This is a genomic window from Nocardioides epinepheli, assembly GCF_037936805.1.
GTDB lineage: Bacteria > Actinomycetota > Actinomycetes > Propionibacteriales > Nocardioidaceae > Nocardioides.
The window spans coordinates 112,756-169,076 of the sequence record NZ_JBBMMC010000005.1; the positions used below are offsets into that span (position 1 = coordinate 112,756).

At 71.0% G+C, this 56,321-nt stretch carries 54 protein-coding genes and 1 tRNA gene (2 of these 55 only partly in view); 24 read left to right on the forward strand and 31 right to left on the reverse strand.

The genetic code is table 11. The features are described 5' to 3' along the window. The 3 genes in view from WMR31_RS08615 to WMR31_RS08625 are tightly spaced (at most 46 nt apart) and all read right to left on the reverse strand, a layout consistent with a single transcriptional unit that may run on beyond the window. Positions 1-93, reverse strand: the 5' portion of a protein-coding gene (locus tag WMR31_RS08615) for a serine hydrolase domain-containing protein (RefSeq protein ID WP_340538386.1). The gene continues 1,230 nt to the left of window position 1, outside the view; 93 of the gene's 1,323 nt are visible here — the first part of the coding sequence; the start codon lies at positions 91-93; its stop codon lies off the left edge, out of view. Positions 94-103: 10 nt separating this feature from the next. Further along, a complete protein-coding gene (gene cphA, locus WMR31_RS08620) occupies positions 104-2,884 on the reverse strand; it encodes a cyanophycin synthetase (protein WP_340538387.1) in 2,781 nt (926 codons plus the stop codon). Positions 2,885-2,930: 46 nt separating this feature from the next. Further along, on the reverse strand, positions 2,931-3,923 hold the full coding sequence (locus WMR31_RS08625) for a cyanophycinase (protein WP_340538388.1): 993 nt from the start codon (positions 3,921-3,923) through the stop codon (positions 2,931-2,933). Positions 3,924-3,977: 54 nt separating this feature from the next. On the opposite strand from WMR31_RS08625, the gene WMR31_RS08630 reads away from it, so the two are divergent. Continuing rightward, the gene (locus tag WMR31_RS08630) at positions 3,978-4,499 is read left to right on the forward strand and encodes a SixA phosphatase family protein (protein ID WP_340538389.1); all 522 of its coding nucleotides are present in this window, start codon (positions 3,978-3,980) and stop codon (positions 4,497-4,499) included. 87 nt (positions 4,500-4,586) lie between these two features. Further along, on the forward strand, positions 4,587-5,363 hold the full coding sequence (locus WMR31_RS08635) for an MBL fold metallo-hydrolase (protein WP_340538551.1): 777 nt from the start codon (positions 4,587-4,589) through the stop codon (positions 5,361-5,363). On the opposite strand, the gene serB is transcribed toward WMR31_RS08635, so the two are convergent. Both serB and WMR31_RS08645 read right to left on the reverse strand, forming a co-directional pair. Continuing rightward, positions 5,341-6,561, reverse strand: a complete 1,221-nt coding sequence (gene serB / locus WMR31_RS08640; RefSeq protein WP_340538390.1) for a phosphoserine phosphatase SerB — start codon at positions 6,559-6,561, stop codon at positions 5,341-5,343. The genes WMR31_RS08635 and serB overlap by 23 nt on opposite strands. A 218-nt stretch (positions 6,562-6,779) precedes the next feature. Then, on the reverse strand, positions 6,780-7,517 hold the full coding sequence (locus tag WMR31_RS08645) for an Rv1486c family protein (RefSeq protein ID WP_340538391.1): 738 nt from the start codon (positions 7,515-7,517) through the stop codon (positions 6,780-6,782). 270 nt (positions 7,518-7,787) lie between these two features. Between WMR31_RS08645 and WMR31_RS08650 the strand changes: the two genes are divergently transcribed. The 6 genes from WMR31_RS08650 to WMR31_RS08675 all read left to right on the forward strand — a co-directional run bounded on the left by WMR31_RS08650 (position 7,788) and on the right by WMR31_RS08675 (position 12,721). Then, a complete protein-coding gene (locus tag WMR31_RS08650) occupies positions 7,788-8,582 on the forward strand; it encodes an ABC transporter ATP-binding protein (protein WP_340538392.1) in 795 nt (264 codons plus the stop codon). Positions 8,583-8,639: 57 nt separating this feature from the next. Continuing rightward, the gene (locus tag WMR31_RS08655; RefSeq protein WP_340538393.1) at positions 8,640-9,101 is read left to right on the forward strand and encodes an NfeD family protein; all 462 of its coding nucleotides are present in this window, start codon (positions 8,640-8,642) and stop codon (positions 9,099-9,101) included. 69 nt (positions 9,102-9,170) lie between these two features. Further along, the gene (locus tag WMR31_RS08660) at positions 9,171-10,379 is read left to right on the forward strand and encodes an SPFH domain-containing protein (RefSeq protein WP_340538394.1); all 1,209 of its coding nucleotides are present in this window, start codon (positions 9,171-9,173) and stop codon (positions 10,377-10,379) included. Continuing rightward, entirely contained in the window at positions 10,376-11,152 is a 777-nt protein-coding gene (locus WMR31_RS08665; RefSeq protein ID WP_340538395.1) for a sulfite exporter TauE/SafE family protein, read from the forward strand. Before WMR31_RS08660 ends, WMR31_RS08665 begins: the two co-directional genes overlap by 4 nt. Before the next feature lie 9 nt (positions 11,153-11,161). Continuing rightward, entirely contained in the window at positions 11,162-12,028 is an 867-nt protein-coding gene (locus WMR31_RS08670; RefSeq protein WP_340538396.1) for a phosphotransferase family protein, read from the forward strand. Positions 12,029-12,049: 21 nt separating this feature from the next. Next, entirely contained in the window at positions 12,050-12,721 is a 672-nt protein-coding gene (locus tag WMR31_RS08675) for a nitroreductase family protein (protein WP_340538397.1), read from the forward strand. A 3-nt stretch (positions 12,722-12,724) separates the two neighbouring features. Here the strand turns inward: WMR31_RS08675 and WMR31_RS08680 are convergent, their stop codons facing one another. Together WMR31_RS08680 and WMR31_RS08685 are read right to left on the reverse strand one after the other, a co-directional pair. Then, the gene (locus WMR31_RS08680; protein ID WP_340538398.1) at positions 12,725-13,378 is read right to left on the reverse strand and encodes a hypothetical protein; all 654 of its coding nucleotides are present in this window, start codon (positions 13,376-13,378) and stop codon (positions 12,725-12,727) included. 50 nt (positions 13,379-13,428) lie between these two features. Beyond that, positions 13,429-14,385: an alpha/beta hydrolase gene (locus WMR31_RS08685; RefSeq protein ID WP_340538399.1), complete on the reverse strand. Its 957-nt coding sequence runs from the start codon at positions 14,383-14,385 to the stop codon at positions 13,429-13,431. 37 nt (positions 14,386-14,422) lie between these two features. Between WMR31_RS08685 and WMR31_RS08690 the strand changes: the two genes are divergently transcribed. After that, entirely contained in the window at positions 14,423-14,902 is a 480-nt protein-coding gene (locus tag WMR31_RS08690) for an NUDIX hydrolase (RefSeq protein WP_340538400.1), read from the forward strand. Positions 14,903-14,982: 80 nt separating this feature from the next. Here WMR31_RS08690 and WMR31_RS08695 read toward each other — a convergent pair whose 3' ends face one another. The 5 genes from WMR31_RS08695 to WMR31_RS08715 form a co-directional block, all read right to left on the reverse strand. Next, positions 14,983-15,702 (reverse strand): gamma-glutamyl-gamma-aminobutyrate hydrolase family protein, encoded by a 720-nt coding sequence (locus WMR31_RS08695; RefSeq protein ID WP_340538401.1) that lies wholly within the window; start codon positions 15,700-15,702, stop codon positions 14,983-14,985. Further along, positions 15,699-16,478 carry a 3-oxoacyl-ACP reductase gene (locus WMR31_RS08700; RefSeq protein ID WP_340538402.1) on the reverse strand — a complete coding sequence of 260 codons (780 nt, stop codon included), beginning with the start codon at positions 16,476-16,478 and terminating at the stop codon, positions 15,699-15,701. The genes WMR31_RS08695 and WMR31_RS08700 overlap by 4 nt, the downstream gene beginning before the upstream one ends. A gap of 70 nt (positions 16,479-16,548) precedes the next feature. Next, entirely contained in the window at positions 16,549-17,907 is a 1,359-nt protein-coding gene (locus tag WMR31_RS08705) for an aldehyde dehydrogenase family protein (RefSeq protein ID WP_340538403.1), read from the reverse strand. A 10-nt stretch (positions 17,908-17,917) separates the two neighbouring features. After that, positions 17,918-19,309, reverse strand: a complete 1,392-nt coding sequence (locus WMR31_RS08710; RefSeq protein WP_340538404.1) for a glutamine synthetase family protein — start codon at positions 19,307-19,309, stop codon at positions 17,918-17,920. A gap of 15 nt (positions 19,310-19,324) precedes the next feature. Then, positions 19,325-20,059, reverse strand: a complete 735-nt coding sequence (locus WMR31_RS08715) for a FadR/GntR family transcriptional regulator (protein WP_340538405.1) — start codon at positions 20,057-20,059, stop codon at positions 19,325-19,327. A gap of 153 nt (positions 20,060-20,212) precedes the next feature. On the opposite strand from WMR31_RS08715, the gene WMR31_RS08720 reads away from it, so the two are divergent. The 6 genes from WMR31_RS08720 (at position 20,213) to WMR31_RS08745 (ending at position 28,133) form a co-directional block, all read left to right on the forward strand. Continuing rightward, the gene (locus WMR31_RS08720; protein ID WP_340538406.1) at positions 20,213-21,778 is read left to right on the forward strand and encodes an amino acid permease; all 1,566 of its coding nucleotides are present in this window, start codon (positions 20,213-20,215) and stop codon (positions 21,776-21,778) included. 19 nt (positions 21,779-21,797) lie between these two features. Further along, on the forward strand, positions 21,798-22,727 hold the full coding sequence (locus WMR31_RS08725; RefSeq protein ID WP_340538407.1) for an LPS biosynthesis choline kinase: 930 nt from the start codon (positions 21,798-21,800) through the stop codon (positions 22,725-22,727). Continuing rightward, positions 22,720-25,125, forward strand: coding sequence for a GcvT family protein (locus WMR31_RS08730; protein WP_340538408.1), 2,406 nt, complete (start codon positions 22,720-22,722; stop codon positions 25,123-25,125). The genes WMR31_RS08725 and WMR31_RS08730 overlap by 8 nt, the downstream gene beginning before the upstream one ends. A 93-nt stretch (positions 25,126-25,218) precedes the next feature. Beyond that, the gene (locus WMR31_RS08735; RefSeq protein ID WP_340538409.1) at positions 25,219-26,301 is read left to right on the forward strand and encodes a PP2C family protein-serine/threonine phosphatase; all 1,083 of its coding nucleotides are present in this window, start codon (positions 25,219-25,221) and stop codon (positions 26,299-26,301) included. Positions 26,302-26,388: 87 nt separating this feature from the next. Further along, complete coding sequence (locus WMR31_RS08740) at positions 26,389-27,531, forward strand: LLM class flavin-dependent oxidoreductase (protein WP_340538410.1); 1,143 nt, start codon at positions 26,389-26,391, stop codon at positions 27,529-27,531. Then, positions 27,528-28,133 (forward strand): FMN reductase, encoded by a 606-nt coding sequence (locus WMR31_RS08745; protein WP_340538411.1) that lies wholly within the window; start codon positions 27,528-27,530, stop codon positions 28,131-28,133. Before WMR31_RS08740 ends, WMR31_RS08745 begins: the two co-directional genes overlap by 4 nt. 127 nt (positions 28,134-28,260) lie before the next feature. On the opposite strand, the gene WMR31_RS08750 is transcribed toward WMR31_RS08745, so the two are convergent. Continuing rightward, a complete protein-coding gene (locus WMR31_RS08750; protein WP_340538412.1) occupies positions 28,261-28,785 on the reverse strand; it encodes a YbhB/YbcL family Raf kinase inhibitor-like protein in 525 nt (174 codons plus the stop codon). A 27-nt stretch (positions 28,786-28,812) separates the two neighbouring features. On the opposite strand from WMR31_RS08750, the gene cobA reads away from it, so the two are divergent. From cobA to WMR31_RS08770, 4 genes are all read left to right on the forward strand, one after another. Continuing rightward, a complete protein-coding gene (gene cobA, locus WMR31_RS08755; RefSeq protein ID WP_340538413.1) occupies positions 28,813-30,087 on the forward strand; it encodes a uroporphyrinogen-III C-methyltransferase in 1,275 nt (424 codons plus the stop codon). Beyond that, a complete protein-coding gene (locus tag WMR31_RS08760; protein ID WP_340538414.1) occupies positions 30,080-30,883 on the forward strand; it encodes a TrmH family RNA methyltransferase in 804 nt (267 codons plus the stop codon). Before cobA ends, WMR31_RS08760 begins: the two co-directional genes overlap by 8 nt. A gap of 62 nt (positions 30,884-30,945) precedes the next feature. Next, positions 30,946-31,329, forward strand: a complete 384-nt coding sequence (locus tag WMR31_RS08765; protein WP_340538415.1) for a hypothetical protein — start codon at positions 30,946-30,948, stop codon at positions 31,327-31,329. Between the two features lie 62 nt (positions 31,330-31,391). Then, positions 31,392-32,063 carry a 4a-hydroxytetrahydrobiopterin dehydratase gene (locus tag WMR31_RS08770; protein WP_340538416.1) on the forward strand — a complete coding sequence of 224 codons (672 nt, stop codon included), beginning with the start codon at positions 31,392-31,394 and terminating at the stop codon, positions 32,061-32,063. A gap of 32 nt (positions 32,064-32,095) precedes the next feature. On the opposite strand, the gene def is transcribed toward WMR31_RS08770, so the two are convergent. The 4 genes from def to galK form a co-directional block, all read right to left on the reverse strand. Continuing rightward, positions 32,096-32,689 (reverse strand): peptide deformylase, encoded by a 594-nt coding sequence (gene def / locus WMR31_RS08775; RefSeq protein WP_340538417.1) that lies wholly within the window; start codon positions 32,687-32,689, stop codon positions 32,096-32,098. 59 nt (positions 32,690-32,748) lie between these two features. Continuing rightward, the gene (locus WMR31_RS08780) at positions 32,749-33,141 is read right to left on the reverse strand and encodes a hypothetical protein (RefSeq protein WP_340538418.1); all 393 of its coding nucleotides are present in this window, start codon (positions 33,139-33,141) and stop codon (positions 32,749-32,751) included. Positions 33,142-33,255: 114 nt separating this feature from the next. After that, on the reverse strand, positions 33,256-33,543 hold the full coding sequence (locus WMR31_RS08785; RefSeq protein ID WP_340538419.1) for a YiaA/YiaB family inner membrane protein: 288 nt from the start codon (positions 33,541-33,543) through the stop codon (positions 33,256-33,258). A gap of 40 nt (positions 33,544-33,583) precedes the next feature. After that, positions 33,584-34,726, reverse strand: coding sequence for a galactokinase (gene galK, locus WMR31_RS08790; RefSeq protein WP_340538420.1), 1,143 nt, complete (start codon positions 34,724-34,726; stop codon positions 33,584-33,586). Positions 34,727-34,766: 40 nt separating this feature from the next. Here galK and WMR31_RS08795 point away from each other — a divergent pair, with 40 nt between their 5' ends. After that, the gene (locus WMR31_RS08795) at positions 34,767-36,203 is read left to right on the forward strand and encodes a GuaB1 family IMP dehydrogenase-related protein (protein ID WP_340538421.1); all 1,437 of its coding nucleotides are present in this window, start codon (positions 34,767-34,769) and stop codon (positions 36,201-36,203) included. 15 nt (positions 36,204-36,218) lie between these two features. On the opposite strand, the gene WMR31_RS08800 is transcribed toward WMR31_RS08795, so the two are convergent. After that, positions 36,219-36,809 (reverse strand): LysR family substrate-binding domain-containing protein, encoded by a 591-nt coding sequence (locus WMR31_RS08800; RefSeq protein WP_340538422.1) that lies wholly within the window; start codon positions 36,807-36,809, stop codon positions 36,219-36,221. A 196-nt stretch (positions 36,810-37,005) separates the two neighbouring features. On the opposite strand from WMR31_RS08800, the gene WMR31_RS08805 reads away from it, so the two are divergent. Further along, positions 37,006-38,400, forward strand: a complete 1,395-nt coding sequence (locus WMR31_RS08805) for a tetratricopeptide repeat protein (protein ID WP_340538423.1) — start codon at positions 37,006-37,008, stop codon at positions 38,398-38,400. 1 nt (position 38,401) lies between these two features. Here WMR31_RS08805 and WMR31_RS08810 read toward each other — a convergent pair whose 3' ends face one another. After that, positions 38,402-38,542, reverse strand: a complete 141-nt coding sequence (locus tag WMR31_RS08810; protein ID WP_340538424.1) for a hypothetical protein — start codon at positions 38,540-38,542, stop codon at positions 38,402-38,404. A 280-nt stretch (positions 38,543-38,822) separates the two neighbouring features. Between WMR31_RS08810 and WMR31_RS08815 the strand changes: the two genes are divergently transcribed. Next, on the forward strand, positions 38,823-42,602 hold the full coding sequence (locus WMR31_RS08815; RefSeq protein ID WP_340538425.1) for a CLIPPER-2 domain-containing protein: 3,780 nt from the start codon (positions 38,823-38,825) through the stop codon (positions 42,600-42,602). A 362-nt stretch (positions 42,603-42,964) separates the two neighbouring features. Here WMR31_RS08815 and WMR31_RS08820 read toward each other — a convergent pair whose 3' ends face one another. The 11 genes from WMR31_RS08820 to sfnG form a co-directional block, all read right to left on the reverse strand. Beyond that, a complete protein-coding gene (locus tag WMR31_RS08820) occupies positions 42,965-44,290 on the reverse strand; it encodes a sensor histidine kinase (protein ID WP_340538426.1) in 1,326 nt (441 codons plus the stop codon). Beyond that, a complete protein-coding gene (locus WMR31_RS08825) occupies positions 44,287-45,042 on the reverse strand; it encodes a response regulator transcription factor (RefSeq protein WP_340538427.1) in 756 nt (251 codons plus the stop codon). The genes WMR31_RS08820 and WMR31_RS08825 overlap by 4 nt, the downstream gene beginning before the upstream one ends. After that, on the reverse strand, positions 45,039-45,860 hold the full coding sequence (locus WMR31_RS08830; protein ID WP_340538428.1) for a PIG-L deacetylase family protein: 822 nt from the start codon (positions 45,858-45,860) through the stop codon (positions 45,039-45,041). Before WMR31_RS08830 ends, WMR31_RS08825 begins: the two co-directional genes overlap by 4 nt. Further along, entirely contained in the window at positions 45,857-46,921 is a 1,065-nt protein-coding gene (locus WMR31_RS08835; protein ID WP_340538429.1) for a glycosyltransferase family 4 protein, read from the reverse strand. Before WMR31_RS08835 ends, WMR31_RS08830 begins: the two co-directional genes overlap by 4 nt. After that, a complete protein-coding gene (locus WMR31_RS08840) occupies positions 46,918-47,880 on the reverse strand; it encodes a lysylphosphatidylglycerol synthase transmembrane domain-containing protein (RefSeq protein WP_340538430.1) in 963 nt (320 codons plus the stop codon). The genes WMR31_RS08835 and WMR31_RS08840 overlap by 4 nt, the downstream gene beginning before the upstream one ends. 123 nt (positions 47,881-48,003) lie before the next feature. Next, complete coding sequence (locus WMR31_RS08845; RefSeq protein ID WP_340538431.1) at positions 48,004-49,278, reverse strand: COG4705 family protein; 1,275 nt, start codon at positions 49,276-49,278, stop codon at positions 48,004-48,006. 68 nt (positions 49,279-49,346) lie between these two features. Next, a complete protein-coding gene (locus WMR31_RS08850) occupies positions 49,347-49,853 on the reverse strand; it encodes a flavin reductase family protein (protein ID WP_340538432.1) in 507 nt (168 codons plus the stop codon). Then, positions 49,850-50,353: an NADPH-dependent FMN reductase gene (locus tag WMR31_RS08855; RefSeq protein WP_340538433.1), complete on the reverse strand. Its 504-nt coding sequence runs from the start codon at positions 50,351-50,353 to the stop codon at positions 49,850-49,852. The genes WMR31_RS08850 and WMR31_RS08855 overlap by 4 nt, the downstream gene beginning before the upstream one ends. Beyond that, positions 50,350-51,513, reverse strand: a complete 1,164-nt coding sequence (locus WMR31_RS08860; RefSeq protein WP_340538434.1) for an LLM class flavin-dependent oxidoreductase — start codon at positions 51,511-51,513, stop codon at positions 50,350-50,352. The genes WMR31_RS08855 and WMR31_RS08860 overlap by 4 nt, the downstream gene beginning before the upstream one ends. Before the next feature lie 39 nt (positions 51,514-51,552). Then, complete coding sequence (locus WMR31_RS08865) at positions 51,553-52,758, reverse strand: SfnB family sulfur acquisition oxidoreductase (RefSeq protein ID WP_340538435.1); 1,206 nt, start codon at positions 52,756-52,758, stop codon at positions 51,553-51,555. Continuing rightward, complete coding sequence (sfnG, locus tag WMR31_RS08870; protein ID WP_340538436.1) at positions 52,758-53,882, reverse strand: dimethylsulfone monooxygenase SfnG; 1,125 nt, start codon at positions 53,880-53,882, stop codon at positions 52,758-52,760. The genes WMR31_RS08865 and sfnG overlap by 1 nt, the downstream gene beginning before the upstream one ends. Positions 53,883-54,027: 145 nt before the next feature. On the opposite strand from sfnG, the gene WMR31_RS08875 reads away from it, so the two are divergent. Beyond that, a complete protein-coding gene (locus WMR31_RS08875; RefSeq protein WP_340538437.1) occupies positions 54,028-54,930 on the forward strand; it encodes a LysR family transcriptional regulator in 903 nt (300 codons plus the stop codon). A 64-nt stretch (positions 54,931-54,994) separates the two neighbouring features. Here WMR31_RS08875 and WMR31_RS08880 read toward each other — a convergent pair. Next, positions 54,995-55,080, reverse strand: a tRNA-Leu gene (locus WMR31_RS08880). Positions 55,081-55,205: 125 nt separating this feature from the next. Between WMR31_RS08880 and WMR31_RS08885 the strand changes: the two genes are divergently transcribed. Further along, positions 55,206-56,321: the 5' portion of a M20/M25/M40 family metallo-hydrolase gene (locus WMR31_RS08885; protein ID WP_340538438.1), read on the forward strand. It continues 225 nt past the right edge of the window; 1,116 of the gene's 1,341 nt are visible here — the first part of the coding sequence; it begins with the start codon at positions 55,206-55,208; its stop codon lies off the right edge, out of view.

Genomic DNA, 56,321 nt, shown 5'->3' on the forward strand with positions numbered 1-56,321 from the left:
GCGGCCGCCATGCCACACGCCGAGGACGGCGCCCGGCGTCCCGTCGGCGACGTCCTCGCACGCCGTGGCGAGCAGGTCGGCCCACGTCGTCATCGGGCTGGTCTCACTCGGCCGCCTCGGCGGCGGGCGCGAGGTCCGGGTCCGCCGCCGGCGCGTCGTCGGATGCCCGCGCTCCGGCCTGCGCCATGGACGACCAGCCCTCGAGCTCGCTCATCACCGCGGCGTGCTTGTCGACGCAGATGACGAGCAGGTCGCCCCGGTTGGCCCGGGCCAGGGCATGCCGGACGGCGTCGATCTCGTCGAGCACCTCCTCGACCTGCTTGCACCGGGCGCCCTCGGCCATGGCACTGCGCACGCCCTCCATCACGAAGCCGGCGACCTCGCCGCGCTCACGCCCCCGGGTCGCGGCGTCCTCGCGGACGATCACGACGTCGAAGTGCTGGGCGGCGATCTCGCCGAGCTCGCGCATGTCCTGGTCCCGGCGGTCGCCGGCGGTCGCGATGATCCCGATCCGGGAGGGCCGCGCCAGCTCGTGGGAGGACTCCAACGACTCGCCGACGCGGTCGACGAAGTCGCCGAGCATCCGCATGCCGGGAGCGTTGTGGCAGTAGTCGACGATCACGTTCACGCCGTTGACGTCGACCTCGTTCAGGCGCCCGGGGGAGAGGTAGTAGTTGGTGGAGAACGTCCGCAGGCCCTGGCGGATGTCGTGCAGCGGCGCGCCCGCGGCGAAGGCTGCCGCGGCGGCGGCGAGCGCGTTCTGCACGTTCATCCGAGCCCGGCCGCCGAAGGTGGAGGGCAGCAGGTGGGTGAAGGCCATCTGCATCTCGCGGGATCCGTGCTTGACCACGATCATCTCGCCGCGGTCGGTCTGGTTCAGCACCAGCGCCTTGCCGCCGCGACGGCAGTGCGCGTCGATCATCTCGCGCACCTCGGAGCCGGGCTCCTCCATCGAGAACCACACCACCTGGCCCGAACAGCGGCGCCGCATCTCCCGGACCAGCGGGTCGTCGGCGTTGAGGACGGCGTGCCCGTCGCGCGGTACCGCTTCGACCAGGACCGCCTTCACGTCGGCGAGCTGCTCGACGGTGTCGATGCCGCGAAGGCCGAGGTGGTCGGGCTGCACGTTGAGGACGACAGCGACGTCGTTGCGCTCGTAGCCGAGGCCCTCGCGCAGGATGCCGCCCCGGGCCACCTCGAACACGGCAGTGTCGACCCGGGGGTTCTGGAGGACCATGCGTGCCGAGCGCGGGCCGGACGCGTCGGCCCGGATCAGCAGCCGCTCGTCGATCACGACGCCGTCGGTGGAGGTCATCCCGACCTTGCGGCCCATGCCCTTGAAGATGTGGCTGATCATCCGCGAGGTCGTGGTCTTCCCGTTGGTGCCGGTGACCGCGATGATCGGGATCCGGGACTTCGCGCCGGGCGGGAAGAGCATGTCGACGACCGGCTTGGCGATGAACTGCGGCTCGCCGATCGTCGGGTGGGTGTGCATCCGGAATCCCGGGGCGGCGTTGACCTCGCAGATCGCGCCGCCGGTCTCGCGCACCGGCTCGGTGATGTCGGGGCAGATGAAGTCGATGCCGGCGATGTCGAGGCCGACCATCTGGGCGGCCTCCTCGGCGATCTCGATGTTCTCGGGGTGCGCCTCGAAGGTGCGGTCGATCGAGATGCCGCCGGTGGACATGTTGCCGGTGAGGGCGAGCTTGACGTGGGCACCCTCGGGGGGCACGTCGGACATCTCGTAGCCCTGTTCGCGCACGAGGTCGATCGCGGCGTCGTCGACCTTGATCCGGGTGAGCACCTTCTCGTGCCCGACCCCGCGGCGCGGGTCGGCGTTGGCGGTGTCGACGAGCTGCTCGACGGTGGAGATGCCGTCGCCGGTGACCGAGGCCGGCACCCGCTCGGCGATCGCGGCCACCTTGCCGTCGATGATCAGGCAGCGGTAGTCCTTGCCCACGATCTGCGACTCGACCAGCACGTAGCCGCCGCGCCGGGCCTCGGCCTGCGCGGCCTCGAAGGCGGCGCGGACGTCGTCCTCGTTCTCGTTGTCGAGGATCACGCCACGACCGTGGTTCCCGTCCAGCGGCTTGAGCACCACGGGGTAGCCGATCCGCTCGGCCGCGCGGACCGCCTGGTCGACGTTGCGGGTGAGCTCCTGCTTGGGCACCGGGAGGCCGGCGGCGCTGAGCAGCGAGGTGGTGAGGTCCTTGTCGGAGGCGATGTCGACGGCGATCGAGGAGGTGTTGGAGGTCATCGTGGCCCGGATGCGCTTGGCGTGCACGCCTTGGCCGAGCTGGACGAGTGAGTGCTGGTTGAGCCGGATCCACGGGATGTCGCGCGACACGGCCTCGTCGAGGATCGCCTGCGTGGAGGGCCCGAAGGCGGTGCGCTGGGCGCGCTTGATGAACGTCTCGAGCTCGCTGTCCCAGTCGAACTCCGGGTCGTGGGAGACAAGGTGGTTGACGAGCCGGACCGCGAGACGACCGGCTGCGAGGCCGACCTGCTCGTCGGCGTACCCGTAGATGACGTTGTAGACGCCCTTCTGGCCCTTGACGCCCCGGGTCTTGCCGCGCCGGATGTCGTGACCGACGACCTGCTGGAGCGCGAGCGCGACGTGCTCGGCGACGTGGCCGAGCCAGGTGCCCTCCTCGAGGCGTTCGACGAAGCCGCCGCGTTTGCCGCGCGAACAGGTGTGCTCGCGCAGGCCGGGCAGCATGGAGAGGAGGGTGTCGGTGAACCCCGGCAGCGTGTTGGTCGGGAACTCCTCCAACGACCCGAGGTCGACGACGAGGTGGATCGCCTTGTCGTAGGACCAGATGTTGGCGCCGCGGTAGACGCGGGTCTCGACGATCGTGAGGTCGGGAGTCGGACGCTCGCTCACTGGTGCCTCCTGGTAGGGGTGTCGTGCGGTCGCTCGGGGGTGCGGCTCAGGACTTCGGTGCCCTGGCCGCGCGGTTGCGGGCCAGGCGGCGTCGGAGGGTCTCCGGCGTGGCATCGGCGGCGGCGATGTCGCGCGCCATCTCGCGCAGGTCGCGACCGGCCTCGGCCAGCTCGGCGGCGTCCTCGGCCTGGATCTCGGCCTGGTGCGGGACCAGCGTGCGCGTGGTCAGGTCGAACGCCGATCCGGCCGGAAGCATGTGCAGCACGACGCCGCTGGCCAAGATGGGCGCCGACCGCTTCGCCTCGAAGGCGTTGGTGGTGATGTGGGCCGGGTCCATGATCGTCACCGCACCGCGCCCGATCACCCGGAGCACCTCGTGCTGCTCGCCGGGCCCGCCGTCGGGTGCGCCGTCCGGCACCGCGACCTGCTCGACGACGGCGCAGGTGTCCTCGTCGACACCGATCCCGAGCAGCTGAGGCGACTGGGCAACGATCATGAGGAGACGACCGTAGCGGTTGCGCTGGTCGAAGTGCTGGTCGATCACCGACGACTCGAGGAGGCCGAGGCCCGCAGCCACCTGGGTCATCCGCTGCTTGGGCGTGGCGCCCGGGCCGCCGAAGGCCACCATGTGACTGGACTGGATGCTCGCGCCCGCCGAGGTGCCGGCCACCACGGCGCCGCGGCGGTGGGCGGCGACGATCGCGTCGCCTACCGGGGTGCCGCACAAGATGGCGGAGAGCTTGAGCTGGTTCCCGCCGGTCATGAAGACGCCGGTGGCGCCCTCGATCGCCGCCACCAGCTCCGGGTCGTGCGCCTCCTCGCGGGACTCCGGACGCACCGCCCGCACCTCCGCCGCGCCCTCGCGCCGGAACAGGGCGTCGTAGACCTCGATCACCTCGGGACCCAGCGAGGACGCCGTCGGGATGACGGCGATCCGGGCGTCGGCGCCACCGGACGCCGCGATGAACTCCTTGAGGATCGTGCGCTTCCGGAGCTTGTCCTCGGCGCCGCCGATGATCATGAGTGGACCGCTTGCCATGGCCGTCACCTTAGTGGTGAGCAACCACCGGACCGATCGTCTACCTTGATCGTCATGCGCGAGCGCACCTCCCGGACCCTGGTCGTCATGCGGCATGCGAAGGCGGAGGCCCACGGACCCACCGACGCCCTTCGCGAGCTCAGCGAACGCGGTCGCGACGATGCCGCCGAGGCCGGCCGCTGGCTGGCCCACGAGGGATTCGTCCCTCAGCAGGCACTCGTCTCGTCCGCGACCCGGACCGCGCAGACGTGGGAGTCCCTTGCGGGGGCCGCAGGGTGGACCGTGGCTCCCGCGCTCGACCGAGGTCTGTATGCCGCCGACGTCGACTCCGCGCTGGAGACCGTCCGCGCGGCCGACGATGCACACACCAGCCTCATCGTGGTCGGGCACAACCCGACCATGGCCGATCTCGCCCTGCTGCTCGACGACGGGCGAGGGGAGAGGGCAGCCGGTGACGCGCTCGCCGCCCACGGCTTCCCCACCAGCGCTCTGGCGGTCTTCGAGGTGACCGGGCCCTGGGAGGATCTCGGCCCTGGCACGGCCAGGCTCGCCGGCCACCACGTGGGGCGCGCCTGAGCCTCGCCCGAGGCTCACCACCGGAGCCTCACCCCTGAGGCTCACCACCGTGTGATTACCATCGCGGACGTGCCGCCAGCTAGCTCGGTGACCTGGTGGGGTCACTCGTCGATGACGATCGACCTCGGGTCGGTCTCGGTCGCCACGGACCCGCTGCTGACCCGGTGGCTGTACCACCTGCATCGCGCGGCGCCCGAGCCGCCGGAGGCTGCGACCGGGGCCGACGTCGTCCTCATCTCCCACCTGCACCACGACCACCTGCACCTGCCGTCGCTGGCCCGGTTCAAGCCCGGGGTGCCGATCGTGGTCCCGCGCGGGGCACCCGCTGCGGTCAAGGGTCTCGACTCGCACGAGCTGATCGAGGTCGAACCCGGCGACTCGGTCACCGTGGCCGGAGTGAGCATCGAGGTGCTCCCGGCCAAGCACGACGGGCGTCGTGACACGCTCCCGCGCCGGTCCCGGGAGGTGCCGGCGATCGGCTTCCGGTTCACCGACGGCCGCACCAGCGTGTGGTACCCCGGCGACACCGGCGTGCAGCGCGAGTTCGACGACGTCGAGCCCGTCGATCTCGCCGCCGTGCCGATCGGAGGGTGGGGACCGACCCTCGGTGACGATCATCTCGACCCCGAGGAGGCCGTGGCCGCCGTCGGGGCGGTGGGAGCACGCCAGGCGCTCGCGGTGCACTACGGCACCTACTGGCCGCTCGCACTCAAGCGCCTGCACCCGCGCAACCACCACCGCCTGTTCGTCACGCCGCCCCAGCGCTTCCTCCGCGCCGCGGAGCAGACCGGCCTGGAGGCCGTCCCGCTCACGCCCGGCTTCGGGGAGCGGATCGAGGTGGCTAGACCGGTGGGGCGGGAGTGACGATGCCGGCCTCGGCGTCTGCGGCCTCGATCTCCTCCCGGGAGATGCCGAGCAGGTAGACGATGGTGTCGAGGTAGGGCACGTTGACGGTCGTGTCGGCCGCCTCCTGCACCACCGGGCGGGCGTTGTAGGCGATGCCGAGGCCGGCGGCGTTGAGCATGTCGAGATCGTTGGCGCCGTCGCCGATCGCGATCGTCGCGTCCTGCGACACCCCGACCTTCTCGGCGAACTCCCGCAGTGCGCGGGCCTTGCCGGCGCGGTCGACCACCTCGCCCACGATCCGGCCGGTGAACCGCCCGTCGACGATCTCGAGCTCGTTGGCGCGGGCGAAGTGGATCCCCAGGTCGTCGGCGAGCCGGTCGGTGATCTGGCTGAACCCCCCACTGACGATTGCGAAGCGGTAGCCGAGGCGGCGCAGGGTGCGCACCATCGTGCGGGCACCCGGCGTGATGACGATGTCGTCGTAGACGCGATCCAGGACGTCGGCGTCGAGACCCTCCAGCAGCGCGACCCGCTCGCGCAGGGACTGCTCGAAGTCGATCTCGCCGCGCATCGCGCGCTCGGTGATCTCGGCGACCTCGGGCTCGTGCCCGGCGTGGGCGGCGAGCATCTCGATCACCTCGCCCTGGATGAGCGTGCTGTCGACGTCCATCACGATCAGCCGGACGCCGCGACGAAGCAGGTTGGCCGGCTGCACGGCGATGTCGACGCCCTGGCGCGCGGCCTCGGCCGCCAAGAGCGGACGCAGCGCTTCGGGGTCCGCGCCGGAGACGTCGAGGTCGATGGCGGTGACCGGGTAGCGCGCCATCCGCTCGATGCGGTCGATGTTGCCGCCGCTGTCGGCGATCCGGCCCGCCACGGCCGCCATCTGGGAGGCACGCAGCGGACGGCCGATGACCGTCACGTGCGAGCGGCCGGCGCGCCGCGAGCGGTTGTCGCCGGTCCCGCGCTCGATCTCTACCTGCATCCCCAGGGCCGTCGCGGTCTCCTCGACCACTCGGGCGGCCTTCTTCCACTCCCGGGGCGCGGTGACCAGGACACCGAGGATGAGTCGTCGGCGCAGGATGATCTGCTCGACGTCGAGCACCTCGATGCCGACACCGGACAGTGCCGCGAAGATCGCCGAGGTGACGCCGGGCCGGTCCTTGCCGGTCAGCGTCACCAGCAGGGTGTCTGGGAGGTCGGGCTGGCTGCTCATCGCGCCCGACGCTATCGCTGCGGCGGTCGTTGTCGGTGGTCGCATCCATGCTGGGTGTCACGGCACGACCCGATCGTTTCCAGTAGCGTCCCTTGATCGACGACCGATCCACGAGCCCGCGCCAGCAGTCCTTCGACTACGTCGAGCTGAACTGTTCCGATCTCGCCGGTGCCAAGACGTTCTACGGCGCCGCCATGAAATTGGGAGACACGCCCTGGCTAGGCCGGGGGCCAGACCTCGGGGGAGCAGGCGGCCACCAGCGCGCGCCGACCCGCGCGCGCCAGCGGCGTCAGCGCCCCACGGCGCTGCTCGGCCTCCCACGAGCTGAGCGCGCCCCCGTCGTCCTCCAGGGCGAGATCGGCGATCTCGAGGGCCTGGAGGCCCCGGGAGGCCAGGTCGACGCACCTGGCCGGGACGCCGGGTGCGGGGTCGGGCAGGTCGCGGTGCCGAAGGTTCATCAGGCGGTCGGCCACCTCTGGACGCCAGCGAGCGACGTCCAGCTCGGCGAGCCGTTGGGCCGAGTCGAGCAGCACCGCGCGGAGCTCGCGATCGGCGTCCCCGACGTCGGGCAGCTGCCTGCGACGGGCCGGGTGCGTGCGCCACTCGACCGTCGGTCCGACACGGCTCGGCACCAGCCCGGTCTCGACGCCCTCGACGACCACGGCCTCGCCGGCCTCCAGCGCGGCGTCGTTGAACCCGACGGGGCCGCCCAGGCCGACAGGGTCGCCCTCGGCCGGGAACGCCGCACCGAACGAGATCGCGCCTGCCGCCCGCAATCCGGCCAGCAGCGACACCAGGCCGGTCCCACCGTCGGGTGCGTCGACGACGACGTGCGCCACGTCGTCACCCACCACGCCGTCGAGCAGGTCGTCAGGGCCGACGTCCCCGCGCAGCCAGGCCGTGCCCCACCACGCGAGTCGCCCCGAGACGGGCAGCTGGATCGTCGTACCGCTCACGGACGCGAGGCTAGCGAGCGCCCTCGGTGCGCGCGGTCCGGAGGTTGAGCAAGCGGGACGGGCGAGGAACGAGCCCGGCCCGCGCCGACGAAACCTCGTGACCGACCTCGGGAACCTTGGCAGCGGCGGTTGCCGGGTTTCGTCGGCGCTCGCTGACGCTCGCTTGCTCAACCTCCGGCGGGGCTGGTCCCGAGGGTGGCCGGGGTTTCGTCGGCGCTGCTGGCTCAACCTCCGACGTGAGACACCGGGTCGCCCACTAGGGTGTCGGGCATGGCTGCGGTCCTCGAGTTCGCCGACGTCACGGTGCGTCGAGGCACCACCACCCTGCTCGACTCGGTCACCTGGGTCGTCAAGGAGGGGGAGCGTTGGGTGGTGCTGGGGCCCAACGGGGCCGGGAAGACCACCCTGCTGCAGGTCGCCTCGGCGCGGATGCATCCCACCGAGGGCGTGGTGGGCGTGCTCGGAGAGCTGATCGGCACCGTCGACGTGTTCGAGCTGCGACCGCGCATCGGCCTGACGAGTGCGGCGCTCGCCGAACGGATCCCGCGCGACGAGCTGGTGCGCGACGTCGTCGTCTCGGCCGCGTACGGCATCGTCGGCCGCTGGCGCGAGCACTACGACGACCTCGACCACGACCGTGCCGACGATCTGCTGCTGGAGGTGGGAGTCGCCCATCTGGCCGACCGCACCTTCGGCACCCTCAGTGAGGGAGAGCGCAAGCGGGTCCAGGTGGCCCGCGCCCTGATGACCGATCCCGAGCTGCTGCTGCTCGACGAGCCCGCTGCCGGACTCGACCTCGGCGGTCGCGAGGACCTGGTCGCCACCCTCTCCAACCTGGCCTACGACCCGGATGCTCCCGCGACCGTGCTGGTCTCCCACCATGTCGAGGAGATCCCGCCGGGATTCACCCACGCGCTGATGCTCCGCAAGGGAGCGGTGGTGGCCGAGGGGCCGGTCGAGGAGGTCCTCACCGCGGCGAACCTGTCGACGACGTTCGGCATGCCGCTGCTGCTCAACCACGAGGACGACCGCTGGGCCGCGCGCCGCCGTCCGCGGCACCGCTGAGCCTGGCAGCCGAGCCGGGGGCACGCCGACCAGCCGACGGGCTACTAGGCTCGTGCCATGGACTGGCTCAGCGAGCACCTGTGGAGCATGTGGCTCACGCTCGCGGTCGTGCTGGGCGTGGCCGAGCTGTTAAGCCTCGACCTGGTCCTGATCATGCTCGCCGTCGGCGCCCTGGCCGGGATGGTGACGGCGTTCGTCGGCGCCCCGCTCGCGGTCCAGATCATCGTCGCCACCGGAGCCTCGGCCGCGATGCTCGCCCTCGTGCGGCCCTCCGTGGTGCGCAAGCTCCACCGGGGACCCGAGCTGAGCCTGGGCCACGGCAAGCTCGTCGGGCGGCAGGGCGTAGTCACCGCGGCGATCACCGCCGGTGAGCCCGGCCGGATCCGGATCGACGGCGAGATCTGGTCCGCCACCCCCTTCGACGAGACCGAGGCGATCGCGGAGGGCGCGACGGTCGAGATCTTCGAGATCCGCGGCGCCACCGCCGTGGTGCACCCGATGCCGAGCGTCGAGGACTGAGGCGGAGTGGAAGTCGCAGCGCATGCACCGGGCCGGCCCGGTCAGACCCGAACGGAGAGATGAGTTGTCATGGAGATCCTGATCGCACTGGGGCTGGTGCTCCTGTTCGTGATCGTCCTGCTCGCCAAGACCATCAAGATCATCCCCCAGGCGCGGGCCGGCATCGTGGAGCGGTTCGGCAAGTACAAGGGCACCCTCCAGGCCGGCCTGAACACCGTGGTGCCCTTCGTCGACAAGGTGCGCTACCTCATCGACCTGCGCGAGCAGGTGGTCAGCTTCCCGCCCCAGCCGGTGATCACCGAGGACAACCTGGTCGTCTCGATCGACACCGTCATCTACTTCCAGGTGACCGACCCGGTCGCCGCGACCTACGAGATCGCCAACTACATCGAGGGCGTCGAGCAGCTGACCACCACCACGCTGCGCAACATCGTGGGCGGGATGGACCTCGAGGAGACCCTCACGAGCCGTGACTCCATCAACTCCGGGCTGCGCGGGGTCCTCGACGAGGCCACCGGGAAGTGGGGGATCCGCGTCAACCGGGTCGAGCTGAAGGGCATCGACCCGCCGCCGTCGATCAAGGACTCGATGGAGAAGCAGATGCGGGCCGACCGCGAGAAGCGCGCGGTGATCCTGAGCGCGGAGGGTCAGCGTCAGGCGGCGATCCTCACCGCCGAGGGCGCCAAGCAGTCGGCGATCCTGAACGCCGAGGGCGACCGCGAGTCCCAGATCCTGCGCGCCCAGGCCGAGCGGGAGTCGCAGATCCTGCGCGCCCAGGGTGAGGGACAGGCCATCCAGACGGTGTTCCAGGCGATCCACGACGGGCAGCCCGACCAGTCGTTGCTGGCCTACCAGTACCTCCAGATGATGCCGAAGATCGCCGAGGGCGACGCCAACAAGGTGTGGGTGATCCCCTCGGAGATCACCAAGGCGCTCGAGGGCCTCGGTTCCTCGATCCACGAGGTGGCCGGCATCCCGCGCAAGGTCGACGGCCCCCGCACGCGGGTCGACATGGGACCGAGCGAGCCGCAGGTGCACCGCGCGGACGCCGAGCACACCAGCACCAACGCCGCGGTCGCTGCCGCGATCGCCGAGGCCGAGGACGCCGCCAACCCCGGTGCGTCGCCGTCGGAAGCCGGAGCTGCCGACCCGGCCGGGGGATCGCCGGCCGCGACCCGCGACCCTCTCTCCGACCCGCTGCCCGACGCGATGCCCGACCCGACGGTCGACCGGGGGTCCGACCCGCTGGCCAAGCCACCCGCGCCCGATACCGAGTGAGCCTGCTCGAGTCGATCGCCGTCGTCCTCGCCGGACTCGCTGCCGGAACGATCAACACCGTCGTCGGCAGCGGCACCCTGATCACCTTCCCGACCCTGCTCGCCTTCGGCGTGCCGCCGGTGACCGCCAACGTGTCCAATACGGTGGGCCTGGTGCCCGGTTCGGTCGCCGGGGCGTTCGGCTACCGCTCCGAGCTCGAGGGACAACGCGGCCGCGTCCTCCGGCTCCTGAGCGCCTCGGTGCTCGGCGGGATCGTCGGTGCCCTGCTGCTGCTGGTCCTCTCACCCGGGGCCTTCGAGGCCATCGTGCCGGTGCTGATCCTGCTCGGCGTGGTCCTGGTGATCGTGCAGCCGCGCCTGGCCGCGAGGGTGCAAGCCCGAGCGGCCGCCCGGGCCACGGAGACCGGCGTCGAGAAGGAGGGCGACCACGGCTGGGTGTGGCCGGCCGTCTTCGGCACCGGCGTCTACGGCGGCTACTTCGGCGCCGCCCAGGGCGTGCTGCTGATGGGCGTCCTCGGCATCGGCGTCGACCAGTCCCTGCAGCGCAGCAATGCGGTAAAGAACATCCTGGCCGGCGCCGTCAACGGCGTCGCGGGCGTCATCTTCATCGTGATCGCCGACGTCGACTGGCAGATCGTCGCGCTCGTCGGCGGTGGCGCGGTCGTCGGCGGCCTGCTCGGTGCCCGGATCGGGAAGCGGCTGCCGCCACTGGCGCTGCGCACGGTGATCGTCGTGGTCGGCCTCGTGGCGATCGCGTCCATGCTGCTGGGTTAGGCGCCGAGGATGTCGGCGGAATCGGAGTACCTCTCGGCGATCGAGTGGGCCGGCACGCAGGCCGGCCCCGTGACGTCGGTGCACCGGCTGACCGGCGGCCTCACCTCGACGATGCTGGCGCTGCAGCACGCCGACGGGACCGAGACGGTGCTTCGGCTCATCGACCGCGAGCCCTGGCGCACCCACGGCGTCGAGCTGGCGACCCGCGAACACGAGACGCAACTCGTTCTGGCTGACACGCCCGTGCCGGCGCCGGCGAGCCTCGCCCTCGACGCCGTGGGCGGGTCTTCCGGGGGCGTCGCCGCGCACCTGATGACCCGGCTGCCGGGAGCGACCGACCAGGATCGGGTGGACGACGGGTCGCTCGGGCTCCTCGCCGCGACCCTGGCCGCGATCCACGACGTACGCCCCTCGACGCCGGCCAGGCCCTACCAGTCGTGGGCCTGGGAGGCGAAGTACGTCGTACCGGACTGGGCACGGGAGCCCCAGGCATGGGAGGCGGCGTTCGCGCTGCTGCGCACACCGCCGCCGGACGGCGAGCGGACCTTCATCCACCGCGACTTCCAGCCTCGGAACGTGCTGTGGCTCGGTGCGGGGCTCACTGGAGTCGTCGACTGGGTCGAGACCTCCACCGGTCCGCCGTGGCTGGACGTCGCCCACTGCGCCACCAACCTCGCGATCCGCCACGGCACCGAGCGCGCAGCTGCCTTCGCGGCGGCGTACTCGGCGCTGACCGGCCGCGTCGGTGAGGCGTACTGGGACGTGATGGACATCGTGGGCTTCCTCCCTCCACCGGGACGTCGTGGACTCCTCACCGATCCGGTCGAGCTCGACCGGCTGGAGTCGCAGCTCGTGGCACGCCTGGGCGAGCTGTAGCGGCGGCACTAGCCTCGATCCATGGAGCTCTACGAGGTGATGCGCTCGACCCCCGCGGCGCGCGAGTTCACCGGGGACCCGCTGCCCGACGACGTCCTGCACCGGATCCTCGACCACGCCCGCTTCGCGCCGTCGGGCGGCAACCGGCAGGGCGCGCACGTCGTCGTCGTCCGGGATCGCGAGACCCGCGAGCGACTCGCGGAGCTCTACACGCCCGCGGTGCAGCGCTACGTCGCCCAGAGCAAGGCGGGGGAGAACCCGTGGAACAGCATCGACCCGCCGGGACCGACCCCCGAGGAGATCGCCGCCACCGCGGTGCCGAGCCGCTTCACCCGGCCGGTGCTCGATGCGCCGGTCGTGCTCGTGGTCCTCGTGGACCTCGCGAAGGTGGCCGCCATGGACCAGGACCTCGACCGGGTCGGCCTGATCGCCGGAGCGTCGGTCTACCCGCTGGTGTGGAACATCCTGCTCGCCGCCCGCAAGGAGGGCTTCGGCGGCACCATCACTACGATGGCCGCCGTGCGCGAGGACGACGTCAAGGAGCTCCTGCACGCCCCCGACACCTATGCGGTGGCGGCCGTCGTCCCGCTCGGCAAGCCGGTCAAGGAGATCACCCGGCTCACCCGCCAGCCGGTCGAGGAGTTCGTGACGCTGGAGACCGTCGACGGCGAACGGTTCGCCGCCGACGAATGATCCTCAGGGACGGCCGACACGCACGCGTGGGCTGAGCGGGGGCACCCACCCGTCTCCATCAGCGACGCCAGGGGGCGCCCACTGGTCGTAGCCGATCGCATCCGTCCGGGCGTGCCAGGTCGCGACGGCGCCGCCGGCGCGTACCCAGCGAGGTGAGCCGAGGCACCGGCGGGGGATCGACGCCTCGATGAGGCGGGCGGCCACGTCGATGACGCCCCGTGCGTCGCGACACGGCCTCACATCGGCCCCTTCTACGTAGGACCCGCACTCCGAACCATCGTCCGGCGGAGGAGTCCCGAGGCGGCTGAGGCCGACCTCGGTTGCTTTGCCGAAGCGGGTAACGGTGACTGACCAGTCCCGTCGCGCGGTGCGGACGGTCAGGTCTCCGAAGGTGCGATGAGCGCTCAGGAGGCCGGTGATCCGCATCCGCACCACGACTGCATCACTGGTGTGACGCACCGTCAGCCGACGGATGTCACCCTCGGTCGTTGGTGTCGTGGTCGAGGTGGGGCACGGCTCGGCCTCGAAGTCGTAGACGGTCGAGATCGCGTCGCCGCCTGGCTCGGTGTCCGACCACCACTCCGCGTGGGACGGCACGGCCGGGAGCGAGAGGAGGGCTGCCACGGCCACGGCCAGCATCACGGTTCGACGGATCACCGGCACAGTATGGGGCCGTTCGGGCCGCGCTCGGAGCCGATTGCAGGAGTTCAGGACAGGTAGGCGCCGACCCACCGGTCGAGCTGGTCGTACACCCCAGCGCGGACCTTCGGCTGCGAGAGGATCACGTCGTGCATCGCGCCCTCGACGGCGACATAGGTGACGTGCGGCCCGATCGAGGTCGCCCAGTGCCGGATCTGGGGCACGTCCAGAACGATGTCGTTGCTGTAGGCCTCGGCGCCGAACTCCGGCGGGTGCACGGTGGTCGCCGAGGAGAGCACCAGCACGGGCACGGGCACCGAGAGCCCCGCGTGCAGCTCGGCCTGGGCGCGGCGGATCGCCCGGAGCCAGCCGAAGCGCACCGGGTACGACTCGACCGGCTTCCAGGTGAGGTCGTAGTCCCACTCGCCGTCGAGGTCGCGGTGCAGGCTGCGGCCGTACACGCCGCTGACGTTGCGCTTGAGCTCGCGCATCGGCGTGCGCCGTCCGATCCGGTCGATCATCCGGCCGGCCGGTGCCGACCGGAGCCAGGCGGGCCCCTGGAGGTCCAGCCAGGGGGCGTTGAGGACCACGCCGATCAGCTCGGGGGCGCGGCGAGCGTCGGCCCACAGTGCCGCGATCAGGCCGCCGGTGGAGTGCCCCGAGAGCACGATCTCGTCGTGACCGTCGCGTTCGGCGATCCGCCACCAGGCCAGGTCGATCTCGGCGAAGTAGGTGCGGACGTCGTCGACGTAGGTCGGGGTCTGGTGCGGCCGGATCGAGCGGCCGTACTTGCGCAGGTCGATCGCGTAGAAGTCGTAGCCGCGGTCGAGCCACCACTGGGCGTACTCGGTCTGGAAGAAGTAGTCGGCGAAGCCGTGCACGTAGAGCACGGCCCGGCCGTTGGGACGCTCGGCCCGCCGGCTCACCAGCGTCGCGACGACCGGTCCCTCGGCGTCGGGCGGGAGGCCGATGGTCTCGGCGACCCACGGCTCGCCGAGAAGATCGGTTCGTTCCCCTGTGTGCACTCGCCCAGTAAAGCGCGCGTGCCGTAGCGTCGGGACGGTGCCCGTGCCCGACTTCATCCTCGAGCTGCGCCGCCACATCGGTCATGCGCCACTCTGGCTCCCTGCAGTGACCGCGGTCGTCCGGCGCGACGACGAACTGCTGCTGGTGCGCCGCTCCGACACCGGGGCCTGGGCGCCGATCACCGGGATCATGGACCCCGGCGAGGAACCGGCCGTCACCGCGGCCCGCGAGGCGCTGGAGGAGACCGGCGTCCGGATCCGCGTCGACCGGCTCGCAGCGGTCACCTCGGGCATCGAGGTCACCCACGTCAACGGCGACGAGGCCGTCTACCTCGACCACACCTTCGCCTGCACCTGGCTCGACGGCGACCCGTATCCCGCCGACGACGAGTCGGTGGAGGTCGCCTGGTGGCCGACATCAGCCCTCCCGCCGATGACGCCCTACCTCCTCGACCGCATCGACGCCGCCCTCTCCGACGAGACCGCCACCCGCTTCCGCCGCGCACCGACCGTCTAAGACGCCGAGTCGGCGTTTGTGTTGAACGTAAGCGCCGACTCGGCGTGGATGGCGGGCCGAGTCGGCGTTTGTGTTGAGCGTTAGCGCCGACTCGGCGTGAAGTGGGAGGCGGCGGCGAGGAGGCCGGTGAGGAGGCCGGCGTCGGCGGCGGTCTCGGGGTGCCACTGGACGCCGAGACAGAACCGGTCGCCGGGCGCCTCCATCGCCTCGAGGACGCCGTCGGCGGCGTGCGCGGAGGCCACGAAGCCGGGGTGGGTGCGCACCGACTGATGGTGGTGGCAGTTCACCTCCACCTCCGGGCCGAGCAGGCCGGCGATCCGCGAGCCATCGACGGTGGCCACCGTGATCGTGCCGTACTCCGGCCCGCCGGGACTGTGCGTCTCGTGGCCCACCAGATCCGGCACGTGCTGATCGAGGACGCCGCCGGCGCGCACCGCCATCACCTGCATCCCGCGACACACGCCCAGCACCGGCAGCCCGATGCGCTCGGCCGCGTCGAGGAGGGCGAGCTCCCACGCGTCGCGGTCGGACCGCCAGTTCGCGGTGCGGTCGTGCGGCTGCTGGCCGTATGACGCCGGGTCGACGTCGGCGCCCCCGCTGATCACCAGCCCGTCGATCCGCGACACGACGACGTCGGCGTGCGCCGGGTCGGCCGGCGGGAGGAGCACCGGCACGCCCCCCGCCTGGCTGACGGCGTCGGCGTACTCGGCCGAGAGCAGGTCGGTGCGTTGGTGCCACACGCCGTAGGACGCCAGCTCCCGGTAGGTTGACAGGCCGATGACCGGGAGAGCGGTGCTCACAGCGGCGTCACGTAGGCGCCCGAGATCCCGCCGTCGACCAGGAAGGTGTTGGCCGTCATGAAGGAGGAGTCGTCGGAGGCGAGGAAGAGCACCGCGGCCGCCATCTCCTCCGGCTCGCCGAAGCGACCCATCGGCACGTGCACCAGCCGGCGGGCCGCCCGCTCGGCGTCGGCCGCGAACAGCTCCTGCAGCAGCGGAGTGTTCACCGGGCCGGGGCACAGTGCGTTGACGCGCACGCCCTGGCGCGCGAACTGGACGCCGAGCTCGCGGGTCATCGAGAGGACCCCACCCTTGGACGCCGAGTAGGAGATCTGCGAGGTCGCCGCGCCCATCACCGCCACGAACGAGGCGGTGTTGATGATCGACCCGCGGCCCTGCTCGAGCATGTAGGGCAGCGCGGCCTTGCAGCACAGGTAGACGCTGGTCAGGTTGACCTCCTGCACCTTGCGCCAGGCGTCCAGGTCGGTGTCGAGGATGGAGTCGTCCTCCGGCGGGCTGATCCCGGCGTTGTTGAAGGCGATGTCGACGGCGCCGTAGGTGTCCTTCGCGGTGCGGAACAGCGCGTCGACCTGGTCCTTGTCGGTCACGTCGACGTGCACGTACGTCGCCACATCCGGTCCGCCGAGCTCCTCGACGAGCTCGGCGCCGCGGGCATCGTCGATGTCGCCGATGACGACCTTCGCGCCCTCCTCGACGAACCGCCGGACCGTCGCGAGGCCGATGCCCGAGCAGCCGCCGGTGACGACCGCGACCCGGTCCTGGATGCGTCCTGCCATGTCTGTGTGCTCCTTGCTGCCAGTGGGAGTGGTGGGGGATGACGACGGCTCAGCGGGCCCTCAGTGGCCCTCAGTGGGCCAGGAAGACGTTCTTCTCCTCGGTGAATCCGAGGGCGGCGTCCGGGCCCAGCTCGCGACCGATGCCGGACTGCTTGTAGCCGCCGAACGGCGTCCAGTAGCGCACCGATGAGTGGGAGTTGACGCTCAGGTTGCCGGCCTCGACGGCTCGGGCGACCCGCAGCCCGCGGCCGAGGTCGTTGGTGAAGATCGATCCGGACAGTCCGTACTCGGTGTCGTTGGCCAGGGCGACGGCCTCGGCCTCGTCGTCGAAGGGCATCACCGCGACGACCGGCCCGAACACCTCCTCGCGCCAGATGCGTGCGCTCGGGTCCTCGGTGGTCACCACGCTCGGGGCAACCCAGAAGCCGTCCCCACCAGGGGTCGTCCCGGCGAAGGTGACCTCGACGTCGTCGAGGTAGCCGGCCACGCGATCGCGCTGCGCCGCGGTGATCAGCGGGCCCATCTCGGAGGACTCGTCGGAGGGGTCCAGCACCCGCATTCCGGTCACCGCCGGCTCGAGGCGGCCCATGAACTCGTCGTAGGCCGAGCGCTCGACCAGGATCCGTGAGCGCGCGCAGCAGTCCTGGCCGGCGTTGTCGAACACCGCGCCGGGCGCGGCGGCGGCAGCGGCGGCGATGTCGGCGTCGGCGAAGACGATGTTGCTGCTCTTGCCGCCGAGCTCGAGGGTGACGTTCTTGATCTGCTGTGCGCAGCCCGCCATCACCCGCTTGCCGACCTCGGTCGAGCCGGTGAAGCAGACCTTGCGCACCAGCGGGTTGGTGACGAACCGCTCGCCGACCACCGAGCCTGCGCCGGTGATGACGGTGAGGACCCCGTCGGGGAGGCCGGCCTCCAATGCCAGCTCCCCGATCCGCATCGCGGTCAGCGGCGTCACCTCGGCAGGTTTGAGGACGACGGCGTTTCCGGCCGCCAGGGCGGGCGCGAAGCCCCACGCGGCGATCGGCATCGGGAAGTTCCAGGGCACGATGATGCCGACCACGCCGTAGGGCTCGTGGAAGGTGACGTCGGTGCCACCGGCCACCGGGATCTGCTTGCCCATCAGCCGCTCGGGAGCACCGGCGTAGTAGTGCAGGCAGTCCCGCACGTTGCCTGCCTCCCACCGCGCATTGCCCCAGGTGTGCCCGGCATTGCGGACCTCCAGGGCCGCCAGCTCGTCGATGTGCGCCTCGACGACGTCGCCGAAGCGGCGCAGCAGGCGGGCCCGCTCGCCGGGCGCGGTCTCCCGCCACGCCAGGGACGCCGCATGCGCGCGCTCGATGGCGACGTCGGTCTCGGCCTCGTCGTGCTCGGGCACCTCGTCGAACGCGGTGCCGGTCGAGGGGTCGATCAGGGTGAAGGTGCTGCTCATCGTGGGGTACTCACAACCTCTCGAATCCGCGGCGCCGCTCCCAGTCGGTGACGGTCGCCTGGTAGGCGGCCAACTCGACGTCGGCCAGGTTCACATAGTGGTCGACGACGTCGTCGCCGAGGGCCTTGCGAGCCACTTCGGAGTTCGCGAAGGCCTCCCGCGCCTCGGCCATCGTGCTCGGCACCCGCTCGGCGTCGGAGGTGTAGGCGTTGCCGACCAGCTCGTCCTCGAGCGGCAACTGCTGCTCGATCCCGTACAGCCCTCCGGCCAGCATGGCCGCGGTGGCGAGGTAGGGGTTGACGTCGGCGCCGGGGACGCGGTTCTCCATCCGGGCAGCCGCCCCCCGGCCGACCAGGCGTACCGCGCAGGTGCGGTTGTCCAGGCCCCAGGCGATCGCGGTCGGCGCGAACGAGCCGTCGGCGAAGCGCTTGTAGGAGTTGATGTTCGGCGCGTAGAGGAGCGTGAAGTCCCGGATCGTCGCGAGCACTCCGGCCACGAAGTGGTCGTAGAGGGCCGAGCGCGCGCCGGCGCCGGCGTCTTCGCCTGCGTCGGCATCGGCGTCCCAGAACACCAGTTCCCCGTCGGTGCCGCGCAGGGAGAGGTGGATGTGGCACGAGCTTCCCTCGCGCTGGTCGTACTTGGCCATGAAGGTGATCGACTTGCCCTGCTGGGAGGCGATCTCCTTGGCGGCGTTCTTGTAGACCACGTGATTGTCGGCGGTCGCCAGCGCGTCGGCATAGAGGAAGCCGATCTCGTGCTGGCCGAAGTTGCACTCGCCCTTGGCGCCCTCGACGTCTAGGCCGGCGTCGTACATGTGATTGCGGATCGAGCGGAGCAGCGGCTCGATCCGGCTGGTGCCCAGGATCGAGTAGTCGACGTTGTACTGGTTCGAGGGTGTGAGGTCCTGCCAGCCGCGGTCTGCCGCCTCCTCGTAGGTGTCGTCGAAGACGATGAACTCCAGCTCGGTGCCGGCCAGCGCCGTCCAGCCCTGCTCGGCGCACCGGTCGAGCTGGGCCTTGAGGATGGCGCGCGGCGACTGGACCACGGGGGCGTGGTCGGGCCAGGTGAGATCGCACTGGATCATCGCGGTGGCGGGCAGGTGGGTCAGGAGCCGGATCGTGTCGGTGTCGGGCACGAACTCCATGTCGCCGTAGCCGCGCTCCCAGGAGGAGATCGCGTAGCCGTCGACGGTGTTCATGTCGACGTCGACCGCGAGGAGGTAGTTGCAGCCCTCGGTGCCGTGGCCCACCACGTGGTCGGCGAAGTAGCGGCCGTGCAGGCGCTTGCCCTGCAGGCGGCCCTGCATGTCGGTGAACGCGACGATCACGGTGTCGATCTCGCCCGCGTCGATCCGCGCGAGGAGATCGTCCATCGTGAGGTAGCGGTCGTTGCGCAAGGTCATCCTGGTTCCCGTCTGTTAGCCGATCAGACCGCGCAGCAGCGCGGCGGTGTCGTCGCAGTGTTCTGCCATGGCGCGCCGGGCCCGGTCGGGCCGACCCGAGAGGATCGCCCGGACGACGGCGGCGTGCTGGCGGTCGGAGTGCGCGATGTTGGCATCGAGCACCGGGATCGCGAGCAGCATCTCGTGCAGCGTGGCCTGTACCGAGGTCACGGCCTCGATCAGCCGGGGCGACCCGGACAGGGCGGCCACGGTGAGGTGGAATCGCGAGTCGGCCTGGCGGTGGGCGGCCGGCCGGGTCGCCGACGACACCGCCTCGTGCGCGCTGCCGAGCTCGTCGACCTGCGCGGAGGTCAGCGGCTGCTCGGCCGCCATCGCCGCCGCGCCGGGCTCGACGATGCGACGGTAGGCGAGTGCGTCGAGGCGGTCGGCACGGGTCTCCGCACTCATCCGCAAGGCCTTGCGAGCCGAGGGCGTCTTCGGCTTGAGGGTGACCACGGTGCCGCCGCCGCGTCCGCGAGTGGTCTCGACCAGGCCCGCCTGGCGGAGTGCGGCCATCGCCTCGCGCAGGGTCGCGCGTGAGACGCCGAGACGCTCGGCGAGGTCCCGCTCAGGCGGGAGCGTGGAGCCGAGCGGATAGACGCCGAGACGGATCGCGGTGGCCAGCTGCTCCACGCACCCCTCGAACGCGTGGTGGCCACGCACCGGCCGCAGCACGGCCTCCGACAGGCCGGAGGCGGGAGAGGCGGGCATCTGCTCATCTTTGGGCCGCCGGGATTCGAGTGTCAACGCAACTCACCAATAAAGGTCTGAGTTCAGGCCAATTCCTGCCGACCTGTTTACACCCGCGCCGCCCGGGGCTACGTTCCACTTCACGATTGCACGATCGTCCCTGGAAGGTTGTCCATGACAGACCAGATTCACAACGACGACGAAGCACTCCTCGCCAAGCTCGGGTACAAGCAGGAGCTCAGCCGGTCCTGGTCCGGCTTCTCCAACTTCGCGATCTCGTTCTCGATCATCTCGATCCTCGCCGGCTGCTTCACGAACTATGCGGCCGGCTTCAACAACGGTGGCCCGATCTCGATCTCGTGGTCGTGGCCGATCCTCGGCATCCTGATCCTGATCATCGGGTTCACGATGTCCGAGCTGGTCTCCGCCTACCCGACCTCCGGAGGCATCTACTGGTGGGCGGCCAAGCTCGGCGGCGCGAAGGCAGGCTTCTTCACCGGTTGGCTGAACCTGATCGGCCTGGTCGCGGTGACCGCCGGCGTCTCCTACGGCTGCGCCACCTTCATCGACCTCACGCTCAACACGGTCTCCGAGTCCTGGGCGGACGGCTACTCCCTCACGCGTGTGTTCATCATCTTCGTCGTCGTCCTGGCGATCGCGTCCGTGCTGAACATCTTCAGCGGTCACCTGATGGCGGTGCTGAACAACATCTCGGTGTGGTGGCACGTCGTCGGTGCCGCGGCGATCGTGATCATCCTGGTCTTCATCCCCGACACCCACCAGAGCCCGAAGTACGTCTTCACCGAGACGTTCAACAACTCCGGGTGGTTCGACGGCAGCACGAGTGCGGTCGGCTTCTTCTTCATCATCATCCCGTTCGGGTTCCTGCTCACCCAGTACACGATCACCGGCTTCGACGCCTCGGCTCACCTGTCCGAGGAGACCGCCTCGGCCTCCAACGCGGCAGCGCGCGGCATCTGGCAGTCGATCCTGTACTCGGTGATCGGCGGTTACATCCTGCTGCTCGCGGTCACCTTCGCCATCCCCGACGACGCCTTCGGCAACCCGGCGAATGCCGAGGTCGGACTCGGCGGCGTCGGCTACATCTTCACCACCGCGCTGGGGCAGAACTGGGCCGGTCTGGTGCTCGGCATCTCGGCCTGCGCGCAGTTCTTCTGCGCGGTCGCCTGCATGACCTCGGCCTCCCGCATGACCTTCGCGTTCGCCCGCGACAACGGCATCCCGGGCTCGAAGCAGTGGGCCAAGCTCAACGCCTCCAAGGTCCCGGCCAACGCCGTGATGCTCGTCGCCGTGACGGCCGCCGTCGTCACGCTGCCGGCCCTGAAGAGCATCAACGGGATCCCGACGGCGTTCTACGCGGTCACCTCGATCGCGGTCATCGGTCTGTACTTCGCATTCGCGATCCCGATCTGGCTGAGGTGGCGGATGGGTGACGCCTTCGAGGTCGGGTCGTGGAACAACGGGGCGAAGTACAAGTGGATGAACATCGTCGCGGTGGTCGAGATCGTCGTCGTGTGCGTCTTCCTCATGTTCCCGACCGTCCCGGCCGGGGCGCCGTGGCGGGAGGAGTTCACCTGGGCCTCGGTGAACTACTCGCCGATCGTCACGGTCGATGCGCTCCTCGCTCTGGCCATCTGGTGGAGCGTGTCGGCGAAGAAGTGGTTCACCGGGCCGAAGCTCACGATCGACCCCGCCGTGGTCGAAGCGTTCGACGACTGAGCAGACGAGCGGAGACTGCGTGCCGGAGCTCGGACCTGATCGCGACCTGGACCGCCTCGCCTGCCTGGCGGGGCGGTCCTGGCGCGCCGTCGACCTCGACGGCGGCCTGACCAACCACAATCTGAGGATCACCACGACCGACGGCCCGGAGGCGGGGGTGCCGCTGGACCTCGTCGTCCGGTGCACCCAGAGCGACGCGGGATTGCTCGGCATCGACCGCGACGCGGAGTTCGCCAACACCTCCGCCGCGGGTGCTCGCGGCGTGGGCGCCGAGGTGGTGGAGTACCGCCCCGAGCTCGGGATGCTGGTGATCACCTACCTGGAAGGCCGCACCCTCGACGACGCCGACTTCGCCGACGCCGGGGTGCTCGCCAGGGCGGCCGACGCCTGTCGACGACTGCACGCCGGCGATTCCTTCGTCGGCGACGCGGACATGTTCTGGCGCCAGGAGACCTACCGGGAGACCGTCCGCGAACATGGGTTCGCGCTACCGCCGACCTACGACGACCACGTCGATGCGTGGCGCGATGTCAGGGCCGCGCTGGCGGTACTGGCCCGACCGATGGTGCCGTGCAACAACGACCTGCTCGCAGCCAACTTCATCGACGACGGTGAGCGGATCAGCCTGATCGACTACGAGTACTCCGGCAACAACGACCGGTTCTTCGAGCTCGGCAACACCGCCACCGAGTGCAACTTCAGTCAGGACCAGATCGACGCCTGGGCCGAGGCGTACCTCGGCGATCCGACGCCGGCAGACCGCGCACGCATCCGGCTCCAGGCCCTGTGCAGCGAGTACGGCTGGTCGCTGTGGGGGTTCATCCAGGCGGCCACCAGCCCACTGGAGTTCGACTTCTGGGGCTGGGGTCAGGAACGATTCGACAAGGCGGAGGCGACGTTCCGCGGACCGCACTTCTCTCGACTTCTCCAGGAGGCAGCCGGTGGCTGACCCGCAGTCCCTGCCCACCCGCGCCCAGGTCGTGATCGTGGGCGGCGGCGTCATCGGCTGCTCGGTGGCCTACCACCTGACCAGGCTCGGGTGGACCGACGTGCTGCTCCTGGAACAGGGCCGCCTCTCGGGGGGCACCACCTGGCACGCGGCAGGTCTGGTCGGCCCGTTGCGCGCGTCGGAGTCCGGCACCCGGCTCGTGCAGTACTCGGCCGAGCTGTATGCCGGCCTCGAGGCTGAGACCGGACTCGCCACCGGGTATCGCAACGTGGGCGGCCTGATCGTCGCCCGCACCGAGGATCGGATGGTCCAGCTCCAGCGCACCGCCGCCAACGCCATCGCCTACGACATGCCGTGTGAGCTGATCGGTCCCGACCAGGCGCAGGAGATGTGGCCTGCGATGCAGGTCGACGACGTGCTCGGCGCGATCTGGCTTCCCGGTGACGGCAAGGTCAACCCCACCGACGTCACCCAGTCGCTAGCCAAGGGTGCGCGACAGGGTGGGGCCCGCATCGTCGAGGGCGTGCGCGTCACCGGTTTCACCGTGACCGGTGAGGGCGCCGCCCGGCGAGTGACCGGCGTCGACACCGACCGGGGGCATGTCGAGGCCGACGTCGTGGTCAACTGCGGCGGTCAGTGGGCCAAGGCGCTGGCAGACCCCCTCGGCGTCACCGTGCCGCTGCACTCCGCGGAGCACTTCTACGTGGTCACCGAGCCCATCGACGGCGTCCACCCCGACCTGCCGATCATGCGCGACCCGGACGGCTGGACCTACTTCAAGGAGGAGGTGGGCGGCCTGGTCGTCGGCGGCTTCGAGCCGGACGCGAAGCCGTGGCGGTCGCCGTCGGACCTTCCCCACCCGTTCGAGTTCCAGCTGCTGGAGGAGGACTGGGAGCACTTCTCGGTGCTGATGGACCAGGCGGTGCACCGGATCCCGGCCCTGGCCGAGACCGGCATCCGCAAGTTCTACAACGGGCCCGAGTCGTTCACCCCCGACAACCAGTTCGTGATGGGTGAGGCACCGGGCCTGGCCGGCTACTTCGTCGGCGCCGGCTTCAACTCCGTCGGCATCGCCTCGGCCGGGGGCGCCGGACGCGCCCTCGCGGAGTGGATCGTGTCGGGGGAGCCCCAAGACGACCTCGTGGCCGTCGACATCCGCCGGTTCGCGCCGTTCCAGGGCGACGAGGACTGGCTGCGCTCCCGCGTCGCCGAGGTGCTCGGCCTGCACTACGAGGTTCCGTGGCCGCTGCGCGAGATGGCCTCGGGACGTCCCCAGCGCACGTCCTCGCTGCACGAGCGCCTCGCCGACGCCGGCGCGGTGTTCGGCACCCGGATGGGCTGGGAGCGACCGCTGGTCTTCGGACCCGACGATCTCGACCACACCTGGTCGCGTCCGGCGTGGCTGGAGCACTGCATCGCCGAGCAGCGGGCCTGCCGCACCGACGTCGCGGTGTTCGACCAGTCTTCCTTCTCCAAGTACGTCGTGGAGGGCCCGGATGCGCTCGCCGGACTCCAACGCGTGTGCGCCGCGGACGTCGACGTGCCGATCGGGACGGCCGTCTACACGCCGTTCCTGAACGAGCGCGGCGGCTACGAGGCCGACCTCACGGTCACGCGTACCGGTGCCGAGTCGTTCCTGATCGTCTCCAGCGCCGCCACGACCGTGCGCGACCTCGACTGGCTCGCGCGGCACGGGGTCGAGGCCCGCGACGTCACCGACGAGTACGCCGTGCTCGGCGTGATGGGCCCCCGCTCGCGCGAGCTCCTGGCGGGGCTCACCGACGCCGACCTGTCCGACGAGGCGTTCCCGAGAGCCACCAGCCAGGAGATCGAGATGGCCGGGGTGACGCTGCGTGCGACCCGGATGACCTACGTCGGCGAGCTGGGCTGGGAGCTGCTGGTGCCGATGGCCCAGGCGCCCGTCGTGCTCGACGCGGTGCGGGCGGGTGGTGCGACCGATGCCGGCTACCTGGCGATCGAGGCCCTCCGCCTCGAGAAGGGCTACCGCGCGTTCGGGCGCGAGCTCGGGCCGCTGGTCACCCCGCGCGAGGCCGGTCTCGTCTTCGCCACCGCGCTCAAGGGCGAGAAGGACTTCGTGGGTCGAGCAGCCCTGGAGGCGGCCGCCCCCGACCGCCGCGTGGTGTCGCTGGTGCTCGACGACGCCGAGCCGATGTTGTGGGGAGGGGAGCTGGTGCTGCGCGAGGGCGAGCCGTGCGGCCAGGTGACCAGCGCGGCATGGGGTGCCACCGTGGGCGCGGCCGTGGGCCTGGCGACCCTGCGCGAGGGACCTCACGTGCGGTTCCCCGTCACCAACGACGACCTGGCCCGCGGGGGCTTCGAGGTCGACGTGGCGGGAGTGCGGTACCCGGCGACGCTGAGCCTGCGCGCTCCTTTGTGACGACCCTGTTCGAAGCGGTCGGATGCGGGGTTCGTCCCCGCTCCGCTCGGCCAACCACTACCGTTCGCGGGTGAGCGTCTCGGAAACACCTCGATGAGCGGGCCGCGGTGGCCCCGCCGCGTCGTCGATGGCTGGCGCTCGGGCACTCAGCACAGCCAGGAGATCACCCTGGCCATCTTGGTGGCCGGCGTGGTCGGGTCGTTCGCGCTCTCCTTGGTGGACTACGACCTGTTCCCGTTGGCGGGATACCTCCTGTGGCTGCTCGCCGGCACCCTCCTCCTGCGGTACACACCACTGGTCGTGTTGTGCATGGTGGTGCTGTTCGCGGCCGTGGTCGCCCGCCTGACCCTCGACGAGGACGTCGGCAACCCGGTCCCGGGTCTGGTCATCCTGCTCGTCGCGATCGGGTTGATCCTCTACGTCTCCAGCCGGCAGCGCAGCGGCCTGCCGACCACGCTGAGCGAGTCGATGCTCGCCGACCTGCGGGACCGGTTGAACGCCCAAGGACGACTTCCCGAGCTGCCGGACGGATGGGCCTGCGAGAGCGCCATGGTGGCTGCCTGGGGCGTCGGCTACGCCGGTGACTTCGTGGTGACCCAGGTCGACGAGGCCGAGGGGACCTTCGAGCTGGTGCTGGTCGACGTCGTCGGCAAGGGCGTCAAGGCGGCGCCGTCGGCGCTGCTGCTGGCCGGAGCGCTCGGCGGCATGGTGGGCGCTCTGCGGGGACCGCGTCTCCTCGAGGCCACCAACACCTTCCTGCTGCGTCAGGACTCGGTGGAGAGCTTCGCGACCGCGGTCCACGTGACGCTCGACCTCGACACCGGCGACTACACCATCTTCAGCGCCGGCCATCCGCCGGCACTGCGGTGGGACCCGAAGCTGGGGGAGTGGAGCGTGGACACCGCCCGCGGGATCGCCCTCGGCGTCTTGGACGACCCGGCACTGGAGGCCGCTCACGGCGTCCTCGAGCCGGGGCAGGCGCTGCTGTTCTACACCGACGGCGTGGTCGAGGCACCCGGTGACGACATCGAGGACGGCATCGACTGGCTGCGCGGCACTGCCGGCCGGGCGTTCGCCGACGGCGTCGACGGCGCGGCGCGTCGCGTGCTGGCCCGGGTTCCGCGCGGTGACGACGATCGCGCGGTGCTGATCCTGAGTCGGAGTGCCGCAGGCTGACCGCACCGCGGCGGTGGAATACCGTCGGGGGAGATCGGGTTGTGCCGTGTAGTTACAACTTCAACTACCTGAGCAGGGAGAGCGGTCATGCAGCTGGGCATCTTCAGCGTCGGCGATGTCACCACGGACCCGACCACCGGTCGGACGCCGACCGAGCACGAGCGGATCAAGGCGCAGGTCACCATCGCGAAGAAGGCCGACGAGATCGGGCTCGACGTCGCCGCGGTCGGCCAGCACCACAACCCGCCCTTCGTGGCCTCCGCGCCCACCACCACGATGGCCTGGATCGCGGCGCAGACCGAGAACATCCTGCTCTCGACGTCCACGACCCTGATCACCACCACCGACCCCGTGCGGATCGCCGAGGACTACGGCACCCTGCAACACCTCACCGACGGACGCATGGACCTCATGCTCGGCCGCGGCAACACCGGCCCGGTCTACCCGTGGTTCGGCAAGGACATCCGCGAGGGCGTCAACCTCGCCATCGAGAACTACGCCCTGCTGCACCGGCTGTGGACCGAGGAGATCGTCGACTGGGAGGGCCGCTTCCGCACCCCCCTCCAGGGCTTCACCGTCACCCCGCAGCCGCTCGACGGCGTCCCGCCGTTCGTCTGGCACGGCTCGATCCGCACCCCTGAGATCGCCGAGCAGGCCGCCTACTACGGCGACGGGTTCTTCCACAACCACATCTTCTGGCCCGCCTCGCACACCAAGCAGATGGTCGACTTCTACCGCCGGCGCTTCGAGCACTACGGGCACGGCGCGGCCAACCAGGCGATCGTCGGGCTCGGCGGCCAGTTCTTCATCCGGCCCAACAGCCAGGACGCCGTGCGCGAGTTCCGCCCGTACTTCGACAACGCGCCGGTCTACGGCCACGGGCCCTCGCTGGAGGACTTCAGCACGCAGACGCCGCTGACGGTGGGCTCGCCACAGGAGTTCTTGGAGCGCACCCTCGGCTTCCGCGACTACGTCGGCGACTACCAGCGCCAGCTGTTCCTCGTCGACCACGCCGGGCTGCCGCTGAAGACCGTGCTCGAGCAGCTCGACCTGCTCGGGGAGATCCTTCCCGACCTGCGAGCCGGGTACGCCGAGGGCCGCCCGGCCGACGTCCCGGAGGCGCCCACCCACGCCTCGATGGTCGCCGCGCGCGACGCCGCGGTGGCTGCGGGCGCGCCCGAGGCCGACGTCGTCGCGGCGGCCGAGGGCCACGAGGAGGCGTCGGCATGACCCGCCTCGTGGTGATCAGCGCCGGGTTGAGCGCGCCGTCGTCCACCCGGCTGCTCGCCGACCGGCTCACCGAGGCCGTGGTCCGCGAGATCGGTCCGGTGGAGATCGACGTCATCGAGCTCCGGCCGCTGGCGCGTCCGTTGGCCGACCAGATGCTCACCGGATTCCCCGGTCCGGAGCTTCAGGAGGCGTTCGACGCGGTGGCCGCGGCCGACGCCCTGGTCGTGGTCACTCCCGTGTTCTCGGCGTCGTACAGCGGCCTGTTCAAGATGTTCATCGATGCCCTGCCCCGAGATGTCCTCACCGGCAAGCCCGTGCTGCTCGGCGCCACGGCCGGCTCCGGGCGGCACTCGCTGGTCATCGAGCACGCCCTGCGGCCGCTGTTCGCCTATCTGCGTGCGGTGATCGTGCCTACCGGAGTCTTCGCCGCAACCGACGACTTCGGCCGCGACGCCGACCTCTCCGGCCGGATCACCCGCGCCGCTCGCGAGCTGGCCGGCATGCTCGGCCGGCAGCTGGCCGTGAACCGCCCGCGCTCGGTCGAGGAGGAGTTCGCCGACCCCACTCCCTTCGAGGAGCTCATGCGCCGCGCCGGCGGCTGACCACCCACCAACCCTCCAATCGCGCGCTGACCCGTCAGCCATAGCTGACGGGTCACCGTGAAATCTGCGCTGACCCGTCAGCTATAGCGGACGGGTCAGCGTCGATGGGGGACGGGGCGGCGGGGGATCAGTGCTGGTAGGTGCCGTGGAGGATCGCGCGGGCGGCGGTCTTGAAGGCGAGGTTGAACGAGACGACGGCGGGTGAGGCATCGGAGTCGATGCCGAGCTCGGGCTCGGTGACGGCGTGGACGACGAAGTAGTAGCGGTGCACCTGGTCGCCGGCCGGCGGAGCGGCTCCCATGAACGCCTTGGACCCGCCGTCGTTCCGGCACATGAACGCCTTGCCCGGGAGCGTTGCTCCCTCGGCCCCGGCACCGGCGTCGAGGGTGGTGATCTCGGGCGGAAGATCGACCAGGACCCAGTGCCAGAAGCCGCTCGGCGTGGGGGCGTCGGGGTCGAAGCAGGTGACGGTGTAGCTGCGTGCTCCCTCCACGGGCTCCCAGGCGAGCTGCGGCGAGGTGTTGCCGAACTCCGCCACCTGGGCGTCGGCGAGCGGCTGGCCGTCGGCGACGTCGTCGCTGGTGACGGCGAACGAGGGCGCGGCCGGAAGCAGGTCGTAGGGATTCGGCGTGACGGGACGGTCGAGAGACATGACCTCAACGTACGCGATGATGTAGGAGTGGATAAGGGTGACGACCAGCTGTATCCAGCGGGCCTGCGGCTGACCGGGCGGCGCGTCGTCGTGGTCGGCGGCGGGCACGTGGCCCAACGCCGAGTGCCACAGCTGATCGCCGCCGGTGCCCGTGTCGTGGTGGTCTCGCCCGAGGTCACGCCGGCGATCGAAGGCCTGGTGGGGGAGATCGCCTGGGAGGCGCGCCCCTTCGAGGCCAGCGACCTCGACGACGCCTGGTACGCCGTCGCGGCCACCGACGACCCGGCGGTGAACGACGCCGTCTCGGCGGCGGCCGAGCAACGGCGGATCTTCTGTGTCCGATCCGACGACGCGGCACTCGCCACCGCCTGGACGCCGGCGGTGGGCCGCGCAGCCGACCTGGTGATCGCCGTCCACGACGGCGGCGGCGGTGACCCGCGGCGCTCGGCCGCGGTGCGCGACCAGGTGCTCGACGGACTCCGCGAAGGCACGATCGTCGCCACGCGGCATCGCGACTCCGGCCGCCGCGCCGGGGTCACCCTCGTCGGCGGCGGCCCCGGCAACCCCGACCTGATCTCGCTCGCGGGCAGGCGGGCGCTCATGGAGGCCGACGTCGTCGTCGCCGACCGGCTGGCTCCGCGCGAGATCCTGGGCGATCTCCCCAGCGACGTCGAGCTGATCGACGTCGCGAAGCTGCCGCGCGGTCGCTCTGCCCAGCAGGTCGAGATCAACCGGATCATCGTGGAGCGCGCCAAGGCCGGACTGCGGGTGGCGAGGTTCAAGGGGGGCGACAACTTCGTCTTCGGCCGCGGCTACGAGGAGGTCATCGCCTGCCGCGACGCCGGCATCCCGGTCACCGTCATCCCCGGACTGACCAGCCCGGTCGCCGTCCCGGCGATCGCCGGGATCCCGGTCACCCATCGCGGCGTGGCCCACGACTTCACCGTCGTCTCCGGACACCTGGCGCCCGACGACCCCGGCTCTCTCACCGACTGGGACGCCGTCGCCAGGCTGCGCGGCACGCTGCTGCTCATGATGGCCGTCGAACGGGCGCCCGACATCGCCGCGACGCTCCTCGCCGGCGGACGACCGGCCTCGACGCCGGTCGCCGTCGTCTGCGACGGGACCATGCCGGGGGAGCGCACCGTCCTGTCCACCCTCGGCACCCTCGCCGAGGACCTGGTGGCCCAGCAGGTGCGGCCGCCGGCGATCATCGTGGTCGGCGACGTCGTCGCGGTCGCTCACCCGGAGCGCTATGCCGAGCAGGGGGCCGAGCACGGGCCCGGACCCGCCGATGGCTGAGATCGTCGAGATCGCCGATCCCACCGACCCCCGCCTCGCCGACTACCGCGACCTGCGCGACGTCCAGCTCCGCAAGACGCTCGAGGCCGAGCACGGGCTCTTCCTCGCCGAGGGGGAGAAGGTGGTGCGCCGCGCGATCGAGGCGGGTCACACTCCGCGCTCGTTCCTCATGGCTCCCCGTTGGCTCGAAGGTCTCGCCGACGTCCTGGAGCCGACGTCGGCACCCTGCTACGTCGTCGCGGAGAGTCTTGCCGAGCAGGTGACCGGCTTCCATGTGCACCGCGGCGCGCTGGCCAGCCTCGAACGGCGCCCGCTCCCGTCGGTGGCCGAGGTGATCGACGGCGCCCGCTCGGTGCTCGTCTTGGAGGACATCGTCGACCACACGAACGTGGGGGCCATCTTCCGCTCCGGCGCCGCGCTCGGCTTCGACGCCGTCCTGCTGGCGCCGCGCTGCGCCGACCCGTTGTACCGGCGCTCCATCAAGGTCGCGATGGGCGCGGTGTTCTCGGTGCCCTGGACGCGTGTGCGCGACTGGGACGACGCCCTTCCCGGCCTCTCCCGCGCAGGCTTCACCACCGTGGCGCTCACCCTCGCCGACGACGCCGTGGCGATCGAGGACGCCGTCGCCGGACTCGACCGGGTCGCGCTCGTCCTCGGCTCCGAGGGCCACGGCCTCTCCTCGCGCTGGGAGCAGGCCGCCGACCGCCGCGCGATCATCGCGATGCGCGCAGGGATCGACTCCCTCAACGTCGGCGCCGCCGCCGCCGTCGCCTGTTACATCACCGCGCGCCGTTGAACCGCATCCGCCTGCGGAACGTTCCTCGTTTGTTGCCGGCACCTGCTCCGCAGAATCGAGTCATGACCACGACTCCTGCCAATACTCCCGCCACCAACAGCGAGCGCGCCTCGCTGTGGATCCGCATCCCGCTCGCTCTCAAGGTGGCGTTCCCGCTCGCCGTCCTCGGCTTCTTCTTCCAGTTCACCATTGCCCGAACCACCACGGTCGGTGACGTCAGCGGTGTGATCACCCGGTGCGACTACTACTACGACCTGGCGGCGATCGGCATCGCCGCGATCCTCGTCGTGCTGGCCATCGGCGCTGTCGTGACCGAACGCGCCAAGAACTACGACCGGTTGAGGCTCGGGATGCCGATCGTGCTCGGCGCCGACGCCGTCCTCCTGGTACTGGCCGTCATCCACGTGCTCCGCGGCTTCGGCGTGATCCTCAGCCCCTGCCCCTGACGAGCCGGTCCGGCCGCCTACGCGGAGCGGATCCGTCCGCGAAGGCGGCTACCGTCGCGATCATGAGCGATGCCGACGCGAGGCTGTCCACCAGCGAGGTGGCCGAGGCCGGGCTGGCCGACTGGCGCCAGATCATGGGTAGCTTGAAGGCCCGCTTCGCGGTCGGCGACTTCGCCACCGGTCTGCGCCTGGTCGAGGCCATCGGCGCGTTCGCTGAGAGGGCCGGGCACCACCCTGCGCTCCAGGTCACCTCCACAGAGGTCATCGTGACCCTGATGAGTCACGACGTCGGGGGGATCACCGCCCACGACCTCGGGCTGGCCGAGAGCATCAGCAACGCGGCGGCCGCGCTCGGCCTGCGCGCCGAGCCCGACGGCCTTACCCAGCTCGACCTCGGTCTCGACACCTCCCACCGCACCGAGCTCGCGCCGTTCTACGCGGCCCTGCTCGGAAGCACCCTGCACGACGGTGAGCCCGTCGACTCCACGGGACAGGTGCCGACCGTGTGGTGGCAAGAACCTGGCGACGACGCCGAGTGGGCGCTCCCCGCCCAGGAGTTCGACCAGCGCTGGCACTTCGACGTCTGGGTCGCCCACGACGAGGCGGAGCGGCGCCTCCAGGCCGTCCTGGACGCCGGAGGCCGGCTGGTCAGCGACCGGGGCGCGCCGTCGTTCTGGGTGATCGAGGACGCCGACGGCAATCGATCCTGCATCTGCACCCCGGCCGGTCGCTGATCGGCCGGCGACGGCTCAGCCTGGATCCGGCCTCAGCCGGCCGGCCACTGCGGCGGGTACTCGTCGGCCGCGGCGTCGTGCTGCTTCTGCAGCTTCTTACGGGCCCGGTTGGCGAGCCGGTCGCCGAACACGGTGCCTAGGGTGTGGTCGGTCTCGTGCTGGAGGCAGCGCGCCAGCAACCCCGTGCCGGAGAACGTCACCGGCTCCCCGTCGAGGCCGGTGCCGGTGACCGTGGCGACGTCGGGGCGACCGCAGTCGACGAACGCGCCGGGGTAGGACAAGCAGCCCTCCTCCGCGACGTCGAGGTGTCGGTCGTTGCCCTCGGGCAGGGTGAGCACCGGATTGCACACCACACCGACGGTGCGCACGTGGTCCTCGTCGGGGCAGTCGAAGACGAAGACGGCGCGGTCGACGCCGATCTGGCACGCCGCGAGGCCGACGCCGTCGGCGGCGTACATCGTGGCCACCATGTCGGCGGCCAACTCGCGCAGCTCGTCGTCGTACTCGGTGACCTTCGCCTGCGCACTGTGCATGACCGGCGTGCCCCAGCGGGTGATCGGCCGCACGGTGCCGCCGGTGGGAAGCGGGCCGTACGGCGCGCGGGGCGAGTCGTGCTCGTCGGACATGCCGCGCATCCTCTCGCATCCCCGGTGAGCGCGGAGTGCGCGGGGTCGGCGCCGCAGCGCTACTTGCGCGGTGGGAGCTTGCCGCCGGGCGTCTGGCCGGGCTTCTTCTGTGGGGCCTTCGCAGCCGGCCTGGCCGACGGGCGCGGCGCGGCCACGTTCTTGGCGATCGACGCCGGCGAGGGTGAGGAGCCACCCTTCGCAGCAGGCGCGGCCGGAGCCTTCTTCGCGGGCGCCTTCTTGGCCGGTGCCTTCTTGGCCGGTGCCTGCGGCGTGGGTGCAGAGGACGGCGGCGCCGGGGCCTCGGGAGGCTCGGGACTCGGGCCGCGCAGCCGCCCACGGACGTCGTCGGCGGCCTTGCGGAGGACCGGGGTGGCGGTGCGGACCGCATGCTCGCCGGTGCGCACCAGCGTGGTGACGGTCTGCTTGAGTCGATCGAGCGCGGGGTTGGCCACGAGAGCGGCTCCTCGGTTCGGGGGGGCGGGATCTCCCGATCAAAGCACATCGGCGGTGGGTTCGCGGGTGGCGAACCCACCGCCGATGAGTGAGGCGATGGTGGCGATCTGGGGTCAGGACACGGCGCGGAACGGGTCGTGCTCGGCGAGCAGTCGGTCGACCCGCGCCTGGTCCAGTCGGTGCACCACCGACTGGCTCTCCTCGTTGTCGCGCACGCACTTGGCGAGGGTGAAGGTCGAGGTCGTCAGGAACAGGACGCCCATCGCGAGGAACGCCTTGGCCCACGTGTCGGTGTCCAGGTACAGGATCGCGAACATCAAGGCGATGAGGGACACGGCGAAGGAGATGCCGGCCATGGCGAAGAAGGCGGTGGTGTTCTTGGTGGGAGCGGAGTTCGTCATGGCCCCAAGCCTGCGCGAGTCGAGCAGCGCCCAGGCCCGCCTACCTACTCGACCCGGATGAGTACCCGGGCCCAACCGAGGCCGCATCGTCCGCGATCACGGCGGCCGCTCCACTCGGCGTGCCGTCCAGATGGGTCGGCGCGGCGAGCCCGGCCCGTGTGAACGCCGCGTCGACGGCGCGACGACAGCCATCGACCCGCTCGGCCGGGACCAGGGCGATCGCGGAGCCGCCGAAGCCCCCGCCGGTCATCCGGGCGCCGAGCGCACCGGCGTCGAGCGCGGCGTCGACCGCGAGATCCAGCTCTGGGCACGACACCTCGAAGTCGTCTCGCAGCGATCGGTGCGAGGCGTTCAAGGTCCGCCCGAGGGCGGTCCAGTCGCGAGCGCCGAGGGCGGCGACGGCGTCCTCGACCCGGCTGTTCTCGCTGATCACGTGCCGTGCTCGGCGAGTCAGCACCGGATCCTGGAGACGCCCGAGGTCGGCGAGGGTGGCGGCTCGTAGGGAGCGGACGCCGAGCGCCGCGGTCGCCGCCTCGCACTCGGCGCGACGCGAACCGTAGTCACCCTCGACGAGTGCGTGGGTGACGCCGGTGTCGATGATCACCAGGACCACACGGTCCTCTGCCCAGGTGAGCGGCACGGCGCGGGGTGGCGCGCCGTCGAAGTCGAGAAGAAGGGCGCCGCCCTCGGGAGCAAGCAGGACGGCGTGCTGGTCCAGACCGCCGGTGGGTGCGCCGACGACCTCCGTCTCGGCGCGACGACAGACCTCCACCAGCTCGCGTCGCAGGGAGGAGTCGAGCGTGCGGCCGCACAGGGCGACTGCGCCCACGGCCATGGCGGCCTCGAGCGATGCCGAGCTGGAGAGCCCGGCGCCGATCGGCACGGTGCTGTCGATCAGCACGTCCATTCCAGGCAGGTCGAAGCCCGCCTCGCCGAGAGCCCATAGCGTGCCGGCGGCGTAGGCGGCCCATCCCGCGACCGCGCCGGGGCCTGCGTCGAGAAGTCGTCCCTCCCACGGCCGCGGCGCGTGGGTGGTGGTGAGCCGGATCCGGTCGTCGTCGCGGCGGGTGAGCCGCACCGTCGTGGTGTAGGGGATCGCGAACGGAAGGCACAGTCCGCCGGTGTAGTCGGTGTGCTCGCCGATCAGATTCACCCGACCGGGAGCCGAAGCCGTGATCGCCATCCGGACCAACGTAGTCACTGACCCCGTAGGCTCCCGGTACGTGCGCTTCCTCCACGACCAGACGCCGGCCCACGACCTCACCTACGACGACGTGTTCATGGTGCCGGGCGCGAGCTCGATCGCCAGCCGCGACGACGTCGACCTGAGCACGCACGACGGCACCGGCGCCACGTTGCCCCTCGTCGTGGCGAACATGACGGCGGTGGCCGGCAAGCGGATGGCCGAGACGGTCGCGCGGCGCGGGGGACTGACCGTCATCCCGCAGGACATCCCGGTGCCGGTGGTCGCCGAGGTGGTTCGCTTCGTCAAGTCGCGGTCGCTGGTGTTCGACACCCCGATCGTGCTGCGGCCCGAGCAGACCGTCGCGGAGGCGCTCTCCCTGATCCCGAAGCGCGCCCACGGCGCCGCGGTCGTCCTCGACGGCGGCAAGCCGGTCGGCATCGTCGGGGAGTCGGATCTGCGCGAGGTCGACCGGTTCGCCCAGGTCGGCGCGCTGATGCGTCCCCCCAGCGTGGTGATCGATGCCGATACCGACCCGCGCCAGGCCTTCGACCGCCTCGACGCCGCTCGCGCCGGACTGGCCGTGGCGATCGACGACGACGGACGACTGGTCGGCGTCCTCACCCGACGCGGCGCCCTGCGGGCCACCCTCTACACCCCGGCCACCGACGAGGCCGGCCGGCTGCGGATCGCGGCGGCGGTCGGCGTCAACGGGGAGGTCGCGGCCAAGGCCGCCGAGCTCCTCGAAGCAGGCGTGGACGCCCTGGTGATCGACACCGCCCACGGCCACCAGGACCGGATGCTCGAAGCGCTCCGCGCGGTCCGCGCGCTGGCGCCGCAGGTGCCGGTCGTCGCCGGGAACGTCGTGTCGGAGGGCAGTACCCGTGCGCTCATCGAGGCCGGCGCCGACATCGTCAAGGTCGGAGTCGGTCCGGGAGCGATGTGCACGACCCGCATGATGACCGGGGTGGGCCGGCCGCAGTTCTCGGCGGTACTGGAGTGCGCGGCCGCGGCCCGTGAGCTCGGCGCGCACGTGTGGGCCGACGGCGGCGTGCGGCATCCCCGCGACGTCGCGCTCGCGCTGGCCGCGGGCGCGTCCTCGGTGATGATCGGCTCCTGGTTCGCCGGCACCCACGAGTCGCCCGGCGACCTCCTTGAGGACGCCGACGGGCGGGCCTACAAGGTGTCCTTCGGGATGGCCTCGGCGCGAGCGGTGGCCAACCGCACTGCGGCGGAGTCTTCGTACGACCGAGCCCGCAAGGGGCTCTACGAGGAGGGCATCAGCTCCTCGAGGATGTACCTCGACCCCGCTCGGCCGGGCGTGGAGGACCTGATCGACCAGATCTGCGCCGGCGTCCGGTCCGCGTGCACGTACGCCGGAGCCGCCAGCCTCGGCGAGCTCCACGAGCGTGCCGTCGTCGGCGTGCAGTCGGCGGCCGGCTTCCATGAGGGCCGGCCGCTCGCGACGAGCTGGTGATGGGCGGGCTCAGGCTCAGGTGCGACTCGACCGCGCCGAGCGGCCCCGGACGACGCCGACGAAGGCCTGGCAGAGCTCGTCGTCCCGGTCGATGAGCCAGGCGAGCCCCACGCTCGTCGGCGCCAGGTCCGTGACCGGGCGTGCGACGACGTCGCGGCGGGAGTGGAGACGTGCGACCGACGCGGGCACGATGACGACGCCGGTGCCCGCCGCGACCGTCTCGATCGCCTCCTTCGGGGTCATTGGTGGCCAGTCGAGCTGGGGGGCCGCCGGTACCCAGCCGGAGCGGTGGGGCAGTACGAGCTGCTCGTCGGAAAGGTCGGCGAGCTCGACCTCGTCAGCGGCGGCGATGAGGTGCTCGGTACCGGCGACGGCGACCGCCACCTCGTCGTAGAGCGGGATCAGGTGTACGCCGTCGCGTCCGATCGGCAGGCGGACCAGCGCCATGTCCAGGCTGCCGTCGAGGAGCATCGGCTCCTGCTGGTCCTCGGTGATGGGCACCAGGTCAAGCGGCTCCGCCCGGCGGTCGCGCCAGTTCCTGGCCCACTTGTCGGGGGTGGTGCCGGTGACGAAGCCGACGCGCAGGGACGTGGTCGAGGAACTCACCCGAGCCGCCCGGTGCGGCCTGGTGCGCCGCCGGGTTCCAGGGTCGGTCGAAGCGATGCACGGCAGAGCCTGAGGGGCCTCGAGGCCCCCTCGACTGCGGCGGTAGCGAGGTCCACGCACCCGAGCATGCCACCAATTTTCTCGGCATTGCGGCAACCTACTGCCCACCTCTGTCATATTCGGGCACAATGTCGGCGTGCATCCGTCTGAACGCGTCACGCCCGACCTGCGAGTCCGGGCGAAGAACATCGATGCGGCCCTGGTGGGGTCGCGGATCAAGCACGCCCGTCAGCGGGCCGGCCTGACCCAGGGAGAGGCTGCGGGCGACCACATGTCGACCGCCTACATCTCGCGGATCGAGGGTGGCCAGCGCCGGGCGAGCGCCGAGCTCCTGGTGCTCCTCGCCGATCGGCTCGGCTGCGACCCCGAGGACCTGCTGGCTCCGGACGAGGACGCGGTCGCCGCGGAGCGCCTCGATCGGCTCGCGCTCGAGCTCGACTACGCCGAGCTCGACCTCCGCACCGGCTCGGCCGAGGCGGCGCTCACGCGTCTGGACGAGGTGCTGGCCGAGGAGGATCTTCCGGCCGCGATCGCCGCGCGAGGTGGGTACCAGCGAGCACTGGCGCTGGAGGCTGTCGGCCGGCTCTCCGATGCCATCCAGGCCCTCGAGGGAGTGATCGACGGCGGCAGCGCCGGAGGCGACTGCGTGCAGCTGATCCGCAGCCTGATCTCGCTGAGCCGTTGCTATCGCGAGGAAGGCGACCTTGCCCGGGCATGCGAGGTCGGCGACCGCGCCGCGGCGCTGATCGACCGGGCCGAGCTCGTCGGTACCGCCGAGGGGATCCAGCTCGCGGTCACGGTCGCGGCGGCCCACTTCGAGCGCGGAGACGTCAACCACGCACTGCGCATCTGTGAGGGCGCGGTGGAATCGGCGGAGCGGCTCGAGTCGCCCACTGCGCGGGCCTCCGCCTACTGGAACAGCAGCATCGTGCACCAGCGGCAGGGCAACATCGCCGCGGCACTGCCACTGGCGCAGAAGGCCGTCGCGCTGCTCGAGGAGAGCCACGACGCGCGCAGCATGGCTCGTCTCCGCATGCAGCTAGGGCTCCTGCAGCTGAAGATGAACCCGCCCGAGATCGAGGGCGCGTTCGTGAATCTCACGCGCTCGAGCGAGGAGATGGTTCATTCCGAGGCGAGCGTGGTCGATCGGGGACGGGTGCAGCTGGGGCTGGCCAAGGCGCGTCTTCTGATCGGCGACGACGAGGAGGCCGAGCGGCTCGCCGAGGACTGCTACCAGGCCACGGTCGAGTCGAGTCTGATGCTCGCCTCGGAGGCGCGCTTGGTTCTCGGGCAGGTCGCCGTCCACCGCGACGACGTCGCCCGCGCGGTCGAGGAGTTCCGGCGCGCGACGGTCATCCTCGACGGCGTGGGCGCCAGCCGGGAGGCCGCGCAGATGTGGTTCGAGCTCGGCACCCTGCTCCAGGAGGCGGGGGCCACCGTCGAGGCCCTCGAAGCCTTCCGGCGGGCGGGAGCGTCGTCCGGCCTGAGCCAGTCGACCGCTCCGGCCATCGCGCGGAACGCAGCGCTGTAAGTCAGCAGCACCAACCGGAGCCATCGCGCTTCTGAGGCCCCTGCGGCGCCTGGGCGTCGACATTGGGGGTGACTGCACCCGAGCTCACCACGAGCGAACCGGTGAGGACGATGGTGGCGACGAGGGCGCGGAACTTCGACATGGGTGGCTCCTTGACTAGGGGCGCACCCCTGTTGGGTGCGCCCGATTGCTGGGAATAATGTGTCAAAGAACCTGGCAAACGTCTGTGTCCGCACGGACAAAAACTCCGGGCTCCGGATGACGTATTCCGGTGGCCGCCCAGACCGCTCGGATGCCTACGGCCACCACCGTGTCGCGGGTCACCCCGCCGGTCGTCTCGAACACCCGCAGACGCCCGTGCGCTGCCCTAGGATGCGCGGGGTCAGGCATGATCCCGCGCGTGACTCGATGAGGGGGAACGGGTGTTGCTGACATCTGCGGCATGGACCGCGAGGGCACGGCGTGGCGCGGTGAGCGCCGCGGTCACCGGACTGGCGATCGGACTGCTCACGCCCGCACTGCTGGCCGGCGACGGCTCTTCGGCGCAGGCGGCCCCGACCGTGGCCGCCCCCGCCGCACAGGCACCGACGGTCATGGCTGCCGTCCCGGGTGTCCCCGAGGACCCCACTCTCATCTGGACCGAGGACTTCGAGAACAACCCCGCCTCCGTCCCGTCGCCCGGCTCCGGGCCCTCTGCAAGCCGGCTGGTCAACTACGTGTCGGCCGAGGGCACGACGTACACCACCGATCCCTACTGGCAGGACGCCGTGCAGTGCAATGGCGTGGTCCTGAGCTGGGACTCCAACCTGCCGATCCCGAACAACCGCCCGTTCGGTGAGCCGCAGTTCCCGCCGGGCCTGTGCAGCACCGGCAACTACAACGGCAACTACCCGCAGCTCAACGTGCGGCGGTTGGCTGACGTGCTCGGACAGGTCGGGGCCGGGATCGACGGGGGCACGAAGGCTGCGCCGACCAATGCCTCCACGGTCACGACCCAGGCCAACCACGTGGTCTCGGAGTGGACGACCAGCGGCAGCGGCAGCGGCCGCGTCGTTGCCGAGACCTCGCCGATCACCGTGGCCAATGCGCCGACGATCGCGCAGTTCTACTCCGCCTCGATCGACATCGCCGAGGTGTCCTGCGAGTACCAAGGCGGGCGCAACAACTCGTTGATCGACGTCTTCCTCGGTGGCCAGAAGGTCAACCTCGCCCCGATCCGGGCGTGCACCGACCCGGCGGTCGGCTACTACGACAGCCCGGTGCCCAGGGACCTTCCCAACACGCCGACGACGTGGGGGAATGCCGGTACCTACGTCGGCGCCGGTCGCTACCACACGGACCGCGGGATCTACCTCACCGCCGCCCAGCTCGCCGACCTGCGGGTGCGGATCGAGGACCAGGTGACCGTGAGTGGCGGCAACGACTTCGCCTTCGACAACATCCGGATCCTGAACACCACGCCGTCGCTGGCCAAGTCCTTCAGCCCGGCCGCAGTCACCCAAGGCGAGGTGTCCCGCCTGACGTTCACGGTGACCAACACCAGCGAGCTCGGCCGCAAGGAGGGCTGGTCGTTCACCGACAACCTGCCCGCGGGTCTCGTCGTCGCGCCGAACCCCGATCCCGCCTCGACGTGCGTGCCGCCCCAGACCTTCGCGCCGGTGGCCGGCGCCGGCAGCATCTCGGTCACCGGCACCATCGACGACGGCATCGCCGCGTGCACGCTGTCGGTCAACGTCGTCAGCCAGGACCCCGGCGTCTACACCAACGCCACCTCCAACGTCCCCACCCAGGGGCTCAACCCGCCCGACGACGCCGTCCTGACCGTCACTCCGCGCATCGCGCCGTCGGTCGAGAAGACCGCAGTGACCCCGTCGTTCGTGCCCGGCTCGACGGTGACCTACCAGGTCGTCGTCCGCAACGGCGCCTCGACGGCCGCCCGGCCCGTCTCCACGATCGTGGGACTCGAGGTCGACGACCCGCTGCCTGCCGGCATGAACAACGCGTCGTGGACCTGTACGACCACCGGTGGGGCAACGTGTGCCGACGGGTCCGGTGCGACCCTCACCGACACCGTCGACGTCCCGGCCGGGGCCTCGATCATCTACACCGTCACCGGCACCGCGGCGGCCACCGCGACCGGCTCCCTCACGAACACCGTGACGATCACCTCGCCCACCACCGCCACCGTCCCCGACGGCTCGGGAGGGACGATCACCGTGCCGGTCGTGAACGACGGATGCGGGCAGACGTGCACCGACACCGCCACCATCCTCGCCGCCTCGCTGAGCGTCGCGAAGTCGGCCTCGCCCAGTACCGTCACCGCGGCCGGACAGACGGTGACCTACTCGTTCGTCGTCACCAACACCGGGGCCGCCACGCTGACCGACGTCGCGGTCGACGACACCCTCACCCCGCCCGCCGCGCCGGCGTTGAACGTCACCTGCCCGCCGGGGCCGCTGGCCGCCGGTGACGCGAAGACCTGCACGGCGGAGTACACCGTGACCCAGGCCGACATGGACAAGGGCCGCATCGACAACAGCGCCACCGCGTCAGGGCTCCGACCCGGCGCCACCGAACCGGTCGTCTCCGAGCCGTCTGCCGCGGTGGTCATCGCGGACGCCGACGCGGCGATCACCGTCACCAAGTCGGCCCGCCCGACCACGGTGGCCGCGCCTGGTGAGGAAGTCACCTACACGTTCCTGGTCGAGAACACCGGCAACGTGACGCTCACCGGCGTCGGCGTCGATGACACGCTCGCCCCACCGGCCGGCCCCGCGCTGAGCGTCACCTGCCCGAAGACCACCCTCGCGCCGGACGAGACGATGACCTGCACGGCCGCCTACACCGCGACCCAGGCCGACTTCGACCACGGGACCATCGAGAACTCCGCCACCGCCCACGGCACGCCGCCGACGGGCCCCGTGGAGACCTCGCCGCCCTCGACCGCCACGGTAACCACGACCCAGGACGCCGACCTCGCGATCACCAAGACCGCTTCGGCCGCGGTCGTGGAGAAGGTCGGAGACGTCGTCACCTACACCCTCACCGTCACCAACACCGGCACGGTCACGCTGACCGACGTCGAGGTCACCGACCAGTTCGCGGCGCCGGCCGACCCCGCCGGGGCCGCCCTGGCCTGCACGATCGGCGGGACCGCGGTCAGTCTGCCGATCGCGAGCCTGGCGCCGGGGGACCGGGCGACCTGCACGATCGACTACACGGTCACCAAGGCCGATCTCGACCATGGAGTCATCGTGAACACCGGATCGACGACGGGCACTCCGCCAGGCGGCCTCACCCTGCCGTCGACGACCACCCCGCCGGTGTCCGTGACCGTCTCCGCGCCCGGAATCGCCATCGAGAAGCGGGCCGACCGTACCCAGGTCACCAAGGCGGGCCAGGTCGTCAACTACCGCTTCGTCGTCACCAACACCGGCAACGTGCCACTGAGCGACGTCCGTGCCGATGACCAGCTGACTGCGCCTGCCGGGCCGGCGCTCGACGTCAGCTGCCCCAAGAGCACGCTCGCGCCCGGCGCGACGATGACGTGCACCGCGCGCTACGTCGTCACCCAGGCCGACGTCGACCACGGCGTACTCAGCAACACCGCGACGGCCACCGGCACCCCGCCGACGCCTCCCGGCGGCCAGCCGGGGACGCCGCTCACCTCGCCGCCGTCGACGGTGGAGATCAGCGTGCCCGCCGGACCGGCGATCTCGCTGGAGAAGATGGCGCACGTGAGTCCGGCAGGGCCGGCGACGGTCGGATCAACGATTCGCTACACCTTCGTCGTCACCAACGTGGGCAACGTGACCGTCACCGACGTCGAGGTCGAGGACCCCAGGGTCGGCGAGGTCACCTGCGACGAGACCGAGCTCGCGCCCGGCGAGTCGACCAAGTGCATCGCCGAGAAGACCCACACCGTCACCGAGGCCGATGCCGAGAACGGTGAGGTCGTCAACACCGCCAAGGCCACCGCCGTCTCCACCGACGGCTCTGGCACGGTGACCTCCTCACCGGCCCAGGCGGTCACCGAGATCGAGTCGTCCAGCGACACCACACCACCGCCGGGAGACTCCGACGGTGGCGACCTGCCCGACACCGGCTCGGACGTACCCGGGTGGCTGACGCCGACGGCGCTGCTGCTGCTTGCCGCCGGCATCGGGCTGGTCGTGTACTCGCGGCGCCGGGCTCACGCGTAGCCGCCCGCGGGTCCCTGCGGCCGGAGGTTGAGCAAGCGAGCCCCTGGGCGAGCGCCGACGAAACCCCCGGCAACCTTCCCTGCCGGCGTTCCCGAGTCCGGTTGCGAGGCTTCGTCGGCTGGCTCACCCTCCGGGACGGGGCCACTTCGGCCGGAGGTTGAGCAAGCGAGCCCCTGGGCGAGCGCCGACGAAACCCCGGCAACCGTCCCTGCCAGCGTTCCCGAGGCCGGTTGCGAGGTTTCGTCGGCGCCGACGAGTTCGTTCCTCACTCGTCGGCTTGCTCAACCTCCGGAGCCTCGCGTGGTTTCCTTCCTCACCTGTCGCCGTGCTCGACCTCCGAGGCCGGACCTGCTTGACAGCTGTCAGGCGCGGGGGAGGGTGACGACCAGGCGGGTCGTGAGGGGGCCGTCCTCGATCGTGACGTCGCCGCCCATGCTGCGCGCGACCCGACGCGACAGCGAGAGCCCTAGCCCGGAGCCGGCGCCACCGGTGCGGCCCGGCTCGAAGACGAGCTCCCGATCCTCGACCGGGATGCCGGGGCCGTCGTCATCGATGAGGAGTCGGACGTATCCGTCGGTCGGCGCTGCCGACACCGTGACCCGTGCTGCGAGTCGCCTGCCGTTCTCGAGGATCGGCGAGATCGCGCGGACCGCCAGTGAGCCCGGCAGGAGCACGCGAAGGTCGCGATCCACGTCCACCTCGACCCGGCGCTCGTCGTCGGCGACGGTGATCGCGAGCGCCTCGGCGACGGCGTCGGCGAGGACGCAGCTGCGTCCGAGGATCTGGCTCGACGCCGAGCGCGCGAGCTCGAGGAGGCTCTCTATCGTCGCCCCCATCCGGCGTGCGGCGACCGCCACGTCGTCGAGGCTCTCCCGGACGTCGGCGGGCAGGTCGCGCATGAGCATCAGGTCCGTGTTCGCCTGGATGGCGGTCAGCGGAGTGCGCAGCTCATGGGCGAGCTCGGAGGTGAGCCGCTGCTCCGCGCGGATGGCGGTGGCCACGCGGTCCAGGAGCCGATCGAGCGTGCGGCCGAGTGCGGCGATCTCGTTGTGTGCATCGCCGAGGTCGAATCGATGGGCCAGGTCGTGCTCGCTCCAGTCGTCGGCGGCTCGGGTCATCTCGGCGACCGGCGCCAGGGTCCGCCGGCTCACCCAGAGAGCGAGGACAGCGGCGAGGATCACCATCAAGATGCCGGCGCCGATGGAGACCCACAGGGCCTGCGCCTCGGCTCGTTCGTACGGCGCCAGACGCTCGGTCACCACGACGACGCCGGCGACGCCATCGACGGTGAACGGCCGGGCGAGCACGCGGCTCTCGTCGTCCCCGTTCTGGGTCCGCGTCGTCGTCGTGGTCGCGGTCGCGAGCTCGGTGTAGATGTCGCTCTGGGAGCTTGGCGGAAAGCCCGCCACCAGCCGTCCGGCCTCGTCGTAGACCGCCACGCCCGCCTCCAGGCGGCTCTCCGGTACCTGAAGCGTCGGCGGCGCTCCATCCTCCTCGACCACGGTGGCCGACCCGATCACCGAGGTGGCGCGTTCATCGAGCACGGCGTCGACGCTCTGGTTGGTCGAACGGTCCAGGACCACCTGGACCACGATGGTGAGAGCGATGACCCCCAGGAGAGTGACGGCACACACGAGCCCGACCAGCTGGGTGCGGAACGACCCGGCCTCGCGCGACCGACGGCTCATTCAGCCGCCTCGGCGTAGCGGATCCGGAAGCCGACGCCGCGGACGGTCTCGACCGAAGCCGGCGCCTGGACTTCGGCGAGCTTGGTGCGCAGGCGCCGCATGAGCGAGTCGACGGTGTTCTCGCTGACGATGGCGCCGTCGGGCCAGGCGGCCGCGATGACCGCGCTGCGCCGTACGACCTCACCGGGGTGGGAGGCGATCGCGGCGAGCATGCGGAATTCGGTCGGTGAGAGTGACACCTCGCCCTGCTCGGTCCGCAGGCTGTGCGTCGTAGCGTCGAGGATGAGCCCGGAGTCGTCGGCGCGGGTGGTGAGTTGGCGTCCGCGCTTGCCGAGGACGGCGACGCGGGCGAGGAGCTCCTTGATCTCGAACGGCTTGACGACGTAGTCGTCGCCTCCGGAGCCGAAGCCGGCCAGCCGCTCGTGGGTGGCGCCGAGGGCGGTCAGGAAGAGCACCGGTGCATCCTGTCCGCCCGACTTGAGCGCCTGGCACACGTCGCGGCCGTCGGCGTCGGGCAGCCCGATGTCCATGATGATGACGTCGAGGCCGGCGCCAGGGGTGAAGAGGCGCAGTGCCTCGCCGCCGGTGTGGGCGAGGACCGACTCGTGTCCGGCGACCGTGAGGGCCTGCCTGAGCACCCTGCGCAGGGCCGGATCGTCCTCGCAGACGCCTACCGTCAGCTTCACGATCCCGATGCTGCCACGCAGGGGCCAGTCGAGGTCGGACGACGGCCGCCACGAGATGGTCGTCATGGCCGAGCACCGCTCCGGAGTGTGGCGAAGACGTCGTCCAGAGGCTCGGCACCGGGAGTCCGTCCGACCTCGCGGAACCACTCGGTGCCCAACACGCGCCGGCGTAGTGGCCGAGGGAGTCGGATGAGCATCGCGATCGTGCGCACGCCCTCACCGCCGCCGGTCTGGCTTCCGTGGGCCCGCAGCGCGCGGAGCTTGGCCTGGAGATGGGCTCGGACGTCGACCCGGTGGGTGATCTCGGCGCGCGGGGTGAAGGCCTGACCCAGATCCGGGAGGTAGGGGGTCGGTAGCACGGCCGAGAGCCTGCGCAGCAGCGAGGTCGCTCGCACCACCGACTCGCGGTCCGCGGTCGCCTCGAGGACGACGGGTGTTCCGGCCGCGCGGGCCGCCAGCTGCGCGACGCGGTGCACCTGGATGTGGTCGGGGTGCCCGTACCCGCCGGCCGGGTCGTAGGTCGTCAGCACATCGGCCTGCTCCTCTTCGAGCACCTCGCTGAGCTCGGCTGCCACGGCCTGCGGATCGAGCGAGCAGAACGAGCCGTCCGGCGGGTCGTCGGTCCATCCAGAGTCGGGGTGCCCGAGCACGACGACTCGGGCCGCGCCGATCGCCTGCGCCGATCGCTCGAGCTCAGCCAGGCGTCGCCTGCCCAGATCCGCGCCGTCGGACAGCTCGGCGGACAGCCCCGCCTCACCGTTCGTCGCAACCACCAGGACCACGCGATGACCCTCGGCCGCGGCGCGTGCCAGAGTCCCGGCGGTGAGCAGCGCCTCGTCGTCGGGATGGGCGTGGAACGACACGATCGTGAAGCGACCGCTCATCGGCTCACCCCGGTCAGTGGGGCTGCCGTGATCGCGCCGGCACGTCGGTAGGCCTCCTCGGCCCGTCGGAGCGCAGCAGGCCACCCGAGGTCGGGCGTGATGTGGCGGTTGTGAGCCGAGATCGAGCCGCGCAACGAGGGATCGCGCAACAACCGCGCGACCTGTTCGGACAGCTCCTTGTCATCGATGCCCAGCAGTCCGTCGACACCGTGCTCGATGAAGGTCGCGACGCCGGAGCGGCTGCTGGCCACCACCGGCAGTCCCAGCGTGCGTGCCTCCAGGGCGGCGATGCCGAAGGCCTCACGATGAGCGGGAGCCAAGAAGACCGCGGCGGACTCGAGATGGCGCCGCACGGCCTGCCTCGAGAGAGTGCCGGTCAGGCGCACCCGGTCGGCGAGGCCCTCTCGGCGCAGAGCGCTTTCCAGATGCGGGCGCTCGGGTCCGTCGCCGACGATCGTGGCGTGGAGCGTCGTCTCGTCGGCGACTGCGCGGAGGATCGTGGCCAGCGGTACGGCACGCTTCGTGCGGGTCAGCCGCATCACGCAGACGACGCGTGGCGGCCCCGGCGGTGGCGTGCTCGGCGGCCGCCACCGCTCGATCTCGACCGCGTCGGGCTGGATCGCGACCGGTACGCCGAGGGCGGCTCGGACCGGTGCGGCGGCTCGCTCGGAGACCGCGGTCCAGTCGATCGAGGCGACGTGCCGCGGGAGGAGGGCGCTGTTGAGCGCAGCGACCGGGCCGCGCTCGGACCACGTGGAGTGGACCGTGGCCGTCGACGGGATCCCGAGCGCCACCGCACGCCGCAGGATGCGCGAGGCGAAGGGGGACACCACCGAGAGGTGGGCATGGACCACGTCTGCCCGCTGGAGCCACTCGGCGTGGTCCCGGCGATCGCGGACCACCACCGGGCCATCGGGGTCCTCGGACTCACCGGAGCGGGTGCCGGTGACGACGGTGACCTGGTGCCCCATCCGTCGTTGTCGCGTGGCGAGGTCGTGGACGTGCAGCTCGATGCCGCCGATGCGCGGCAGGTACTCGTCGGCGACGTGCAGGATCCTCATGCGACCACCTGCTTCCGGTTACGCCACGACCAGCCGGCCAGCAGGACGCCGCCGACGGGAATCTCGAGCCCGAAGGTCAGGGCGCGGTAGAGCAGGACGCCCGCGGCGACGCCGGCCGGGTTCGCACCAGGAGCGAGCGCGAGAGCGCCCGCGAGTCCGACCTCGACAAGGCCCAGACCGCCCGGCGTGATGCCGACGAGCGTGGCGATCCGCTCGACACAGAAGGCGACCGCGATCATCGGCGTCGTGACGTGGGCCCCGGTCAGGGTCAGACAGGCGACCAGAAGGAGGAACAGCAGCGCGGAGTAGGCCACCAGTCCGGCGCTCAGCCGAGGCCACCCGGTGCGGACGACGTCGACGACGGCTTCGCGAGCGCGCGTGGCGGGCCGGCCGAGTCGCGCCACCAGGCGCGGACTGCGCAGGACGAGCGTGGTGGCCCCCGCCAGCAGAGGGAGGGCGATCGCGGCGATCACCAGGCTGTGTCGCACGACCGGCGCGAGGGGCAGGCCGACCATCAGCAGCGGCACCAGGATCAGGGGGAGGGCCAGCTTGACGAGCACGTCGCCCAGGTTCGTCACCACCGTGTACGAGGCGAAGGACACCGGGGAGAATCCCCAACGGCGAGTCATCCGGTAGTTGAGTGCGACCCCGGCGGCACCGCCCAGCGGTAGGACGTTCGCGACCGCGCTGCCGGAGAGGCTCAACAGGAGGGCGCGCCGGTGGCTCAGTCCCGGGAGGGCCGCGGTCAAGGTGACGGTGTGCGCCACCAGACCGGCCAGCCACAGTCCGACCAGGGCCACCAGCGCCGAGGGAGGGACGGCGGCGACCACCGCGGAGATCGCGGCCCACGACGTACCGACGATACGGGGAAGCGCCACGGCCGCGAGTGCGGTGCCGCCGAGCAGGCCCACGCCGAACAGCAGTCTGCGCCGATGTGTTCCGCCCGCGATCGTCTTCACGTTCGCATCGTGATTCTGCGAACCTGCCGATGACCTGACCACGTGGCCGTCCGCGGACCGGCGCCGACGTGGAAGGAGCCCGCCGCGACCGAGGTCGCGGCGGGCTCGGAACGAGAGGAGGGGTCAGCCGAGCGTCGTGAGCAGCTTCTGGAGAGCGCCGGTCTCGGTCTGCGGGTTCGGGTGAGAGGCGCGGACCGACGTCAGCGCTTGGTCGATCTGGCCGTCGACGTAGGTCCAGGTGGTGCAGTCCTTGGCGCTCAGAGAGTCCTGCCCGTTGTCCCAGGCGGTCTCGAGGTCGGTGATCCGCGCCTGCGCACCTGCCTGGTCGCCCTTCTTGACCAGCGCGAGCGTGTCGCCGGTGATCGTCTTGAAGTCGGTGACCTGGGCGGAGGGGAAGTTCGAGGTGACGTTCGCGGCAGCGGTCTGTTCGTCGAGTGAGCCGCTTCCGCCCGAGCAGGACGGGGCGGGGCCCTCGTCCAGCGCGCTCTGGTGGGGTTGGGCGTTCGCCCAGGAGAGCAGCCCGAAGGTCGCCAGGGCCACGACCACCATCGCGCCGAGTGCGATCCGCTCGCGGGTCGGGTCGTTCGGCTCGTCCTCGGTGCTTCCGACGCGTTCGATCACGTCGGCCTTGGTCACCGAGAGGTACACGACGGTCGCCAGGATCGCGCCCAGGAACACCAGGCTGGTGCCGAAGGTGCCCAGCCCCAAGCCCTTCTCGCTGGTGGGGGTGGCGAGCCAGTCGCCGATGTTGGCGCCGAGCGGACGCGTCAGGATGTAGGCGATCCAGAACGCCAGGACCGGGTTGGCGCCGTACTTCCACAGCGCCGCGACGATCGCGATCAGGCTGAGCGGGAGCAGTACCGAGGTGCCGGGGCCCCAGCCGGTGAGCTCGAGGGTCCAGTCGCCGGTGGCCGTGCCGAGGGCGAAGGTGACCAGGACGGTGAGCCAGTAGAACGACTCCCGTGGAGTCGTGGTGATGCTGTGGATCGACAGCGTGCGCTCACGCAGCCACCAGACCGCGAACACCGCGATGAGGAGCGCTGAGAACACGGTCGTGCTGATCCACAGCGGCACTCCGAGCTGGTCGGTGAGGATGTCGGTGTAGAGGGTGCCGGTCACGCTCACCACCACCACGGTCAGCCAGTACAGCGCCGGGACGTAGCGTCTGGCCGACATCTGGGCGGCGAGCACGGCGAGGAAGGCGACGGTGAACATGATCGCCGTCGGCACCAGGCCGAAGCCGAGATTGACGTTGATGTAGTCGGCGAAGCTCTCGCCGACCGTGGTGCAGAGGATCTTGATCACCCAGAACCACAAGGTGACTTCGGGGACCTTGTTGAGGAGCTCGCGTGCACCCGGGCGGAGAGCCCGGTTCGTCGGGGTGTACGTGGTTGTCATGGAGGCAGGTTCAGGTGTCGAACCTGCCTCCTACCTGAACAGCCGGACTCCCAGGCCCGCGCGGTGAGTCAGGCGGACTCGCTCAGCCGCCCGAAGCCGCTGCGATGGAAGACCAGGGGGAGCGAGGTGTCGGCGTGCTCGATCGCGTGCACGCGGAGCAGGACGATGGTGTGATCTCCGGCGACGACCTCGTCGTGGATCGTGCAGTCGAACCTGACCAGTCCGTCGTCGAGGGTGAGGGCGTCTTCCTCTCGCACGGTGAACGCGACGCCGTCGAAGCGATGCTCGACCGGGCCGGCCAGCTGACGACACACCTCGCCGTGGTGCGCGGCCAGTACGGTCACCCCCAGGTGTCGGGCACGGCGCAGGTCCGGCCAGGTCTTCGAGGTGTTGGCGATGGAGAACGATGCCAGCGGGGGCTCGAGGCTGACGGACGTGAACGAGCTGGCCGCGAGTCCGACCGGGGCGCCGCCCACCTCGGCCGCAACAGCGACCACCCCGCTGGGGAAAGCGCCGAAGGCGGCGCGAAGCCGGCCGGGATCGAGGTCCTGGTTGGTATGGGCGGTGAGGGTCACTGGAGGGCTCCTGCCGTGGTGAGCGCCGAGACGACGGGGCGGGTGTGCGCCAGCCAGGCATCGTAGGCGGTGGGATCGTCGTAGGTGCTGTCGAGGACGTAGAGCCCGCGTGTGGTGTGGAAGCCGAGCTCGGCGAGGACCGGACGGAGGGACACCTCGGGCGCGAGCGCGTGGCCGGGGCCGGCGCCGAGCATGAGCGGGACGGCGACGGCCGAGCGTGGCCGAGCCTCGAACCGGTCGAGGAAGAGCTTCAACAGTCCGGTGAAGGTGGCCTTGTAGGTGGGGCAGGCGGTCACCACGACGTCCGCGCGACCGACCTGGTCGACGAGTGCCGTCACGGCGTCGTCGTCCCACGAGAGAAGACCGGGTCCGACCGTGGCGAGGTCGACGACGACGTCCGGCGCCTGGTCGGTGAGCCCGACAGCGACGCGGGTCGCCGCGGCGAGCGTGCGCGAGGCCGGCTTCGGGTTGCCGACGACCACGGCGGTGCTGATGCTCATGAGGCTGCCTTTCCGGGACCACCCGCGCCGAACGGCACCGCCGCGGTCGATGTGGCCGGCGGAGCCGGGTGCGACCAGAGGCCACGGCGTGCGAGCTCGGGCAGCACTCCCTCGCCGAACCAGTATGACTCCTCCAGGTGGGGGTATCCGGACATGACGAACTCCGAGACTCCGGCCTCGACGTACTGCTCGACCAGATCGGCGATCTCGGTGAAGTTGCCGACCATCGCCGTGCCCGCGCCTCCACGGACGAGTCCGACGCCGGCCCAGAGGTTCGGGTGGACCTCGAGGGAGTCCTTGGTGCCGGCGTTGAGCTCGAGCATGCGGGCCTGACCGACCGACTCGCTGCGCTGGAGGCCGGCTCGGACGCGTGCGATCTGCTCCTCATCGATGCCTGCGAGCAGTCGGTCCGCCTCGGCCCAGGCTGCCTCGGAGGTGTCGCGAGCGATCGAGTGCAGCCGGACGCCGAAGCGCAGCTCACGGCCCTCGTCGGCGGCCAGCTTGGAGATCCAGTCGATCTTGTCGCGCACGGCCTGAGGAGGCTCGCCCCAGGTGAGATAGACGTCGACGTGCTTGGCGGCGACCCGGCCCGCGGCAGGGGAGGAGCCACCGAAGTAGAGCTCGGGGAGTGGATCGGGGATCTGCGAGAGAGTCGCGTCGTCGAGCCGGTAGTGCTCACCTTGGTGGGACACCGTCTCGCCCGACCAGAGTGCGCGCACCAGGTGCAGGAACTCCTCACAGCGCTCGTAGCGGCCGTCCTTGTCGAGGTGGTCGCCGTACATCCGCTGCTCGTGCGATTCGCCACCGGTCACGACGTTGAGCAGCAGCCTGCCGCCGGACAGGTTCTGGAAGGTGCCGGCCATCTGTGCGGCCAGGAAGGGCGAGGTGAGACCCGGGCGGAATGCCACGAGGAACTTCAGGCGCTCCGAGACGGCGCTCAGCATCGCTGTGGACACCCACGCGTCCTGGCACCAGGCGCCGGTCGGGGTGAGGGCGGCCTCGAAGCCGAGCTGCTCGGCGCTGCGGGCGATCTGGCCGAGGTAGGCGACGGTGTTGGGTCGGTCCCCGGTGAACGAGTCGACGCCGTGCCCACCGCCTACGACGTGGCGACCGTCGCCGCCGTTGGTGGGGAGGAACCAGTGGAACTTCAGCTGTGTCATGTCATCTCCTGCGCACGTCTTCAGGGTCGGTGGGCGTTGTCAGAGTTGTCCGTGGTTAGGGGGGAGTTGGCCGTCGAGGGCCCATCGCCCGAGGTGGCGCACCTTCCATGCGGCGGGATCGTGCAGCGTGTGGGTGCGCGCATTTCGCCAGTGCCGGTGCAGGTTGAGCGAGTCCAGCGCCGCCCGGGTGCCGCTGACCTCGAAGAGGCGCGTGGCCGTCCCGAGCGCGGCGTCGGTGGTGGCTCCGCGGGCTGCAGCGACCGCAAGACTCGCCGCTCCCGCCGAGTCCGCGTTCAGCTCGGCGTCCGCGCGATCGACGGCGCGGGCGGCCTCGGCCACCAGCGCCTCGGCGGCTCGCACGGCGAGCTCGAGCTCGCCGAAGGCCTGGACGACGGTCGGGTCGTCCGCGTGCCGCTCGATGCCGAGCTCGGCGATCGCGTCCGGGTACGGGCGGCTCTTGGTCGTCACGAACTCCGCGGCGTCACGCAGGGCCGCCCGGGCGATCCCGGCATCGATCGCCGCATGCAGCAGCTGGGCGAACGCGCCGTAGGTCTGCGGCCCCTCGAAGGTCACGTGATACGGCGTGATCCGCTCGGCCGCCACCGCGACGTCGTCGAGCCGGACGGTGCCACTCGCGGTGGTGCGCTGCCCCATGCCGTTCCAGTCATCGACGACGGTGACGCCGGCAGCCTCGCGCTCGACCCAGGCGACGTGCATCGGGCCGTCGACGCCGAGGTGTGCCAGGACCGGGATCCAGTCGGCCAGCAAGGCGCCGGTGGCGTAGCCCTTCTCGCCGTCCAGGCGCCACAGCTCGGTCTGGTGCGCCGGATCGGGTCGCAGCGTCGTGCGGAAGTCGCGGACGTGCTTGGTGCCGATCTCGGACTGGGCGTTGCCGAACCTCCTCCCGGCGAGCACCTCGCCGAAGAAGAACGCCTGCTGCGCGGGTGTAGCGGCATGCCGCAGCGCGTTGACGTAGACGAAGTGGCTGTGCGGGATCTGCGCGATGCTCGGATCGCCGGTGGCCAGCAGCCGGAAGACCTCCGCGACCGCTGCGACGGGCAGGTCGGCGCCACCCTGCTCGGCGGGCACCGTGATGGCCAGCAGACCGGACCGCCCCAGCTCGTCGAGCTCCTCGACCGGCAGGATCCGGTCGGAGTCGCGCTCGGCGGCGCCCTTGGCGAACCGCTCGGCCAGCTCGCTCGCCGTCGAGGTCGCCTCTCGGGCCGAGAGCACCGGGACAGGCATCACACGCGCTCCAGCTCGGCGGCCTCGAGCTCGCGCACGATCGGCAGGATCTCCTCGCCGAAGTACTGCACGTCCTCCTGGAAGTGCAAGAAGCCCAGCAGGAACAGGTCGACGCCCTGGCGCTTGTACTCCAGCATCCGGTGGGCGATCTGCTCGGGAGTGCCGAGCAGGCCGGTGCGGAAGCCGTCGTTGTACTGCACCAGATCGGCGAACTCCGAGTCCTGCCACATGCCCTTGCCGTCGGAGGTCGACCGCCCGGCCTGCTTGACGGCCGAGCCGAACCCCTCGACCGCCTCGTGGTCGGCCTGGTCGATGATCTCGCGCAGCACCTCGCGCGCCGCGGCCTCGGTCTCGCGGCCGATGACGAAGCCGTTCACCCCGAACCGCACCTGGCCGGACCTGCCGTTGACGGCCGCGACGTCGCTGACGTCGCGGATCTGCTCGGCGATGCCTTCGGGCGAGTTGCCGTTCATGAAGTACCAGTCGGCGACCCGGCCACCGACGCCGCGGGCGTCGGTGGAGTTGCCGCCCATGAAGATCTCCGGATGCGGACGGCCCGGCACGTCGTAGGGCTTCGGCTTCAGGTCGAAGTCGTGCAGGCGGTAGAAGTCGCCGTTCAGCTCGGCGTGGTCGCTGGTCCAGATCTCGCGGAGATAGCGCATGAACTCCTCCGAGCGCCGGTAGCGCTCGCCATGCTCCAGCCACTGCTCGCCGAGCTTGGTGAACTCGTCCTTGAACCAGCCGCTCACGACGTTCACACAGAAGCGTCCCTTGGTGTACTGGTCGGAACTGGCGACGAGCTTGGCGAGCACGCCGGGCTGCCAGAGTCCGGGATGGACGGCGGCGATCACCTTGAGCCGCTCGGTCGCCAGTGCGATCGCGAGGCTGATCGAGGTCGACTCGTGCTGGTAGGCCGCGCCATAGCCGGCCATGTAGCGCACCTGTGAGAGCGCGTAGTCGAAGCCGTTCGCCTCGGCCAGGCGAGCCAGCTCGAGGTTGTACTCCAGGCTCCAGTCGGTGCGCTGCTCGATCTTGCTCACGACGAGGCCGCCGCTCACGTTGGGCACCCAGTAGGCGAACTTGAGTGGCTCCTGCGCACGGGGGTCGGCGGGGCTGCTGGTCATCGTCACTCCTTCAAAGGCGGTTATGTGTACTAGATTGAGCGACATAGAGTCCAAGTGCAAGGCGACACGGGCCATCCGGGGCTCGGAACCGTCTACGGGGTGCAAGGCCCCGCCTATCACCGGATGCGCGAGCAGGGGAGTCGGAGTGCGGATCGAGCAATTGGAGTACGTCGCCGCGGTGACGCAGCACGGATCGCTGCGGCGCGCGAGCGAGCACCTGCACATCTCGCAGCCGGCGCTGAGCGAGGCCGTGAGCAAGCTGGAGCGCGAGCTCGGCGTGATGCTGCTCGACCGGCGGCGCTCGGGCGCGCGGATCAGCCGGCACGGTCTCGAGCTGCTGCCGCACCTGGTGGAGGTGCTCGAGGCCATCGATCGCCTCAAGGTCGCCGCCAGCGACCAGCATCAGGTGAGTCGCACCGTGCGCGTCGGCACCGTCAATGCGGCCACCTCGACCCTGCTGGTGCCGGCGGCTCGGGAGCTCCAGGACTCACGGGACGGGGCGACGGTGGAGGTCGTCAACGTGCGCCAGTCCGAGATCCACCAAGGGCTCGTCGAGGGCTCGCTCGATCTGGGCCTGGTGAACGTGCTGGCCGGGGACGAGCCCTTCCTCGATCTGGTCGGCACCGACCTGCTGCACGGCCGTCCGGTCGTGGTGCTTCCGGTCGGTCACCCGCTGGCCGAGGCCGGGACCGTGACGATCGAGCAGCTGCGCTCCGAGCGCTTCGTCTCGATGCGGGCCGGCTACGTGATGCACCGCTTCGCCCACCGACTGTTCGGCAGCCGGCCGCCACGGACCTCCCACACCACAGACGGCGCCGAGATGGGCAAGTCCATGGTCTCCGAGGGACTGGGGGTCACGGTGCTGCCCGACTACAGCGTCATCGGGGACCCGCTCGAGCGCGCCGGGCTCATCACCACGCGTCCGATCGAGGGCGACACCACGAGGGTCACCCTGGTCCTGGTCCGGCGCGCCTCGGACCGAGCGCCTGCCGCGGTGCGCGAGCTGCACGCGGCGCTGGTGGCACGCGCGGGAGCGTTGGCCGGGTGAGCCGGCGTAGGTCCTGGAGACGCATCGAGGCCCCTCTGCTGAGCAGGGGGCCTCGATCGATCGGTGTCCGAGGGGGGACTTGAACCCCCACGCCCTAATACGGGCACTAGCACCTCAAGCTAGCGCGTCTGCCAATTCCGCCACCCGGACGAGTGCGAACGGAACAGTAGCAAAGGGTGAGCCGCGCACCTGCATCGGGGAGACGGTCCCGGCGGACGCGGCCGGGCTCCCGGCACACGGAGCCCCGACGCACCGGTCGATGCCAAGATGGAGACATGGACCCGGAGGCCTCGACGAACAGCCCTGACACCGATCCGGCCGGCGAGGTGGTCGACCTGTGCCGTGAGCTGATCCGGTTCGACACCAGCAACTACGGCGAGCCGGACGGGAGCGGCGGGCCGGGCGAGCGCAAGGCCGCGGAGTACGTCGCGGGGCTCCTGGAGGAGGTCGGCATCGAGTCGCGGCTCTACGAGGGCACGCCCGGGCGGACCAACGTCGTGGCGCACTGGGGCGGCGGCGACCCGACCCGGACCGACGGCCTGCTGCTGCACGGTCACCTCGACGTCGTCCCGGCCGCGGCAGAGGACTGGCAGGTCGACCCGTTCGCGGGCGAGATCGTCGACGGCTACGTCTGGGGTCGCGGCGCGGTCGACATGAAGGACTTCGACGCGATGCTGCTCTCCTTGGTCCGTGCGCGGCAGCGCGCCGGACGGCTGCCCGACCGGCCGATCGTGCTGTGCTTCACCGCCGACGAGGAGGCCGGCGGGCACCACGGCGCCCAGGTGCTCGTCGAGCAGCACCGCGAGGAGTTCGAGGGTTGCACGGACGCCGTGGGCGAGGTCGGCGGTTTCAGCACCACCGTCCGCGGCCGCCGGCTCTATCTCATCGAGGCTGCCGAGAAGGGCATGGCCTGGATGAAGCTCACCGCCCGGGGGCGCGCCGGCCACGGCTCGATGATCAACGACGACAACGCCGTCACCCGCCTCGCCGGCGCGGTGGCCCGGATCGGTGCCCACCAGTGGCCGGTGCGGCTCTCCCCGACGATGGAGGTGCTGCTCGCCACGGTCGCCGACCTCGCCGGCACCGAGGCGACGCCCGAGAACGCCCCCGCCCTCATCGAGGAGTTCGGCGGGGCCGCCCGGATGCTCGGCGCGGTGATCCGCAACACCGCCAACCCGACCCAGCTGCAGGCCGGCTACAAGGTGAATGTGATCCCCACCGAGGCCACCGCCCACCTCGACGGCCGCTTCCTGCCCGGCTACGAGGACGAGTTCTTCACCACCCTGCGCGAGCTGTGCGGAGACGACATCGAGTGGGACTTCCTCTCCCACCAGCAGCCCTGGGAGACGCCCTACGACGGCGACCTGGTCGCCGCGATGACCCGCTCGGTG

Excerpts from the sequence above, each read along its gene's own strand:
- WMR31_RS08625 (WP_340538388.1), bottom strand. The coding sequence starts at position 3,923 with ATGGCAAGCGGTCCACTCATGATCATCGGCGGCGCCGAGGACAAGCTC.
- WMR31_RS08630 (WP_340538389.1), top strand. The coding sequence starts at position 3,978 with ATGCGCGAGCGCACCTCCCGGACCCTGGTCGTCATGCGGCATGCGAAG.
- serB (WP_340538390.1), bottom strand. The coding sequence starts at position 6,561 with ATGAGCAGCCAGCCCGACCTCCCAGACACCCTGCTGGTGACGCTGACC.
- WMR31_RS08650 (WP_340538392.1), top strand. The coding sequence starts at position 7,788 with ATGGCTGCGGTCCTCGAGTTCGCCGACGTCACGGTGCGTCGAGGCACC.
- WMR31_RS08655 (WP_340538393.1), top strand. The coding sequence starts at position 8,640 with ATGGACTGGCTCAGCGAGCACCTGTGGAGCATGTGGCTCACGCTCGCG.
- WMR31_RS08660 (WP_340538394.1), top strand. The coding sequence starts at position 9,171 with ATGGAGATCCTGATCGCACTGGGGCTGGTGCTCCTGTTCGTGATCGTC.
- WMR31_RS08670 (WP_340538396.1), top strand. The coding sequence starts at position 11,162 with ATGTCGGCGGAATCGGAGTACCTCTCGGCGATCGAGTGGGCCGGCACG.
- WMR31_RS08675 (WP_340538397.1), top strand. The coding sequence starts at position 12,050 with ATGGAGCTCTACGAGGTGATGCGCTCGACCCCCGCGGCGCGCGAGTTC.
- WMR31_RS08700 (WP_340538402.1), bottom strand. The coding sequence starts at position 16,478 with ATGGCAGGACGCATCCAGGACCGGGTCGCGGTCGTCACCGGCGGCTGC.
- WMR31_RS08705 (WP_340538403.1), bottom strand. The coding sequence starts at position 17,907 with ATGAGCAGCACCTTCACCCTGATCGACCCCTCGACCGGCACCGCGTTC.
- WMR31_RS08710 (WP_340538404.1), bottom strand. The coding sequence starts at position 19,309 with ATGACCTTGCGCAACGACCGCTACCTCACGATGGACGATCTCCTCGCG.
- WMR31_RS08715 (WP_340538405.1), bottom strand. The coding sequence starts at position 20,059 with ATGCCCGCCTCTCCCGCCTCCGGCCTGTCGGAGGCCGTGCTGCGGCCG.
- WMR31_RS08720 (WP_340538406.1), top strand. The coding sequence starts at position 20,213 with ATGACAGACCAGATTCACAACGACGACGAAGCACTCCTCGCCAAGCTC.
- WMR31_RS08735 (WP_340538409.1), top strand. The coding sequence starts at position 25,219 with ATGAGCGGGCCGCGGTGGCCCCGCCGCGTCGTCGATGGCTGGCGCTCG.
- WMR31_RS08740 (WP_340538410.1), top strand. The coding sequence starts at position 26,389 with ATGCAGCTGGGCATCTTCAGCGTCGGCGATGTCACCACGGACCCGACC.
- WMR31_RS08745 (WP_340538411.1), top strand. The coding sequence starts at position 27,528 with ATGACCCGCCTCGTGGTGATCAGCGCCGGGTTGAGCGCGCCGTCGTCC.
- WMR31_RS08750 (WP_340538412.1), bottom strand. The coding sequence starts at position 28,785 with ATGTCTCTCGACCGTCCCGTCACGCCGAATCCCTACGACCTGCTTCCG.
- WMR31_RS08760 (WP_340538414.1), top strand. The coding sequence starts at position 30,080 with ATGGCTGAGATCGTCGAGATCGCCGATCCCACCGACCCCCGCCTCGCC.
- WMR31_RS08765 (WP_340538415.1), top strand. The coding sequence starts at position 30,946 with ATGACCACGACTCCTGCCAATACTCCCGCCACCAACAGCGAGCGCGCC.
- WMR31_RS08770 (WP_340538416.1), top strand. The coding sequence starts at position 31,392 with ATGAGCGATGCCGACGCGAGGCTGTCCACCAGCGAGGTGGCCGAGGCC.
- def (WP_340538417.1), bottom strand. The coding sequence starts at position 32,689 with ATGTCCGACGAGCACGACTCGCCCCGCGCGCCGTACGGCCCGCTTCCC.
- WMR31_RS08785 (WP_340538419.1), bottom strand. The coding sequence starts at position 33,543 with ATGACGAACTCCGCTCCCACCAAGAACACCACCGCCTTCTTCGCCATG.
- galK (WP_340538420.1), bottom strand. The coding sequence starts at position 34,726 with ATGGCGATCACGGCTTCGGCTCCCGGTCGGGTGAATCTGATCGGCGAG.
- WMR31_RS08810 (WP_340538424.1), bottom strand. The coding sequence starts at position 38,542 with ATGTCGAAGTTCCGCGCCCTCGTCGCCACCATCGTCCTCACCGGTTCG.
- WMR31_RS08820 (WP_340538426.1), bottom strand. The coding sequence starts at position 44,290 with ATGAGCCGTCGGTCGCGCGAGGCCGGGTCGTTCCGCACCCAGCTGGTC.
- WMR31_RS08825 (WP_340538427.1), bottom strand. The coding sequence starts at position 45,042 with ATGACGACCATCTCGTGGCGGCCGTCGTCCGACCTCGACTGGCCCCTG.
- WMR31_RS08830 (WP_340538428.1), bottom strand. The coding sequence starts at position 45,860 with ATGAGCGGTCGCTTCACGATCGTGTCGTTCCACGCCCATCCCGACGAC.
- WMR31_RS08835 (WP_340538429.1), bottom strand. The coding sequence starts at position 46,921 with ATGAGGATCCTGCACGTCGCCGACGAGTACCTGCCGCGCATCGGCGGC.
- WMR31_RS08845 (WP_340538431.1), bottom strand. The coding sequence starts at position 49,278 with ATGACAACCACGTACACCCCGACGAACCGGGCTCTCCGCCCGGGTGCA.
- WMR31_RS08855 (WP_340538433.1), bottom strand. The coding sequence starts at position 50,353 with ATGAGCATCAGCACCGCCGTGGTCGTCGGCAACCCGAAGCCGGCCTCG.
- WMR31_RS08860 (WP_340538434.1), bottom strand. The coding sequence starts at position 51,513 with ATGACACAGCTGAAGTTCCACTGGTTCCTCCCCACCAACGGCGGCGAC.
- WMR31_RS08865 (WP_340538435.1), bottom strand. The coding sequence starts at position 52,758 with ATGCCTGTCCCGGTGCTCTCGGCCCGAGAGGCGACCTCGACGGCGAGC.
- sfnG (WP_340538436.1), bottom strand. The coding sequence starts at position 53,882 with ATGACCAGCAGCCCCGCCGACCCCCGTGCGCAGGAGCCACTCAAGTTC.